The sequence below is a fragment of the Tabrizicola sp. TH137 genome (assembly GCF_002855575.1).
Lineage (GTDB): Bacteria > Pseudomonadota > Alphaproteobacteria > Rhodobacterales > Rhodobacteraceae > Paragemmobacter.
Genome location: NZ_PKRQ01000006.1, coordinates 221,492 through 276,754, shown reverse-complemented (window position 1 = coordinate 276,754; position 55,263 = coordinate 221,492). Strand labels below are relative to the sequence as shown.

Genomic DNA, 55,263 nt, shown 5'->3' with positions numbered 1-55,263 from the left:
GATGGCCCAACCCCTGACATCGCTTTCGAGCACGGCTTCCTTGTAATCGTCATCGCCCCGGTCGTTGACGAATTTGGTTTGCAGGGTGAGTTCGTCTTTGACTTCGCTGAAGATTAGGGCGCGTTTGAAGCGTTCGGACAGGGCGCCAATCTCCGACTGCATGTTTTCGACGGCGACGAGGGAGGCATTGGCATAGCGCCGAGCGATCAGGTCGAGCTGGCTGTGGAAGACGGCCCTGTCTGCATCGGACATCGTATAGGCGGGCGGCAAGGGGATCGTGGTCGGGGGCGTGCCGATCAGGCTGCGCAATTCGGCGATGGCGCTGTTGACGGTATCGCTGCTGCTGCCCTTGATCGCCAGGCCCAGAGTCGTGCGGACGAAATCCATGAAGGGCTGCACTGATTGCAGACGCTGCTGGTCCGTCAGAGACAGCTTCTGGTAATCGGCCAGGGTCAGGCTCATGACGTTGAGGACGGTGCGGTTGTCGCTGAGCAGGATGTAATAGGCATCGGGCGGCGTCCCGGCGGTGGGCGAGGCCGGGATGGAGACGAATTGCGACCCGTTCGGAAGCTGAGAGATATACCGGGCCTGAAACAGCGAATGCCAGCTTGAGAACTGCGCGAACTGGGTGGAGACGAGCGTGTTGTACTGGGCGAGCCGGTCGGCATCGGTGAAGTCAAGGGTCCAGGGATAGACGGTCCGCGCCGAGGAGAGATAGGTGGTGGGAATGGCCCCCGCCGTGGTGCCGGGAAGCTGGCCCATCGGCCCGTCCTCAAGGTCGCCGAGACTGTCGAGGGTGATCACGCTTTGCTGCGGCGTCTGCCGGTTGGGATTGGACCAGAAGGTATCGGTGGGCATGTTCCTGTTCCCCCTAAAGCCGCAGGATGCCGCGCCGGGCGCGGGCGGGCGCGGGTTCGTCCGAAAGCGCGAAATCGCTGCCTGACGGCCCGAATTGCGCCACGACCCGCCCCGCGCCGGGGGCGGAGGCCCCGAAGTGGCGCGGGATGAGATCGGCCGGATCGGGTTCGCGCCCGTCGCGCAGGGCCTTGAGCGCCGCGTTATAGGCCAGTTTTCCGGCGACATAGTCGCCCAGGTCGGTGACCCTTTTGTCGAATTCCTCGAGATCGGAAGAGGCGGCCATGCGGGCGAGCAGCATTTCGGCATGGCTGTCGCCGGCAAGGAAAGGATGGGCGGCGAGGTCGAGGAACAGGCTGTGGATCTGGCGAAAGAGCGTGTCCCAATCCGACGGGAGGACGCGGCGGCGTTCCCGGTGGATCCGGGCGATGGCGTCGCCCAGATCGCGCACGACAGCCTCCACCTCGGCCAGGCGGCGGTTGGCGGCGGCGAGGATGGGATCGGGCTCTGCTGCCGTCACAGGCCGACCCTCAGCCTCGGTTCGCCCGCCGTGGCGAAGCTGCCCGCCGTTTGCATCCCCAGACCGCGCGTGAGGTTGTTCAGCAGATCGGCCACGGCACCCAGGACACCGGCGATCATGCCGGCAAAGGCGATGGCGCGGGCGACGGGGGCGGAAAGCTGGCCGAAACGATCGGGGGTGGACTGGGTCTGGTTCAGCCCCGCGCCGCTGGTGTGCAGCACGACATCGGAACCAAGCTGCTGTTCGCTCAGCGCGGCGCCGAGCCCGACCAGGGCGCGGGCCATGTCCTGAAGGAGGGTTTCGAAGAAGTCGCCTTCCACGGTGATCTGGCCCGCGTCGCGGCCCATGTCGCTGCGCGTCTTGCCGGAGGTGACCAGCATGAGTTCGATGGTGCTGGAGATGAAGGCCTCCATCAACCCGCCCGTGATACGGATGACCTCCTGGCTGGCCTTGCGGGACTTGTCGGCGGCGGCGATGTTTGCCTCGGCCTGCTTGATGGTCTCGGTCGCGGCGTTGATCCGGGTGTCGAGCGTGTCGATCTGGGTTTGAAGGCTCTGGTTCGCTGCGTTTTTCTGGCCGATCTGATTTGCCAGGGAGGTGGTTTCGTCGTCGATCTGCTTGATCAGATCGTTGAGCACGATGGAGCGCGCGTCGATTTCGCCGATGCGGGCGTCGATGAGGGCGATGGCTGCTGCGTTCTGCACCGGGTTCAGGTTGAGGGCGAAACGCTGGTTTACGAGTTGCTGGCGTTCCGATGCATTGTTGTTGTTTTCCGTCTGGAGGGGCTGCCGTTCCGAACTCAGGGAATTGATCTGGTTGGTGAAGGTCTTGATGTCATTGTTGTTGTCGGTCATCTGCTGTTGCAGTGAGCCGCGCTGCGATTGCAGGTTCGTGCGGGTGGCGGTGGCTTCGTCGCGGATGACGATTTCCCGCGCCTCGATGTCGTTCTGGTTGCGGATGTTCTCGTTGTTGATGTCGATGGTCTGGCCCCAGCGGACCATCTGATCGAAGGCTGCCAGCGCCTCGCCCAGGCGGCCGCGGAAGCGTTCGGCCTTGGCCAGGTCATCCAGTTCGGACAATTCGCCGAGCGTGTCCTTGAGGGCGCTGGAGATGCGGGCGAAGAGGATTTCGAGGTCGCCTGCGCTGCTGGGCGGGGCAAGGCCGAGGGCCGAGGCGCGGGTCAGGCCGGCGAATTCGAGATTGTACTGGGGCAGGACGGTCCCTGTCGTGCCGGTTGCCGTCGTCCCCGTCGTGGGGAGGACGGTCTGGGTGGGAACGGTTCCGCCCACGCCGGATGTGATCTGTATCGACACTGGTCAACCTCCGAAAGCGGCACGTCTGGGGCGACCATAGGGGCGAAACCCGGTGCCGCCTGTAATGAACGTCACTCTTGATCCGGTACGGGCGATCCGGGTCCGGTCAGGGGCCCTGGCCCGTCCGGCCCTGCCGGAGGTAGAAATCCAGCGCGGCCCGTCCTTCGGCATCGAGTTCACCATGCAGGGCATAGGTCGCGCGGGCTTGCAGGAAGCTGCGCATCCGGACGCGGGGATCGGCCTTGCGCCCTTCGCGGAATTGCGGCGGGTCGATCCGGTCGAGCTGTGTCAGGATCGCCAGCACCTCGGCATGGTTGCCCAGTTCGTTTTCCACCACCGCCTTGGCCATCAGAACCTCGGTCGTGCGATGGCCGAGCGCGAGGAGCGCGTCGAGCAGGGTGCGCGCCTCGGCATGGCGGAGATGCTGGATGCGGACGAGGACGGCGAGGAGAAGGTAATCCACCTGCTGGCGCGGAATGGAGATGCCCGCGCCGGTTGGCACGGGGAGCGGGGGGGCGGTCGGGTCCGGCTGATCCATGCCCGGCGACGCAGTCAGGGGGTGGCTGGGGACCACCCCCTTCATCCTGCGCGGTGCCCTTGGTCAGGCGACGTTGCGGACGATGGCCTTGAGCGTGTCGGACACGCTCTTCATGATGTTCGTGCGCAGGTTGGTGACCGCCGACCAGGTGTTCATCGCCATCTGCATCGCATACATCTTTTCGGTATCCGACAGGTTCGCGTTCAGTTCGATTTCGCGGATGTCGTTCTCGATCTCGCGGATCTGGGTTTGCAGATATTCCTGGCGCCAGATCAGATCGAAGCCGTCATAGGTTTCATAGCTGGTGCGCGAATAGGCCACGGGGTTGGTGGCGAGACCGCTGCCCGGTGCGGCATTCCCTGTCAGGTTGATGAAGTTGGCGGTGGTGGTCATGTCAGTCTCCGCTATGGGTCAGGTGGATGAGTATGCGCTCGGCCGCGTCGATGGCCGCAAGCGCGTGCCTGGAGCGCATGGAGTCTTCGGGGGGCAGGCCGTCGTCGATCTGCGCCGACACGGCCTGACGAAGAGCGATGATCCGCCCGGCGGTCATGCGCAGGACGCTGGTGCCATCGGGGCCGAACAGCCCGTCTTCCAGATCCGTGAACACCACGCCGTCGGTCATGCCGCCTCCCAATCACGCAGGGTTACTATGACGTTACGCAGGTGGCTGGCCTGTGCCGTTTGACACCTCTGGCCGGCGTCAGGCTTCGGAGAGGGTCAGGTTCCGGAGCCGGTCTTCATCGAGGACGATGATGTGACGATCCTCGAGCGCGAGGATGCCTTCGTCATGCCATTTGCGGAGCATCTTGTTGACGTTCTCGCGCGTGCCGCGCGCCATGGAGCCGAGGTCGCGCTGGGTGACCACGGGACCGAGGCAGCGATACATCGCGCCGCGGAAGCGTATCTCGTTTCCCATCAGGTCGAGCAGGCGCAGCAGGGAATGGGAGAGGCGCTGCATCAGGACGGGGCGGTAGAGGGCGCGGGTGAATTCCATATGGTCGCGCAGACGCCGCCCGATCAGGCGGGCGACATGGCCCTGCATCCGGGCCGCCGGAGGCGAGGTATCGTTCAGCCAGCCGAGGTTGAGGACCATCACCTCGGTCTGGGTGGCGGTGAAGGCGGTATCGACGAAGCCTTCGCCATCGAAGGCCCCCGCCTCGCCGAAGGAGCGCCCGGGCGGGACGATGGAGTGCAGCGTGACGACGCCATCCTCGCCGATATAGGAGAGGCGGACATAGCCGCGGGTCAGGAAATAGATGCAGTGCGTGGGATCATTCTGGAAATAGATGACGCTGTTGGCCTGGAAGTGCTGGGCCGACATATGCGGGCGGATGAAATCCACCACGTCCCGGCCAAGTGCCGAGAGCCCGATCAGGGCGATCTTGGAATCGTTTACATACACCCGAGGAACCACACACTCGCTACAGGGTGCAGCCTATTTCAGAATGGTTGCATTCTCAAGGATATCGAAGGGATAGGTTGGGCGAATTCCGCAGATGTCATGCAGTTTTCACCTGCCGGAGCGCATCGGCCGCCGAAGGGCGGGGCGACTCGCGGGGATTTGCCATTTTGTTAACTATTGTTAATGACTTGCGCGATGCGCGGCGTCAGCCGACGATCCTTGGGAATTCATCGAAAAGCTTTAATGTATAGTTGAGCATCTGCGCGCCGAGGAGGCCCGACATGGCGACGATGGTCACGGCGACAGCTATCAGTTTGATCGCAAATGACAGGGTCTGTTCCTGCACCTGCGTCAGCGCCTGGATGAGGCTTACGACGATGCCGACGATGGAGGCCACGATGATGGGCGGCATCGACAGGATCATCGTGAGCATCATGGATTCGGTCAGGTAGAACAGCGCGTCTTCGGAGGACATTTCCGGCTCCTACACATAGGTCATGATCAGGCCGAGGATCAGCCGCGACCAGCCGTCCACCATGACGAAGAGAAACAGCTTGAAGGGCAGCGAGATGGTCATGGGGGAGACCATCATCATCCCCATCGCCAGCAGGATGTTCGACACGATCAGGTCGATGGCGATGAAGGGCAGATAGAGGAGGAAGCCGATCTCGAAGGCCTCGCGCAGTTGCGAGACGACGAAGGCGGGCAGGATGATGGCGAGATTGTCCTGCGTGGCATAGGCAAGGAGTTCGGGCGGCCAGATCTTTTCCGCCGCCTCGACGAAGAAGGTCAGTTCGCGCTGATCGGCATGGAGCTGGAGCCAGGAGATGAGCGGCACCTTGGCGGCGGTATAGGCTTCCTGCACAGCCTCGACACTGTCGAAGCTGTAATTGCCGGCGACGAGGATGTTGAAGGTTTCCACGATCACGGGCGCCATGATGTAGCCCGAGATGATCACTGCCAGCGCGTTGAGCACCATGTTCGGCGGGATCTGCTGCACGCCAAGCGCGTTGCGCACCAGAAGCAGGACGATGGAAATCTTGATGAAGGAGGTCGCGACCACCGCGATGAAGGGAACGAGTCCCGCGATCACGAGGCCGAGGATAAGGTTCAGCGGATCAATCATCCGGGGCACCCTTGCATCATGCCAGACCCCTGCTGTCAGCCGCCGAACAGCCGCGCGATGCGGATGGCGGGCTGCCCCTCCACCTCGACGACATGGCCGTCGCCGATCTGTCGGCCATTGGCGAGGATGCGGACCGGTTGCCCGGCAGTGGCGGGGACCGGATCGAGCGGCAGATGCGCCCCCGGGGTGAGGGTCTGGAGATCGGCCAGCGTCAGCAGGTGATCGGCCAGAACGAAGGAAAGGCGGATCGGAACCTCGCCGAGATCGGTGGCGGTCTGGTCGGCCAGCGGGGGGGCGGGGGGAAGGTCGTCGTTCATGGCGAGGGGGCCTATGGTCCAGCGGGTGCCGTCATGGTGAAGGGCGAAGGCGGCCTGGGGTGCGTGCAGCACCGGGGCCGCCGTGGCGAGGAGAAGGATGTCGCCGGGAGAAAGGCTGCGCAGGCGCGCCAGTGCGAGGTCGCGCCCGGCAAGGCGCAGCGTGCAGGGCAGGGTGATCCGGGCGGCCAAGGCATCGGGCAGGGGGCGGTGCGGCGCGGCGGGAAGAAGGTCGAGCAGCAGGGTGGAGAATACCGCGCGATCGGCCTGAAGGGCGATTTCGGCGGGTTCAGGCCACAGACCTTCGAGCCGGAGGAGGAGCCGTTCCTCGCCCTTCATCTGCGCGGCCTCGCTGCGGGTGATCGACCGGAGGCGGGCGCGGGCGGCTTCGCCCGCCTCTGCCAGAAGCAGGTTCAGAGCATGAGTCAGGATCGCCCCGGAGAGGTCGGGCGGCAGGCGGGAGAGGGCGGCCATGTCGAGCCCGCTTTGCGTCATCGCCCCAAGCGGCAGGTGGCGGAGTTCGGCAAAGATGGGGCCGGCGGCGGTGTCCAGAAGGAAGACGGGTCCTGTCTGCGGTGGGTCTTCGGCGGTGACGACCAGCGTGGCGCGGCCGCGCCGGGGCAAGGGGATGCCGTCGGCCATCACGGCCACTGCCGTGTTCCAGAGGCGGAGCGGGTCGATGGGGAGGCGGGCCTCGTCTCTCATTCCAGGCGCCCCTTCGGCATCAGGGGATTGAAGGGGCGGTCGGTTTCGGCGCGCGGATCAGCTGTGTCGCCATCCTCCAGCGCAAGGCGGACGGAATGCCGGGGCTGGCGCAGCGAAAGCGCCTGGCCCAGCAGGGCGAGCTGGGCCTGCATCCCGGCCGCTGCGGCGGTTTCGGCCTGCATCCCGATGCTGACGAGGAGGACGTCGCCCTGAAGCTTTACGCTGACCTCGGTCACGCCAAGGACATTGGCCGGAAGGCGGACCACCATGGCTTCGCCCTGACGCAGGGATTGCGCGCCTTCGGCGCCGCGCAGATAGCGGTCGATCCGGTCGGCGATGCTGTCCACCGGGGCGCGGGCGGGTTCGGCGGCGGGGAGGGAGGCGGGGGAAAGCATGGGAAGGGGCGGCAGCGGCGGCGGTGCCGCGGCAAGGGCGGGCAGGTCTTCCGGCCCGTCCTTCACGGTGGGACGGGTCTGGGCCATGGCCTTTTGCAGGGCGCGTCCGAAGCGGTCATCCTGTCCGGGATTGCTGTCGCGGGCCTGGCCGTGCCGGGGGTCGCGCCCTCCGGGCGTCAGGGCGGTTCCCAGATCGGCCTGACCTTGCGGGCTGCGCGCCGACTGCGGCGAGGCGGGTGGGGTGGGGCCTTGAACGCTCATGCCGCCACCTCGGGCGGAGGGGTGCCGGGCCGCGTGCGGGGACGGGAGAAGGCATCCTCGATTTCGGCCTCTTCGCGGGCAAGCTGATCGGCGGCGAGCGCCTCGGCCAGTTCGCCGGTGACGGTGCCGATCTTTTCGCTGTCCTGCTGGCGCATCCGCAATTCGTTGCGGGCGGCCTCCAGCGCCTGAGCGCAGCGCTTGACGTGATCGCGGGCGCGGTCGCGGCGGTCTGCGAGTTCCTGATGCTGGCGGTGGAGGGCGAGGACGTTTTCCTTCACATCCTCGATGGCGGGCATCCCGACGGTCTGGCCCAGAACGGGCCGGAAGAGGGCGCGTTCGCGGGCGGGCAGGGTGGCGCGGCTGTCGGACAGTTCGGCTTCGAGCGCGGCAAGCCGGTCTTCGGCCTCGCGCAGGATGAGGCGGGCCTTCTGAAGGGCGCGGAGGGCCTTGTCTTCGCGCAGGGCCTTGACCTTGCCCAGGATGCGGAACTGGCCGATCATCGCGTGAGATCCCGCAGTTTTTCGAGCGTCGACTCGAAGGTTTCAAGCTGCGTCGTCGGCTGGCGCAGGAAATCGCGGATCGCGTCCTGCTTGGCGATGGCGAGGTCGGAGCGCGGGTCGGACCCTTTCTGGTATTCGCCGATCTTCACCAGAAGCTCTACCTCGGCATAGAGCGCGAGCCATTCGTTGACCTTGCCCGCCATCTGCACATGGTCGCGCGAGGCGACCTTGGTCATCACCCGGCTTTTCGAGGCGAGGATGTCGATGGCCGGGTAGTGGTTCTGGGCGCCGAGTTTGCGCGACAGGATGATGTGGCCGTCGAGGATGGAGCGGGTTTCGTCGGCAACGGGTTCGTTCATGTCGTCGCCTTCGACCAGCACGGTGTAGAGTGCGGTGATGGAGCCCTTGTCGTTCATGCCGACCCGTTCCATCAGGCGCGGCAGATTGGCAAAGACCGAGGGCGGAAAGCCACGCCGCGTGGGCGGTTCGCCGGCGGCGAGGCCGATTTCGCGCTGGGCGCGGGCGAAGCGGGTGACGCTGTCCATCAGGAAGAGGACCTTCTTGCCCTGATCGCGGAAGTATTCGGCGATTGAGGTGGCGACGGAGGCAGCCTTGGCGCGTTCCATCGAGCTTTTGTCGGAGGTGGCGACGACGATGACGGATTTCTTCAGGCCTTCGGGTCCGAGGTCATGTTCGATGAATTCGCGCACCTCGCGGCCGCGTTCGCCGATGAGCGCGAGGACGGTGACATCGACATCCGCCCCCTTCACCAGCATGGCGAGGAGGGTGGATTTGCCGCCCCCGGCGGCGGCGAAGATGCCCATGCGCTGCCCCTCGCCGCAGGTGAGCAGGCCGTCGAGCGCGCGGACGCCGAGCGAGAGGGGATGTTCGATGATCCGCCGTTTCATCGGGTCGGGCGGGGATTGATAGACGGGATAGTGGGCGTCGGGAACGAAGGGATCGTCCCGGCCATCGACGAAATTGCCAAAGCCATCCAGCACGCGGCCGCGCAGGCCTTCGCCGACGGCGACGGATTGCACGCGGCCGGTGGGGATGACCTCGGTCGTGGGCGAGACGCCTTGGGTATCGCCGATGGGGGCGAGCAGCGCCTCGCGCCCGAGGAAACCCACCACCTCGGCCGCAAGGCGGAGGTCGGTGTCGCGGTTGTAGAGATGGACGAGTTCGCCGACCTGCACCGCCGGGGCATTGGCGTGGATGATGGTGCCGACGACCTTTTTCACCCGGCCGGTGACGCGGTAGGGCGCGAACTTGCCGGCATTGCCGGCCAGCCGGTCGGGGATGGCGTCGATGCGGGACGCGAGCAGGGCGTTGGCCGCATCCCAGCCGGGGGAGAGAGGGGGGGGCATGCCGGAGGGACCGTCCATCCTAGGCCCCGCCCGGCGTGCCGCGCAGCAGGCGGCCAAGCTCTGCCAGCGTATCGTTCAGGATCGAGGTGACGGTGCCGAGTTCGCTTTCCAGGCGGACATCGGGCGGGGTCAGCGCCGGATCCGCGATCAGGTCGATCGACTGGATTTCGGGGTACTCCGCCATGAGGGCGGGCAGCGCGGCACGGATCGCCGCCTCGGCCTGCGGGGCGACGAAAAGCTGGAGGCGCCTTTCGCTGCGCAGCGAAGCCATGGCGGAGCGGACGGTATCGAGGGCGAGTTGCCGGTCGTCGAAGGAGAGGACGATGCGCTTGACGCAGGCGGCCACCACATCGGCAAGGTCGATCTGGATGCGGTCGAGGCGGGCGTCGAGGTCCTGCCGTGCCTGATGCATCCAGGCGGCCCCTTCGGCCTGGGCCTGGCGCAGGCCCTCGGCATGGCCGCGGCGGCGTTCTTCCTCTCTGGCGGCGACGGCATCGGCGCGGATCGCCTCGGCCTCAGCCCGGGCGCGGGCGAGGATGCGGTCGGCATCGGTCATCGCGTCGGCCAGGGCGGCCGGGATGATGCCGTCCGGCGCGGCAAGGCCAAGGCCAAGCGGGCGAAGGGCGAAGACCTGCGTCATGCCAGCGTCCCCCGCAGGGCGAGGATGGCCCAGGCGGCTTGGGCCTGACGGTCGGTCAGGGGGATGGGATCGGGCAGGTCGGGGCGGCGCAGGCGGTAGAGGCGGAAGAGCCAGGGATGCGCCCGGGCGACCAGGGCGCCAGACAGGGCATAGCCTGCCGCCAGCGGATCGGTGGCCGTCTGCGCCAGCGGGTTTTCCATCAGGGCCCTGGCAAGGAGGGGGGCGCGGCGCAGGCCGAAGGCCATCGCCTCGGCCCCGAGGCGGGCGGCGAGGCTGTCGCGGTCGCTGCGCAAAAGGGTGCGGCGCAGCCGATCGGCCCAGAGCGCGGCGCCAAGGAAGCGGGCCACGTCCAGCAGCCGATCCTCGGGTTCGGTGAGGAGCGCGATGGCCAGCGCGACCTCTTCCTGAGAATGCGGCTCGGCGAGGAGCGTCGCGGCCCCGTCAAGCGCGACGAGGCCGGCCTGTCCGGTCAGCCAGTCATTGAGAAGGGGGCGCAGGACCGGGCTTTGGGCCAGTTCCGCCCGAAGTTCGGCAGGAAGGCCGCCATCGCCGGGAAGCCAGGCGGCCGGATCGGCCAGCCATTCGGCGAGGCGGAAAAGCCCGACGGCGGGGGGATGGTCAAGCGGCATGGGGCTTTCCCCCGGTCATGAGGGCGGCGGCGATCATTCGGCGGGTTCCTCGGCCGCGGCGCTGCGGCGGGCCTTCCCGAACCGGTCGAGGCCGAGCCAGACCGCCGCGCCGAGGGCGGCGACGAGAAGGCCCGCAAGGCCGCCGAACCAGCCCCAGAAGCTGGCGACCGATCCCATATGGACCTGCACGCCGGGCAGGACATCGCGCAGCGTCGCCTCGCCGCGATCCGAGGCGATCGCAGGGGGGCGGGCTTCGACGAGGATGACGGTGACGGCGTCGAAGGTCAGCCCTTCTATGGAATTCGCCACGAGGCGGCGGATCTGCGGGGTGAGGTATTCCAGATCATAGCCTTCGCGCGTGCGGATGAAGACGGCGGCCGAGGAGGGGGCGGCCGGTTCCCCCAGCGCCGGTTCCTCGGGCATCACGATATGGACCCGCGCGACGAGGACGCCGTCGATTTCCTGGATGGTGCGGGCCACCTCTTCGGAAAGGGCATAGACGTAGCGCACCCGTTCCTCGAAAGGCGAACTGACGATGCCGGAACGGGCGAAGACGGCACCGATGGACTCCCGGGCGCCGCGCGGCAGGCCGTTGGCGTTGAGGATTTCCAGCGCAAGCTGCACGTCGGAATTGGAGACATGAAGGGCAAAGCCTTCGTCAACGGCGACCTTTTCGGCCTGCACGCCACCGTTGAGGAGGACACTCATCATCTCGTTCACGTCACGTTCGGGCAGGCCGGAATAGAGTTCCGACTGACAGGCCGCCAGCAGCAGGACGGAGGAAAGCAGGACAGCGCGGTGCAGGCTGCCGGTCAGGCGACGGGTCACGGTGGATCACTGCCCCTTCATCAGGCTGTCGAGCGCCTGCGTGGACTTGCCCGCGAGTTTCGATGTCACGTCCACGACCAGAGAAAACTCCACCAGTTCGGCCTGAAGCTGCATCATCGCGATGGAGTCATAGGGGGTGGTCATCGCGGAGCGTTGGGCGACGCCGTCAAGCTGGCTGTCGAAGAGGCCGCGCAACTGGCCCAGACCTTCGAGGATGGTGGTGCCGGTGCCGGGCGCGGAGTCGGTTTCGCCGTCGAGTTCCAGACCCTGCACCGCACGGTTCGCGGCATTGGCGTTGTCGGCGGGCGTGGTGGCATCCGTCGCGCTGCCGAGCGGATCGAGCTGCGCGATGCGGACCGGTGCCTCGACCTGGGTGGTGCGGGTGGGAAACCCCGCCTTTTCCAGCGCCTGCTGGAAGCGGTCATATTCCGCGGGCGGCACCTGCATCGGCACATTGCCGACCTGCCCCGTTTCAAGGACGCTCCAGAGATGCGTGCCGGTTGTCGGTGAAATGCCCATCGGAACCTCCATACCCTTTACATCAGCCGCTCCGCCGGACCGGCGGCGCGGGCGCGACCCGCGTCAGCCCTTTGCCGCGCCTTCCGCGATTTCCATCACCGCCATCCCGGCCCGCATGAAGCCGAGATCGCCCAGAATTTCCTGCGCCATGCGCCTGTCGCCCGCCCGGCCATGCGCCAGCGCGCGGAAGGCGAGGACGGATTCGGTCTGCGGGGCGTTGCGCAGCATTTCCGCCGCCTCGGCCGGGCGGCCCTGCGCCAGTTCGGACAGCGCCCCGCCGACATGGCCCGCCTCCAGATCGGGGCGCTGGAGGCGCAGGAAGGCGAAGATCGCGGCGGCATCGGCCGCGCGGCCACGGCCGATGCCGAGAAAGCCGATTTCGGCCAGCAGTCGCAGATCTTCGGTCCCGATGCGGAAGGTCACGCAGCCACCCCATGCCTGTGTTTTCCGGAGGCCTGTCGCGGCCCCGCTTGGCCTTGGTGTGGCACAGTTTTTTCCGTCGGCGTGTGACAACCAATACCCCGCGGCAGGCGGCTTGGGGTCATTCTGGCGGCAAAGATGCCGATTCACGCGCCCGCGCGGATCGTTGTGCGGGAGTGACGGGTGACAGGTTTCCTTACCAAGATGTCGAAGCGGCAGGACCTCGTGCTTGCCATCCTTCTGGTCTGCATCGTCTTCATGATGATCATGCCGCTGCCGACGGCGCTGGTGGATTTCCTGATCGCCATCAACCTCTGCCTTGCGGCCGTGATGCTGATGGCGGCGATCTATCTGAATGACATCGTGGCCTTTTCAGCCTTTCCGTCGATCCTCCTTCTGTCCACGCTGTTCCGGCTGGCGCTGTCGATCACCACGACGCGGCTGATCCTGCTGGAGGCGGATGCGGGCCATATCGTGGAGACCTTCGGGAATTTCGTGATTCAGGGGAATTTGGTCGTCGGGATGATCGTCTTCCTGATTTTGACCATCGTGAACTTCATCGTGATCACCAAGGGATCGGAACGGGTGGCCGAGGTTTCGGCGCGGTTTTCGCTGGATGCGATGCCGGGAAAGCAGATGTCGATCGACAGCGACATGCGGGCCGGGCTGATCGACCTTGAAACCGCCAAGGCGCGGCGTGCGAAGCTGGAGAAGGAAAGCCAGCTTTACGGGTCGATGGACGGGGCGATGAAGTTCGTGAAGGGCGATGCCATCGCGTCCATCATCATCATCTTTGTCAACCTGATCGGGGGGATCATTGTCGGCACCTCGCAGAAGGGGATGACGATGGGCGATGCGCTGGACCGCTATGCCCTGCTGACGATCGGCGACGGGCTGGTGAGCCAGATCCCGGCGCTGTTCGTGTCGATCACGGCGGGGTTCATCGTCACCCGGATCGCATCGGATGACGAGTCGAAGAACCTTGGCACCGATATCGGCGCGCAACTGGTGAATGAGCCGAAGGCGCTCATGATCGCGGGGTTCATCCTGTTCTGCTTTGCGCTGGTCCCCGGGTTCCCGCCCTTGACCTTCCTGTTCCTTGCCGCAGTGACCGGTCTTGGCGGATGGTATATCGCGCGAAAGCGCAAGGCCCGGGCGGATGAGAGCGAGGGCCGCAGCATGCCCGCGCTGGCGGCGGCCGGGTCGCCCGCGCTTGCGATGCCGAGCTTTCCGGCCAATGACGATGAACCGGTCGAGAAGGTGGAACCGGTCAGCTTTGCCCTGACCGTGCCGCTGATCGTGGATATCTCGTCCAGCGTGCGCGGCTATATCCAGCCCAAGCGGCTGGATGCCGAGGTGGCGAAGGTCCGGCGGGCGCTGTATTTCGATCTGGGCGTGCCCTTCCCCGGCGTTCACCTGCGGCTGAACGATACGCTGGAAAAGGACCAGTACCGGATTCTGGTGAACGAGATTCCGGTCGCGGTGGGCACGGCGCGCCCCGGCCATCTTCTGGTGCGCGAGACGGTGCAGAACCTTGAGATGTTCCAGATCCCGCATGAGCGGGGCGAGGATTTCCTGCCGAATGTCCCGAGTCTCTGGGTGCCGGCCAAGCACGAGCCGGTGCTGCGCAACGCGGGCATCCAGACTTTCACCCTGCCCACGATGCTGACCTATCACCTGGCGCATACGCTCAAGTCCCATGCGGGGGAATTCGTCGGGGTGCAGGAAACCATGTTCCTGATGAAGCAGATGGAGACGAACTTTGCCGAACTGGTGCGCGAGGTAACGCGGACCCTGCCGGTGATCACCATCGCGGATGTTCTTCAACGGATGGTTTCAGAGGATATCTCGATCCGCGACATGCGGACGATCCTTGAGGCGCTGGTGGAATGGGGGCAGCGCGAGAAGGACCCGATCCTGTTGACCGAACATGTCCGGTCGGCACTGAACCGCTATATCACGCACAAATTCTCGGGCGGGCAGAGCGTGCTTTCGGCCTATCTGCTGTCCAAGCAGGTGGAGGATGAGATCCGGGGCGCGGTGCGGCAGACGAGCGGCGCCTCCTATCTTGCGCTGTCGCCCGAGGCGCATCGCCGCCTGATCGCCGCGCTGAAGGAAACGATCGGCGATTTCAGCCGTCATGCGATGAAGCCCGTCGTCCTGGCCCCGATGGATATCCGGCGGTTCTTCCGCAAGATCGTGGAGCGCGACTTTCCCGATCTGGCGGTTCTGTCCTTCCAGGAACTGACGGCGCAGGTGAACATCCAGCCTCTGGAACGGATCGAGCTGCGATGAGGCGGGGGGCTGCCATCGTCCTGTCGGGGATGGCGGTGATCTTCTACGGGATCGGCCTGGCGCTGATGCCCGAAGCGCTGGCTGCTGCGGCGCGGATCGCGGAGCTGGCCGCCCTGCCGGGGGGGGCGCTGCTCCTGTTCGTGCTGTCCGCAGCGGTGCCGCCGCTTGGGGCGGTGGCGCGGCTGCTCTGCGGGCTGTGGCCGATCCTGGTCTTTGCCCTTGTCTGCGGCAGCACGGGGTTGCGGGCCGAGTATCTGGCGGGGTTCGGGTTCTGGCCCTTCGTCGCGGCGGCAACCGCGGCGGGCTTGGCCTTGATGCCGGGATCTGCGCGGCATCTGCCGACGCTGGCGCTGTTTCCCTTTGCGGCGGTCCTTGCCGGCTGTCTCTGCGCGGCGCTGGTGTTGACGGCGCCGGGGCTGGCGCGGCTGCTGGCCTCGTCGCCCTATCATTTCGTCATCACGCTTGCGCTTGCGGCGACGCTTGTCGCCCTGGCGGATGCCGCGACGGGCCACCTGTCAGCCCCGCGGGAACGGCTGATCCGGGCGCTTGTGGCGATGCTGCCGCTGCTGGGCTTTCTGGGCACGATCGCCGGGCTGATCGAGGCGCTGGGCAGCCTGCCGGATGTTTTCGCTGCGGAGGGGCAGAGGGAGGGCGCGCTGACCGAGGTGATCGCAGGGCTTTCGACGGCCTTCGAGACGACGCTGGTCGGTCTGGTGGGCGCGGCAGGTTGCAGCTTTCTGCTGGTGCTTCTCGTGGATCGCGAGGCGGCGCGGACATGAGTCTTGGCGGCGCGGGGGAGGAGATCGGGGCGACCGACCTGTTCTTCAGCCTTGCCGCCGTTCTGATCGTGCTGCTTTGCATCACATCTCAGGCCTTGCGCGGGACACTTGCCGCAGAGACCGAAGCGGAGATCGGTGCGCAGATCGGTGCGGCGCCTGTCTCGCTGGTGTTGGCGCGGGCGGAGGAGGTGGTTCTGCGGCATGGCGACGGCGCGCCGCTTCGCGTGCCGCTGGATGCCGTGCTGGCCGGCGTGGTGGAGGATTGGGCGCGGGGGGTGGACGGGCAAGTCTGGGTGATCATCGCCGAGGATGCGGCGGATAGTGCCTTTCTTCTGGACACCGCCCTGTCGCGTGCGGGTTTGGCCGAGATGCGGCGGGTGCGCCTGGCAGGACCTTGCGCGCGGCCAAGGCTGGTGGCCGGGGGGGTGGCCTGCGGTGGATGAGGAGGCGCGGGGTGCCGTAACGGCCGATATCGGCGCGAATCTGGTCGTGGTGCTGGTGATCCTTCTGATGGCGGCGGGGCTGTCCGGCGCGGCGGGCCGCGCGCCTGGGGCGGCGCGGGTGATCGCCGCCGATCTGGCGGTGCCTCTTTCGGGGAAGGCGCAGAGCGATGCGCTGTTTCTGCGGCTGCGACCCGATCCCGAGGTTCTGGTGGTGGAACTGACGGCGGGCGGGGCCTTTGTGCCACGGGCGGACGGGATGGCGCTGCTGGCCGACCATCCCGAACCCTGGCCGGGCCGGGCGGTGGTGTTTGTCTTTTCGGCTAAGCATCATGCCGCGTTCCGCGCGAAGGCCGCAGAGCGCGGCATGCAGGTGACGGAGGTGACCGTGCCGCAGGTTCTGCGGCGCGACGTGCCGCAAGACGGCGTATCAGCCTTTAGCCCCGCCTTTCTGGCGATACGGGCGGGGCGCGACCCGGCGTCGATCCGCCCGCCGCTGCTGCGGTTGCTTCAGGCGGGGCCGGTGGCAGGTGCTGCGGGCGGGGTGGAGGTCGAGGCGGCGGGGCAGTCGGTATTGGCCCGCTGGATGGCCGGGCTGCGGGTCCTGGGGAATGCGCTGTGCCTCGCGCTGTCGGTCTGGCTGCTGTTTGCGGTGAGGCGGCGCTGGCGATGATCAGAGTTTCAGCCGATGCCGCCGGCCACCCAGGCCGGCGGGTTGCCCTTCGGTTTCGACCGCCACCCTTTCGAGGAGGGCCCTTTGTTCTGCGGTCAGGTCAAAGGCCAGTTGCATCCCTTTCACCAGCGTATCCATCGCCACGCCGAAGAGTGCGAAAAGGCCGAGGATGCTTTCCTTCTCTTCCCGAAGGCTGCGCGACAGGCGTTTCTTGACCAGCAGCAGGAACCCGAAGAGCGCGGCCATCCTCGCCAGGAATTCGGCGGTTTCCTCAGGCGTCATCTGCGCAAGCTGACTGCCGGCGAGGCGGATGGGCTGCGACTCGGGGGAAAGCGGGTCAAGGCGCAGGGCAGGGGGCCAGGACGGGCTCATCGCCGCGTTGAAGATCACGAGGGCGGCGGCAGAGGCCCCTGTTCCGCCGAGGGTGAAGGGGAAGGCGCCGTAGGACATCGCCTCGTCCAGAGCGGCGGGAAAGGCGGCCTTGAGGTGGGACGGGGCCGCCGGGCCGGGATCGGGGGGCGCGGTTGTGGCTGGCACGGGTGCCGTGGTGGCGGGGCGGGCGGGTCTTTCGGACGCATCCGGCCGATCCTCGCCGGACAGGGGGGGAGGAGTGAGGGCAAGGCCGGATTTCGGCGAGGCCGGGTCGGACAGGCCGGAAAGCCGGGGCGAGAGGGGGTGCGGGGCGGCAAGCCCGGTGAGCCCCGGATCGGTGGCGGGAAGGGTGGCTGCGTTCAGGACAGCGGCGGCTGCGCCCGACGGCGGCGGGGAGGCGGGTGACTGTCCTTTGGCGGCCGGGACGGGAAGGTCGGGCGGGGTGTCGGCCTGCGGTGCGAAGGCGCGGGCAATCTCGGCTGCGGCGGCGGCGCGCAGGAGGGGGAAGAGGGTCGCTAGCACGGTGGGCACGGCCCTTCCGCCGGAGATCCGCCCCTGCCCGTCATGCGCCCGTCCGCAGGTGGATCGCCGTGATCAGCCGCCGCGCCTCGGGCAGGATCGTTTGCTTCAAGCTGCTGTCCTCGAAGGTCGCAAACGCCTGCATCAGCGCGCGGGCCTGATCCAGCTTGTCTTCGGCGAGGCAGAGTTCGGCCAGATGATAGGTGACGGCGGGGCAGTCTGCTGCAAGATCGAGGGCAGCGGCGAAGGCGAGCCGTGCCCCGGCGAGGCTGTTGGAGAGGCGCAGGCAGATGCCGAGGCCAAGCCAGTGATCCTTGACCTTGGGGGCCAGAACGACGAGGGCCTGAAACAGGCCGAGCGCATCGGTGAGTTGCCCGGCATTGAACCGGGCATGGGCCTGCGCATAGAGCAGGGCGACCGTCCCGTCCGGGAGGTTCAGGGCGGTGGTGAGGTCCTGACCGTCGAGAAGCGCCGAGAAGAGGGCGACCAGATCACCCTGACCGCCGCGCGACAATTCTGCGAGGACATCCTCCATCTCGGCGCGGGCCGTGTCGGACAGGCCATCCAGCATCCGCTGTGCCAGCAGCGCGGCGGTCATTGTGCGGCAGGCTCGGCGTCGCGGATCAGGGCCCTGAGCTTTCGCGTGGCGTCGATGATCGCGGCTGCCCCCGATTTCAGCGCCAGACGCTCTGCCTCTGCCAGGTCTTCGAGCGCGAGCGCGGGTTCCTTGAGGCCGATGCAGGCCCGGGCCGAGAGGAAATAGCCATCCGGTGCAGAAGGGTTCGCCGCGACGACGACAGAGGCGCTTTGCAGCGCGATGGCGTAGTCGTTCACGCCAAGTGCCGCCTCGGCCAGACCGGCGTGGAAGTCGGGGTTGACCGGGTCGAGCAGCAGAAGATGCGCAAAGGCGTTGAGCGCCTTGTCGAAATCGCCTGACCGCAGGGATGCAGTGGCGGCGACGGCGGCACCGTAGAGATCGCCATCCTTGAGGCCCATGCGCTGCATCAGCGGCTGTTCCACGACTTCGGCCAGAATCTGCCTTTGCAGCGCGATGAAATGTTCGCCTTTCATGGGGCTTCTCCTGGGATCGTGGTCATGGCTGGAAGATGAGGAACCCGGACCGGTCGTCCGGCCCGGACGGGTTTGCCGGGGAGCCGGGGACGAGGGACGGTCCAGCCTCGTCGGTGCCGAAGGGCGTATCGTCCCGCAGCAGATAGTCGAGTGCGACGGTGCGGAGCTGGATCACGTCCTGAAGCGCGGCGATGATTTCGGCGGGGCGGTTGTTGCCGATCTGCGCGACAGCCTTGAAGCGCAGGGCGGGGGCGGAGGCCATGCCGGAATGCAGGGCGCGCAGACCCGCCTCATCCGGCGGATCGTCACAGACAATCGCGGCGCGATTGACGAGGGCGAGCCCGAGCGATGATCGCAGCAGGCGACGGAGCCGGTCAGCCCCGGCATGGGGGTCGCGCGTCAGGGTGCCGATTTCCAGGGTGAGCAGGACCTCTGTTCCCGACGCTGCCCGAGACACGGTGCAGCGGGCGTCATCAACCTCGAACAGCTCGGCCGCCTCGGGATTTGCGGGAGGCGGGCCGAGGCTGAGGGCGTTGAAGAGAACCGCGAGGACCTGACGCAGGTCAGCCGACACGGCTTTGGCCTAGAGCCGGGAGGCGGAGGCCATCATTTCGACCTCGGCATCGTTGAGTTTCTGGATGAAATCCAGGGCGGACTTCAGCAGATCATCGACGGCATCCATGTAGGACTTGATCTGGTCGGCATCGGCCTTGGTGTCTTCGGCATTGGCGGCAAGGATCTGGCCCTGCGCGTCATCCATTTTTGCAAAGCCGCGCAGCGTGCCTTCCATGGCTTCGCTGACCCCGCGCAGAAGGGTGGACAAGGCCTGCGTCACGAGGTTCGTCTGATCGGAATTGCGGAACCCGATGTTCGAGGCGAGGTCGAGCTTGGCCGCCGACTTTTCGATGGAGGCGATCTTCATCTCCATCTTCTTGGCCATTTCGGGGCTCATGTTGTTCATGTGCTTCTGGAAGTCATCCTTCATCGCCGAGACCTTTTCGGAGATGGAGGCGGACTTGGATCCCGCCTGCGCCCCTTCCTTGATTTCGCCCCCCATCTTCAGGGTGCCGGCGAAGGAAACGGCGAATGTGACGACGGCCATGGCGACGGCCACGGCGGCAGCGGCCATTTCCTTGACCGCGGCCTGCATCATTTCGGCGGCCTGACCTTCCAACTGGCTTTTCGCGATGTCGCGCGATGACAGGCGCTGATCCAGCGCGTTCTGGCGCTGCAAGTCGTTCATTTCGATCAGCAGCGCGGCGAGTTGGTCAGGGTCCCGCAGGCTCTTGATCAGCTTGTTCAGGAGTTCATAGGCCTTTTCCATCCCCTGGGTCTGTGCATCCGAGACGCGGTTCTTGGTTTCCGTCGTATTGCCGCTGCGCGTGCCGCTGGTCTGGGTGAGGGTCCCGGTCTGGGTCTGCCCTGTCTGGGTCTGCCCGGTCTGCGGCGGAACGCCGGTGGTGCCGCTGGTCCCCGTCGTGCCGGAGATGCCGCTGCCGGTGGTGGAAACCTGGCCTGTGTTCTTGGTGCCGTCGGTGGTGACCGGGGTGGTCGTCGGCACCTGGGTCTGGATCGTGATGCTCATCTGATCAACCTTTCACTGAAACTGCCTTAGCCGGCAAACCGGGTGTTGGAGAGCGTGTCTCCGGTGTCTTTCATCATGTCCGAGAGTTGATCGAGCATGCCCTGCATGTTGCCGTTGATCTGCATGAGCAGGGTCAGGGCCATGTCGATGATATCGTCAAGCTGCTGCATCATGGCCTGAATCTCGGTGCTTTCGGCGCGCAGCTTCGTCGCCTCGTTCTTATCGATGGTGGCTGCCAGGCCCATGCCCGAGGAGCCGATCTGTGTGCCTGCATCCAGCGTGCTGGTGACGGTCTGAAGCGCAAGCCCGAGCGGCTTTGCCGCCTGCGTGACCTTCGTCAGCACTTCGCCCAAGATGCTTGCAAGCGTGCGGCCAAGGGTCTCGGCCATTTTCGACAGCTTTGCCGACATGTCGGCTACCGTCGCAGGGACCGCCTTGGCCGCAACCGGGATCATCGCGATGGCGGCAATCAGCATGGCGGCGGCAAAGGCCCCGTCGGCGGCCATCACCGCCTTGTCGTCACCCCCGGCAGCCTTGACGATGGAGCCCAGGATGCCCGCGCCTTCATTCTCTTTTGACGTGACCGAGTTCACGAAGCTGACCATCATCATGATGCCCGAGGCCAGCAGCATCCCGCCCAGTCCGCCGCCCACGCCGGTGGCCATCAGCGCGGCGCCCAATGCGGTGAGAAGGGCGGCGCCGATCGCCTGAAACACAAGCGACAGGATGTCGAAGATGTTGCCGGAATTGCGTTTCGCTTCCGCCTCGTCGAGCTTTTTCTTGGACTCGTCGATCTTGGCTTCGTTCTCCTTGATCGAGACGCGCTTGGATTCCATCTCGTTGTTGGCGCGGCCTTCCTGGACGGTGGTGATCGCGTCCTTCAGCTTGGACGTGGCCTTGGCCAGCATCGCCTCGAAGTCGTCCACCGTCGTATTGGGCAGGAAGGACCGAAGCTGCTGGATCAGGTTGGTATAGACCGGACTGGCCTGATCGGGGACAGGTCCGACGGAGCCGATGACGCCGGTGCCGGTGGTGGTCTGGGTCTGGCTGGTCTGGCTGGATTGCGTCACGCCGCCTGTCGAGGTGCCGGTCTGCCCGATGGTCCCCGGCCGGGTCGTGGGTTGGGAAACGGGGGTGTTCATGCCGTGGCGTCCTTGTTCAAGAGCGCAAGCTTTGCGCGGGCTTCTTCCAGTGCGATGCCGTCCCCATGGCCGTTCCGACATTCGGCCTCGGCCAGTTCGAACGCCTCGCGGGCAAGGGCGGTGGCGCCGCGGTGCAGATAGCATTCCCCGAGGCGGAGATAGCCGTCGGGATTGGTGGCATCGAGCGCGAGGAAATTCACGAATTCCCGTTCGGCATCCTTGATGCGGCCCATCCCCTGCCAGGCCACGCCAAGGCAATAGTGGTTGGGCGCATGGAGAGGGTCGATCATCACCAGATAGCCGAAGGAGTCGACCGCCGCAGCGAAGTTGCCCGCCGCCAGCAGGCGAAAGGCCGCGGCATAGAGCGCCTCGAGTTCGTCGCGGGTCAGGCCCATCGCCTGTGCGACGGTCAGACCTTCCATCATGTCGCGGACGATCGGGTTTTCGTCCGCCTTGATGTCCTTGAGGAACTGATCGACAGCTTCGCCGATCAGCGCGGCGATCCGGTCTGTCGATATCCCCGGCGGAGTTTCCGGAAGGTCGGCCATCTTGAACCTTTGCAGATTGGGCATTCGCAGCATGAGCCGGTGGTGGAAACGATAGCAGATGCCCATCCCGGCAGAGTGCTGTAGAGCACAGCCTGGCAGGGCTAGAATCCGAGCGAGTCGTAGATGGCGCGCAGGTCGTTCAGGGCGCGGTCGAGGGTGGGGACGCTGAAATCCTGATCGGGAAGAGCGATCACGAGGACAGGTTGATCGGTCGATGTGAGCCCGGCCTGGACCATGCGCCCATCCGGCAGAGGCCCGGCCATGGCGGCAAGGCGGGCGAGAGCCACCACGCCGTCAAGCATCGTGCGCCGGGTGATGCTGACGAGCACATGCCGACCTTCGCTGTCCGGCATGACGGTGAGGCGGCCGGTTTCGGAAAAGTCGAAGCCGAAACTGCCATCCTCGCTTTCCCGCGCCGTCAGGCCGAGCGTTCCGGCGAATTGCGAGATGGTGGATTTCGCGGCATTGCCAAGACGTGACACGGGATCAGCCGCCGAAGGCCTTTTCTTCCGTCTCGACCACGCGATCCGAAAGATTGAGGAGCAGGCGCGACTGCTGTTCATGTGCCTGGAGCGAGGGCATCACGCTGTCGGGCAGAAGGGAGTGCTGGTTGCGCAGGAGGTTCACCAACATGACCGGCACCTCGGGCGGTTCGCCCTCGTAGCCGCGCAGCAGGGCGTTGGCATCGGTGAAGCCGGGAACCGACATGCCCGCGAAATGCAGGAGGCGGGAGGCAATCTCTTCGCCGCTGGGGCGGACGGTGCCGGAGCCGGGCGGGAAGGTGCGATCCAGCTTTGCCGCCATGTCTTCGGAGGATTTCAGGACGGTGCGGAGGTTCTTGAGTTTCGAGAGTTCCGAAACCAGCGCCCCCAGAAGGATCGGGTCGGAGGAGGGGCCCGCGCTGGCCAGATCATTGCCGGCGACCTTGAGGAAGCTTTCGATGACCTCGTCGAAGGAGTCCGACAGGCTGAACTTGCGGAGCGTGTCGAAGATGGGGCCAAGGCGCGGCGAAGGTTCACGCAGAAGCTCGCGGTAGCTGTCGCGGAAGCTGGAGGGATCGGAGCCGAAACGATCGCCGATCCGGTGCGCCTCGCGCCCGGAGACGAGACCGGCGCGGATGTCGCGCATGGTTTCGGGCCGGCTGAATTCGGCGCGAAGCTGATCCAGCGCGGCCAGGACCGAGGGCGCGGCGCCCTGCGACATGGCCTCGCTGCGGAGGCGTTCGAGGGCATAGGCCTGATGCGTGATGTCGCCGTCATATTCGGCCAGCATCTTGCGGATATCGTCGGCCGTGATCTGGCCGTCGCCGCCGCTGCCGCCGGAGGACAGATCCATGCGCTGCTGGAACTGCTGGAGCTTGTCAACGAGTTGCTTGTACTTCTCCTCGCTCGGCAGGCCGGGAAGCTGGTCGAGGTAATCGGCGATGCGGGACAGGGCGTTGACATCCGATCCGGCGCCGCGGCGGGCCTTGATCTTGTCGATGTCGGGCTTGCCGCGATGGGCCACGCTCATCCCCAGTTCCTCGAGCGCGTCGGTCAGGTCCGATTTCGTCGGGGTGACGCGGACGGCTTCGTTCGTCCGCTGATCCTTGCCCATGGCATTGGCCATGATCTCGCTGCCGACGATTGAGGTGGCGTTGTTGACGGAAAGCTGGGCGCGGATGACTTCGGAAGATGACGTGATACTCATGTGGGCCTCCTGCGATGACGGCAGGCTAGCAAGACTGCACGCGCCGGGGGTGCCGTATGACACCCGCAGAAGGCGCGGCGGTCCGGCCCCGCTTGCCAAGGGCGGGCGGGGTGGACCAGTCTCTGCGGCATGGAGTTTGCGGGTGTCGTCCTTCTTTACGAGGCGTTCAGGGATCAGGTTCTGGCCTATCTGATGGCCTTGCCGCGGGCCTATGCCTTTCTGATCGCAAGCCAGTTGCTGAACCCGCAGGTGATGCCGAGGATCGCGCGCAACGTGGTGATCATGGTGCTGACGGCGCCGCTGGTGCCGGGGCTACAGGCCGAGGCGCAGGTCTTCACGGCGGATGTGCCGTCCTTCATGGTCTATTTCGCCAAGGAAGTCGCGATTGGCGTTGTGCTGGGCTATCTGGTGTTCTGGATGTTCTGGGCCATCCAGGCCGCGGGAACCTATATCGACAACCAGCGCGGCACGGCCATCGCGTCGTCCATAGACCCTCTTCAGGGGCATGAGGCATCGCCGATGGGCCTTCTCTTTTCGCAGGCCTTCGTGACCTATTTCTTCGCCCTGGGCGGGTTTCTGGTGGTGCTTGGCCTGCTGTATGAAAGCTATGCGCAATGGCCTGTCGATCGGTTGCTGCCGATCGGGCGGGATGCGTCCTTTCCGGCCCTCATGCTTGAAATCCTTGATCGCGGGACGATGCTGGCGATCCTGCTGTCTGCGCCGGTCGTGGTGATCATGTTCCTTGCGGAATTCGCGCTTGCGATGATCAGCCGCTTTGCCCCGCAGATTCAGGTCTTCATCCTGGCCATGCCGATCAAGAGCGCCATCGCCATGCTTATCCTGCTGTTCTACCTGCCCATCATGATGGATCACGCGGTGGGCGAACAGGCGATGGTCGAGGTCTTTTTCGACCGCTTCTACGAAATCCTGCGGGTGGGGGCCGAACGGCCCTGAGGGCGTGGCGGCTGCGGCCATGCCGTGGCGTATCAGTTCATCCCGATGGCAAGGCGCAGCTTGCGGGTGATGTCGTTCATCTGCGTATCCGTCCGCACCACGCGCGGGGTGATCATCACCAGAAGCTCGCTGCGCGACTGGGTGTCTTCGGTCCGGTTGAACGCCTCGCCGAGGATCGGGATGCGGCGGATCACGGGGATGCCGTTCTCGGTCGTTTCTGTGCGTTCCTGCATCAGGCCGCCGAGCAGGACCGAACTGCCGGACTGCACGATGATCTGGCTGGTGATGCTGCGCTGCGCGATGACGGGATTGGACCCGGCGGCCGTCGAAACCTCGCGCGCGGAGGAGACTTCCTGCGTGATCTCAAGCAGGACGGAATTGTCCGGGCTCACGCGCGGGGTCACGCTGAGGATCACGCCGACATCGCGCAGATCGGTTTCCTGGGTGACCGTCACGGTGCCGTTGGAGTTCGAGGTCTGCGAGGCGATGGTGAAGGGGATCTGGTCGCCCACCGACAGGCGCGAGGTCGCGCCATCGACCACGGTCAGGTAAGGCGAGGAGATCACCTTCACATCCGTCACGCTTTGCAGCGCCTGAAGCACGAGGTCGATGCTGGTGTCGCCGCGCACGACGCTGAGGGTCGAGGCGAAGCCGCCGCCTTCGGGCATGGCGGCCCCGGAGGTGTCGGAGGAGCGCCCGGTAAAGCCGTTGCGGGTGAGGAAGGCCTGAACGCCGTATTGCAGTTCGTCGCTGATATCGACTTCGAGGATCGTCGCCTCGATGGCCACCTGCGACAGCGGGACATCCATGGATTTGACGACTTCCTGGATCTGCTGGAATTCGGCAAAGGTGGACCGGACGAGCAGCGCCCTGTTGCGGTCATCGGGGCTGAAGCTGATGCCCGCGCCCGCGCCGGGGCGTTCGGTGCGGGCCTCGGCTTCGGGTTGGGCGGCAGCGCCCTGTCCGGCATTCGCTCCGACGAAGCGCGAGGGCGGGATGGCGATGTTGCCTTCGCCCTCTTCGCCCGAGGGGGTGCTGACTGGATTGGCGCGGTCGATGGCGGCCGAGACGATGTTGGACAGGTCGCGGTCGGAGACCGGGCCGGAGGGCCCCGGACCGACGGATTCCGAATCCACGAGGCTGTTGAGCTGATCCGCCAGTTCGGACGGGTCGAGATAGCGCAACTGGATCACCCGGACCTTGGGCGTGTCGCGGTTTTCGACATCGAGTTGCCGGGCGATGGTCTGGACTTCCTGGATCAGGCTGGGCTGTGCGGCCATGACGAGAATGCCGGGAATGGTTTCGACCGGCACGAGGACCAGTTCATTCGCCCGCCTTTCGTAGATCGTGGTGAGCCGGTCCGCGACCACGTCGGGCGGAGAGCGGCGCAGGGGCAGGATGGCCAGATGACCAAGCTGGTTGTCGCCCATCACGACATTCACGAGGCCTTCGATCGCGGCGAACTGATCGGGATCGCCGTTGATCAGCACGCCGTTGCCGTCATCGACAAGCTGGATGTTCGTGCCGGCAGGCAGGATGGCGTTGATGATGTCGGCCAGATTGTCGGGGGCCTGGCGGCGGAGGCGCAGCACCGTCGTCTCTTCGGCCTCGGAGGAGGAGAGGCCGCGGATGCCGGTGAGCGTCTGCATCTCTTCCGGGCGGCCGATGTGATAGACCCCGTTGAAATACTGCATCAGATAGCCGTTGCGGGCGAGAATATCGGAAAGCGCATCGAGCACCTGTTTCTTGGTGAAACGCTCTTCCGAGCGGAAGGTGACGGTCCCTTCCAGCCCGGTGCCGATGTTGTAATTCACCCCGAGGATGCCCCCCAGCACGCGCTGCACGACCGAACCGAGCGGTTCGTCGGTGAATTCGAGCTGGACCGTGGCATTGTCCAGCGTTCCCTGCCACTGGCCGCCGAGGATGCGCTGGGGCGGGATGGGCTGGATGACGACCTCGCTTCCGCCGACTTCAGTGTAGAAGGCACCGCGATTGGCCTCCATGTCGCCGGGCTCGCGGTTGGAACTGCGGGTGTCGAGGAAGCCTGTCGGATCGCCGGAGGTATTGGCCCCGAAGCGGGGATTTGCATTGCCCGAGAAGCTGGTGGCGCGCAGGTTCTCGCGCGAGAAGAAGTTGATCTTCTGCGCTTCCGGCGCGGTGGTGATAAGTTCGGCCCCGGTGGCCGGATCGCGGACCACGACCAGGGCCTTGCGCTGCGCTTCGACCTGCATCCCGTCGGAGCAGGCGACCAGCGCGGCGAGGGCTGCGGAGGCCAGCAGACCGCGCGACAGGAGGCGCCGGAGGGACAAGCGCCCCCCTCCGGACTGCGCCGGGTGCATCCGTTCGCCACGAGTGTCTGCCATCTTCTTCCCCGCCCGATCCCAGCGATTGCCCCTTGCCTGACGTTTCAGCGCACTCTCGCAAGGACCCGCGTTTCGTTGACGAAGGTTCAACCATGAAACCCGCGCGCGGAGAGTGCCGTATGACACGTTTGCGCCGCGTCTGGCGCGCTAGGCTGACACCCAAGGTTGTGCAGGCCGTTTGCAAGCCCCCTCGCCGGAGCAGTTCCTGCCGGCAGCGGGGCCCTATCGGATGGCGCGATGGGACAAGCACCGGAAGAGGGTGATGGCGGAACTGACCGGCGATAACGTCTTCAAGGTCCTGAGCGGGAACCAGTTCGGGGCGGAGGTCTTTCTGTCCGACGGGACCTACAGCTTCGGCTCCGGGGGGGAGGCCGACATCCAGCTTGACGATGTCGCCTTGCAGCCGATCCATGGCTATGTCCGGTTGCGGGACGGCAAGGTCGAATTGCGGGCGGGGCAGGGCGATCTGGTCACGGCTTCGGGCATGACCGTCCCGCGCGGGGATGAAACCTGGCGCGAGATCGCGCAGATGGATGCGATTTCGGCCGGTTTGTCGAAGTTTGTCATCGCCGGGCCGAATGCCAACTGGTCGGCCTTCGGTCCGGCCAGTCCGGCGGCGCCGCCGCGCCGGGCTGCGGCATCGGCGGCCTTGCAGGACCTGATCGCAACCGTGCCGAAGCGCGCGATCTATGCTGCGGGTTCCGTTCTGGCGATCGTTGCCGTGGTGGGCGTCCTTGGCAGTTTCGGCAGTGATGCCGCGCAGCGATCGGCTGCGGATGTGACGGTGCAGGCCCTTGCGACCCTGCGCGAGGAGATCGCCGCGATGCCCTTTGCCGGTAAGGTGACGGTGGTTCAGCGGGCGGACGGGACCATCGCCATCGAAGGCTATGTCGAAGAGCAGGTGGAGCGGCGCGCCATCCAGAACAGCCTGGATGCAAGCGGCCTGCCCGCGACGCTGCGCGTCTATGTGCGCGAGAACCTGCGGGCCGATGTGCAGGGCACGATCGACAGCCTGCAGCTTCCGGTGCGCTTCGTGCTGGACGAGGCCGGAAACCTGACGCTGTCGGGGACCATCCTTGATCCGGCGACGGCGGAGCGGCTGGTCGAGAGCATCGAGACCGGCGTTTTCGGCCTTGCTTCGCTGCGCAGCGAAATCCGCACGGCCGACTCGATCCTGGCCGAATTGCGCAGCATTGCCGGGGATGCCGGTCTGGCCGATCTGGTGATCTTTCGCCTCGACGGGCTGGTTGTCGAGGCGACGGGGATCGTGCCGCGCGACAAGATGGACAATTGGGTTGGGCTGATCGGCGTCTATTCGCGGCGCTTCGCGCAGGAGATTCCGCTGCGCAGCTTCGTGACGCTGGACCAGCCTGCCGAGGTGGACACGGCGCCGGTGATCATCGGGACGGGGCCGGTTGCCGCCGCCGAGCCGGGCCGGGTGGTGGCCCCGGAAACCCTGACGGAACCCAACGAGCTGGATGCGCAGTCGCTTTTTGCCGGGCAGCCGCCTGCGGTGCCGCCGACCGAAGGCGCAGCGCCGCAACTGGACGGAGGGCCGGGCACCCTTGCGCTTGCGCTGGATCGTCTGCGCGAGAGAAGCCCTGCGCTTTACGATCAGGTCGTCGCGGATGTTGCGGCGGGCCGAGCCCCCGAAACGGGCCTCTTGCAGGAGGTGCTGGAGGTTATCGGCGGGCGGATTGAGCCTGCGCCTGCCGGTGGGGATGGCACGGCGCAGGTCGTGGTCGAGGGTCTGGGCCCCATCGGATCGCTGGACGGGCTGGCGGCCGACCTGCGGAACCTGCTGTCGCGTCCAGAGAGCGCGGCGCCGGTGGCGCCACTGGACGGGGCGGCGGTGACGGCTTTGCCCGTGCCGCAACCGGCGCTGCCGATGCAGTTCCGGATCGGATCGGTGGAGGAGGGGGGCGCGGCCCCGGTCGCGGTTCAAGCTGCCGCCGCGAGGCCGGGCGTGGCGGTTTCGGCGGCGGGGTTGTCCGGGGTGGCGGAGGGGAGCGGCCCGGTGCTGTTGCCGGAGGGGGAGGCCCTTGGCCCCGGCGAACAGGCGCGGTTCGCGGCCCTGTCGCTGGCCCTCGACCTGCTGGAGGAGCGCAATCCGGGTCTCTACGCGGAGGTTGTGACCGAGCTTGACGCCGGGCGCGGGCTGGAACGGCCTGTGGTGCAGGAAGTGGTGGAAGCGCTGGGCGGCAGTGTCCCGCCCGAGGCTGATCCGCAGGCCGGGATCGCGGTGCCGGGACTGGGCGATATCGGAACGCTCGCCGCGCTACCCGAGGGGATGGCCCTTGTGGTGCAGCAGCGGCGCGCCGCGGCGGAGGGGGCCGGGATGCCGCCCGCGGAAGCCGGGCTCGACGGGCTGTCCGGGGCGGCGGCGCCTGAAGCCGCCGGGACGATCTCGCCCATGGCAGATGTGGCGGGTGGGTCAGGTATCGCGGCTAATGATGTGGCCGGGCAGGGCATGCCGGGGCTTGCGGTTGTGCCTGCAAGCCCATCGGCGGTGCGGGCCGCAGGCCTGACTGCCGCGCTGGATCGGCTGGAACAGGCCAACCCCGATGTGCATGACCGGCTGGTTGCGACCATCACAGCCGGGCAGGTGCCCGATCCGGCGCTGATGCGCGAGGCGGTCGGCATTCTGGGCGGGACGGTGCTGCCGGGCGCGTCTGCGGCAACGGACGCATCGGCAAACGCTGCTGCGGAAAATCCCCGGATCGTCATCGCGGATCTGGGTCTTTCCGGCGCGCTGGAGGAGTTGACGGATGAGATCCGGCTGATCCTAGCCCAGCAGGCGGGGGCGGGCGAGGACGGCGGTGCCCCTGCGCCCGGTCCCGTTGTGCTCGGTCTCGGCTCTGCGCCGGTGCTGGCGGGCGGGGTGGCGGGGGCCGAGGGCACGGCCTCTCTGCCCGCGCCATCGGCGGGGGAACCGGCGATGACCCTGCCGCTCTTTGCCCTGCCGCAGGGCGAGATGGTCTCCGTGCAGCCCATGATAGATGCCGCGAACGAGGTGATGGCCCGCGAAGAGGGCGCGGCGGAGGGTGGCAATCCGGCGATTTCGCCCAATCTGCTGGCGCTGGTCGCGATGCAGAACGAGCAGCTTCAGTTCGGCAAGACCCTGATGCGCCTGCCGCAGCCGCTTTCGGCCCTGCCCTATCCGGTGGATCAGTCGGTCGCCTGCTGGGAGGGGGCCCGCCTGACGCCCGGAATGCTGCCGACCGCTCTGCTTCTGCTGGATGCGCTGAGCGTGTCGAACAACAGCGATGTCACGGGCCTGACCCCGGATGTGCGGGAGGTGGTGATGGAAACCGCCCTTTCGCCCGAACGGGTGCGGGCCTGTCTGCGGCAGACCGGCACCGCCTTTGGCGAGATGGTCGGCGGCAGTTCCACCTTCCTGACCGAGACGGAGCGCAATCCCGATTTCGTGGAGTTCCTGTTCCGCAACGTGCCGAGGGCCACGCTTCCGCTGGCCGGGGCGAATCTGGTGGCGGATCGCTATGTGGAACTTGGCGATGGGCGAAAGCTGGGCGAAGGGGCCGCGCCGGACATCACGAGCCGCATCACCTCGATCGGCGATCTGGGCATTCTTCTGCGCACGGCGGAGGGCACGCGTGTCCAGCTTTATGGAAATGCGTTGGGCTGGCGCGTGGCGGAATCCTGCCCCGCAGATGGCTGCGGGATGAACTGATGGGCAGGTCCGGGCATCTCAGCGGCGCGACGGTCGCCTTGGAATTGCTGCCGCGGGACATCGAGCCCGCCGAAGGCGATGGGCCGGTGGCCGTGATTGACGGCGATGATCCGGAACGGCAGGGGGAGCATGAGACGGCGCTGCACCTGATATCGGGCCTTGCCCTGCGGGCGGGACGCTCTGTCGTGCCGCTGGCGGGTATCGCCGCGCTGGCGGATGTGCCGCAGCCTCCTTTCCAGGCGATGGAGGATGCGGGTGTCGATGCCGGCTCGGGCAATCTGCCGGAGGCGCTGGGGCGGATGATCGCGACCATGGTCGCGCGCAAAGGGGCGGACCGACGCCTTCTGTATCGGATCGGTCTTGCACTGGCCACGTTGGGCCGGAGTGCCGAAGCCTATGCCATCCTGTGCCTGATGGATGGGCCGACCGTGCAGCATCCGGCAATCCTGGCGCTGAAGGGCTATCTGGCGTTGCAGAATGGCGAGGTGGATATCGGCCGCCGCTCTTTGGCCAAGGCGGCGCTGACGTCGCGGGGGATGGTGTCGAACCGCAGCATCCTGCATTTCACGCAGCATGTGCTGCTGGTCCATCAGTTCAACGGCTGACCCATGCAGAGCGGTCGCATCGGTCCCCTGAACAGCGGTCTGGCCGATATCCGGCGCTGGCGCGAAAGCGATGAGGTGCATCTGCCGCCGGGCCAGCGGCCGCGGGTTCCGTTCCTGCCCGAACAGCGCCCGCTGGATGCGATCCTGCGGCGGGAAACGCTGGAAGAGCGGCTGGCCGGTTTCATCATTCCCGACCGCATCTCGCCCGAGCTTGGCGAACCCGGCGCCATCGCAAGGGCGCGGGAGGCGTTGCATCAGCGCTTTGCGGCGCTGGCGCGGGTCAGCCCCCCGGGAACAGCCGCCATCTTGCAGGCAGCGGCAGAGCTGCTGGCCCGCGAGACCGTTCTGGACGAAGACGTCAGGACGGCGCTGGCGGCCCTGCTGCGCGCCTGAGCCGGGCGGGAGGCGGGCGTCCGCCCCATCCTTTCACGCTGCCGAACTGCCCATGATGACGCGGTTGCGGCCCTGCGTCTTGGCGGCCATGAGGGCCCGGTCGGCGCTGTCCATCGCCTCGTCCGGGAGGGTGCCGGGCGGGGCCATGGCCAGCCCGATGGAGATGGAGACCGCCACCTCGCCCAGTCCCGGAAGGGTGACGGGGTGGCCGCTGATCGCCGTGCAGAGTCGTTGCGCCAAGGCCTGAGCTTCGGCTGCGGGGTGGCGGGCAAGGGCGATGAGGAACTCTTCACCGCCGATCCGCGCCAGCAGATCGCCTTGTCCCAGACGGGCGGACAGGCGGGCCGAAACCTCGATCAGGACGGCATCGCCCGTGGCGTGGCCATGCCTGTCATTGATCGTCTTGAAACGGTCGATATCCACGATCATGACTGCCAGCCCCGCGCCGCGCAGGGCGGCATCCACCGCCATCTCGCCCATCCGCCGCAGCGCGTAGCGGCGGTTGAAGAGGCCGGTCAGCGGATCGGTCAGGGCGAGGCGGATATTGTCGCGCAGCGCGTTGCGGCGGAAGGTGGCGGCGCGGCCACGGGCGATAAGCCCATGCAGCCGATGGGCGATTTCGGCCTCGGTGCTGCCCAGGACGATGGCTTCGTCCGCGCCAAGGTCATAGGCGAGGGCGGCGGCCGAGGGGCTGGGGGCGAGCAGCGCCAGCCCGGCATGGCGATGGGCGGGCGTGGCGCGCAGTTCCGACAGCAGGCGCAGGGCGCTGGCGGTGCGTGCCTCGTCGGCGCCGCCGTCGCCTGCGTCGATGAGGAAGGCATCCGGCGCGGCACCCGCAGGGACCGGGGCGCCGCGCCCAAGCGCCGTCTCGCCGTCCCAGAGCGCGAGTTGATGCGGCATCAGCCCGGCAAGGCCGGATTTCAGGCGAAGGCCGTCGGCAGGGGGAAACGCCGTCAAGGCGATCAGGCCGGGCCAGTCATAAGGGGTGGAGGCCTCTTGCAGGGTGAATTCGGGCGGAGTGGTGGCATCGCCGGGTTCCCTGCGCCGCAACAGGCTGCGGATGCGGGCGAGGAGAAGCAGGTCGTCCAGCGGTTTAGTCAGCACGTCATCCGCCCCGGCCTCGAAGGCGGCAAAGCGGGCCGCGACGGAGGTGGAGGCGGTATGGACGATCACCGGTATGTCACGCGTGGCCGGATCGGCACGCAGCACCCGCAGCACGGCGCAGCCGTCCATGTCGGGAAGGTTGAGGTCCAGCAGCACCAGATCGGGCTTGCGGTCCTGCACCATGCGCAGCGCGGTCTTGCCGTCCCCGGCAAGGATCGTGTCATGGCAGACCGAGGCAAGCCGCACCTTCAGGACGATCCGGTTGGTCGCCACATCGTCAACGATCAGAATCCGCGCCGCCATATTCCGTCAGACCACCGCTTGCCCGAAGCCGTTCCACTGTGGTGGAGGAAGTCTTACCAATCCGTTAACGAATGCTTTCCAGACTGCGGGCAAGTTTCATGATCTTGTGATCGCGGGATGCGAAACGGAGGGCGGGATGACGGGTGAGATGGCGGAAACCGTGGCGTTGCAGGCGCTGGGCTGGCTGGCGGGTCAGGAAGAGCTTTTCCCTCTGTTTCTGGGGGCGACGGGCGCCTCGGCGTCGCAGGTCGCGGCAGCGGCGGCCGAGCCGGGATTTCTGGCGGCCGTGCTGGATTTCCTGCTTCAGGATGATGCCTGGGTGATCGGTTTCTGCGATGCGGCCGGGCTGGCCTATACCGTGCCGATGCAGGCGCGGGCAGCGTTGCCGGGCGGGGCGCTGCCGCATTGGACCTGAGGGCATGCAATGACGCAGAGTTGATTGCATTCCCGCGCGGCTGTGGCCACAGTCCGGGAGCGGTGCGCAACAGGGAGTGACGGCATGATCGACGGCGTGATCTTCGACAAGGACGGGACGCTGTTCGACTTCCGGGCCAGTTGGGGCGCCTGGGCGGCGCGGCTGGTGGAGATGCTGGCCGCGGAAAGCGGGCTTTCGGCCTCGGTCCTTGGGGCGGCCATCGGCTTTGATCCCGTTACCCGGCGCTTTGTTCCCGACAGCGTGGTGATCGCCGGCACGCCGACCGAAATCGCGCGCGACCTGGCGGCGGCCTTGCCGGGCGCGTCGGCCGATCTGCTTGAAGAGCGGCTGAACCGGCTTGCAGAAGGCGCGCCGATGCTGCCCGCGGTGGACCTTGCCGCCGTTCTGGGGGCGCTGCGCGACCGGGGCCTGCGGATCGGATTGGCCACCAATGACAATGAAGAGGCGGCGCGGGCGCATCTGGCGGCGCATGGGATCACCGGGCTGTTCGATTACATAGCGGGCTATGACAGCGGGCACGGGCCGAAGCCGGGGCCGGGCATGTGCGCGGCCTTCGCGCGCCAGCACGGGCTTGATCCGGCGCGGGTGGTGATGGTGGGCGACAGCCGCCACGACCTGGAAGCCGGGCGGGCAGCGGGGATGCGCGCGGTGGCCGTGCTGACGGGCATCGCGGGGGCGGCAGAACTGGCCCCCCATGCCGATGCCGTCTTGCCCGATATCGCCCATCTGGGCGCGTGGATCGACAGTCTGGCGGCCTGAGCGGCGCGGTCGCCTGCGAAAAACGACATGAACGCGTCGTGGGCAGAGTGTCATTTGCCCCCCGCCTTCGTCATCCTTGTGGCCTAGGGGCGCGGATGGCGCCGGACGGAGGACGCGATGAACGAAGAGCCACGCAAGCGCCGCGCCGGGGGACGGGCTGGCAACCAGCAGCGTGCGGGCACGGCGGTCATCGACCAGATGCCCTGGCGCATTCCGGTCAATCCGGATGCCCCGGTGGAGCCGCTGGATGCCGAGGGCGTGCAACGCATCCACAAGGGCGCGATGCGGATCCTCAGCGAGATCGGCATCGAATTCCTGAACCCCGACGCCGTGGCGCATCTGAAGCGCGCGGGCTGCAAGGTGACGGGCACCAATGTGAAGATGGACGAAGCCTTCGTGATGGAGATGCTGTCGCATGCGCCGTCCGAATTCACCATCACCCCGCGCAACCCGGACCGGGAACTGATCATCGGCGGCAAGCATATGGTCTTCGTCAATGTCTCGTCCCCGCCCAATGCCTGGGACCTTGAGCGCGGCAAGCGGTCGGGGGATTTCGAGACCTTCAAGGAATTCATGAAGCTGACGCAGTATTTCAACTGCATCCATATCGCGGGCGGCTATCCGGTGGAGCCGATCGACATTCACCCGTCGGTGCGGCACCTCGATTGCCTGTATGAAAAGCTGACCCTGACCGACAAGGTCGTGCATGCCTATTCCCTGGGTGCCGAGCGGGTCGAGGATGTGATGGAGATGGCCCGCATCGCGGGCGGCCTGACGGAAGAGGAGTTTCAGGCCAAGCCGCGGATGTACACCAACATCAACTCGGTCAGCCCTCTGAAGCATGACTTCCCGATGCTGGACGGTGCGATGCGGCTGGCCAAGCGCGGGCAGCCGGTGGTGGTGACGCCCTTCACGCTGGCGGGCGCGATGGCACCCGTGACGATGGCGGGGGCGGTGGCGCTGTCGCTGGCCGAGGCGCTGGCGGCGATTGCCCTGCTGCAATACATCGCGCCGGGTTGTCCGGTGGCGATCGGCACCTTCACCTCCAACGTGGACATGAAGTCGGGCGCGCCCGCCTTCGGCACGCCGGAATACATGCGCGCCACGCAGATGACGGGGCAACTCGTCCGCCATTACAAGCTGCCGATGCGGTCTTCGGGGGTCTGTGCGGCGAATGTGCCGGACGGGCAGGCGATGTGGGAGACGTCGAACAGCCTCTGGGCGGCGGTGCAGTCGGGGACCAACATGGTCTATCACGCGGCGGGCTGGCTGGAGGGCGGGCTGATCGCAAGCCCCGAGAAATTCGTGATGGATTGCGAAGTCTTGCAGATGATCCAGCGCTATTTCGAGGAGGCGACCTTCGCCACGACGGAGGATGACATCGCCTTTGACGCGATCAAGGAAGTGGGGCCGAACGGGCATTACTTCGGCTGCCAGCACACGCAGGAACGTTATACCACCGCCTTCTATGCGCCCTTCGTCAGCGACTGGCGGAATTACGAGGCCTGGCAGATCGACGGGTCGGTCTGGACGCCGGAACGCGCGCATCGGATCTACAAGCAGATCCTGGCGGAATTCGAGGCCCCGGCGATGAATGGCGACCATCAGGAAGAGCTGCGCCGCTTCGTCGCCCGCCGCAAGCAGGAAGGCGGCGCACCGACCGATTTCTGATCGGGCGCCCTGGACCAGTCTTCGGTATAGGGTGCGGGTTTTCCCTTTGCCTGCCGCGCCGTAGAGGCTAGCCTGACCCTTGGGGAAAGGTCCGCGACAGCCGGACCGTGACAGGGGACACCCGCCGGTGGCGGGACGGAGGGGGCATGGATATCCAGACGCTGAGGCGCGGGATTCTCGCGCTGACGGGGGTCGTCGCAGGACTGGCCCTGTGGCTGCTGGAGGATGCCGCCCTTCGCGGCGCAGTGGCCGAGCCCCTTACGCTGCCGCTGACCACCTTCGTTCTGGTCTTCTTCGGGGCGCTGATGGCGATGACCGGACCGCTGCGCCTGCGCCCGGCGGCGCTTGCGGCGCTGCCCCTCGGCCTTGTGGTGGCCGTGCTCATGGCGGTGGCGGCGACGCGCTATGGCAGCGCGGCCGAGTTCCGCCAGCAGGGCCTGCACTGGATCGCAGGCTTCCTGATTGCCAGCCTGCCACTGCCCTATCTGATTGCCTTCGGCATGACGGGCGGCACGGCCTATCCGGCGCTGTTCACGGCAAGCTGGCAACTGGTGGTGCGGGCGGCGGCAGGCTGGATCTTCGCCGGGCTTGTCTGGGGGGTGATCTGGCTTGCGGATGCGGCGCTGGCGTTGGTGGGGCTGGGCTTTCTCGACTGGGTGATGACGGAGGGCGGTCCGCTGCCGGGCATGGCCACGGGGGCTATGCTGGGGGTGGGGCTGGCCGTGGCGCATGAGCTTTCGGACCTGCTGTCGCCGCTGGTGATCCTGCGCCTGCTGCGCCTTCTGACGCTGCCGGTTCTGACGGTGATGATCCTTTTCCTCGTGGCCTTGCCGGTGCGCGGGCTGTCGCAGCTTCCCGGTGGGGTGTCGGCGACGGCTGTGCTGCTGGCCCTTGCCATGGCGGCTGCCGGGCTGATCGCCGTGGTGATCGACCAGTCCGAAGACGAGGAAAGCCGCAGCCCCGCGCTGCGCATAGCGGCGCGGGTGATGGCCGGGCTTCTGCCGCTGCCCGTGGCGCTGGCCGGGTTTGCGCTGGCCGAGCGGGTTGGACAGCATGGCTGGACGCCGGAGCGTGTGTTTGCCGCGCTGGCGGTGGTGGCAGGGGCGGGATATGGGCTGGCCTATCTGGCGGCGGTGCTGCGCGGGTCCGGTTGGACCGGCCATCTGCGGCAGGCCAACCGCCTGCTGGCGCCGATGGTGGCGGGCTTGGCCATGCTGTGGCTGACGCCGGTGATCAATGCCGAGGCCATCTCGTCGCGCTCGCAACTCGCGCGCTATGAGGCAGGGGGCATCCCTCCGGCCGATCTTGATCTTGATGCGCTGGATCGCTGGGGTCTGCCGGGTGATCGGGTGCTGGAGCGGCTGGCTTCGCTTGCCGCCCTGCCGGATCAGGCCGCTTTGGCGCAGCGGCTTGCGGCGCGGGCGGCCGGGGGCGAAGCCGAGGTTCTGGTGATGGAAGAGGATGCCGAGGCGTTGCTGTCCGATCTTCGCGCGGTGATGCCCTTGCAGCCGCCGGGGGCGACGGCCACGCGGGACCTGCTGCTGACGGCCATTCCGCCGGTGGAACTGCAAAGCTGGATCGACGCCTGCCGCACGCCCCTGCCAGGAACCGAGCGGGCGGGCTGCGTCTTTGTGGTGGGCGAGTTCTGGACGGCGGAGCCGGGCGAAGAGGGGATGATCCTTCTGCGCGAACCTTCGGGCTTTGTGCGTTACGAAGGTCTGGGGATGATGGAGGGGAAGGTGCATCGCCTGTCGGTCGGGGCCCTGTCCGGGATGCTGCCCGACCGGGCCGAAGGCGAGGCGCTGATCGCTGCGTTGCAGGATACGCCTGCTGCGCTGACCCCGGCCCCGTTGAACATGCTGGGGGTGGCGGGCGGGTTGCTGCTCTTGCCGTAAATCTTCATTCATCCGAATCGCGCAGTCTTCCTTCGGGATTTTCTGGGGAAGGGCGATGAACGGGCTGATAAACCGATCCATCCAGTGCTTTCTGCGCGATGGTTGGGGGTCTGGTGTCTGGGATGATGCGGCGCGGGCGGCGGGTGTGCCGCCGCAGGGGTTCGAGCCGCTGCTGCCCTATCCGCCTGAGGTCACGGATCGTCTACTCGCGGCGGCCGCCACCCGCCTGAACCGCGACAGTGCCTGCCTGCTGGAGGATATGGGAACCTATATCGTGTCGCATCCGGCCCGTGCGGCGGTGCGGCGGCTGCTGCGGTTCGGCGGATCGGATTTCCGCGACTTCCTGCAATCGCTGGAAGACCTGCCCGCGCGGGCGCGGCTGGCCCTGCCCGATCTGGTGCTGCCTGCCCTGCGGCTGCGGGAAGAGGCGCCGGATGATTTCCGGCTTGAGATCGGCGCGGGGCGGCCCGGTCTGGCCGAGGTGACGTTGGGCCTTCTGCGCGCGATGGCGGATGATTACGGGGCTCTGGTCACCATGCGGCTGGAGTCGGTGTCGCCGGATGGCGCGGCCATCCTCGCGATCCGCCTTCTGGATCAGGCCCATGGCATGGGGCGGGCCTTCTCGCTGGGTCGCGTGGAATGACCGGCGGGGTCTGGATCGGCGCGGTCGCGCTGGCGCGGCTGATGCCGATGCATCTGGTCCTGGACGGGGCGGCGGTGATCCGGTCCTGCGGGCCGACCCTGCGGCGCCTGCTGGGGGCCGATGATCCGGTGGATCGGCCTTTCTCTCAGCTTTTCACCCTGCGTCACGGTCCTGCGCTGGTCGGGGTGGCCGATCTTCTGGCAGGGCAAGGGCGGCTTTTCGTCGAGCGGCGGGGAAGCAGCGACCTTTCCTTCCGCGGCATCGCGGTTCCGGCCAAGGATGGCGCGCTGATCAACCTCTCCTTCGGGATCGGGGTGGTGGAGGCGGTGCAACGCCACGCCTTGACCGAAGCGGATTTCGCACCCACCGACCTGACGGTGGAACTGCTCTATCTGTATGAAGCCAAGACCGCGGTTCTGGAAGAGTTGCGCGCCCTGAACGACCGGTTGCAGGGCGACAAGGTGGTGGCCGAGGAACAGGCGCTGACCGATCCGCTGACCGGGCTGCGCAACCGCCGCGCGCTGGACCTCGCGCTGGAGCAGCCGGGGCGGAACGTGGCCGTGGTGCATCTTGACCTTGACCGGTTCAAGCAGGTGAATGATGCGCTGGGCCATGCGGCGGGGGATCACGTTCTGGCCGAGGTGGGCCGCCGCCTTCTGGCGGCCAGCCGCAGGGATGATCTGGTGGCCCGCATTGGCGGGGATGAATTCGTGCTGCTGATGCCGGGGATGGACCGGGCCGAAGCGGCGCTGGCGCGGATGGAGGCGATCCTGTCCGCGCTGAGCGAGCCGATCCCGTGGCAGGGCATGGGACTGTCTGTCGGGGCCAGCGCGGGAATGGTCCTTTCGGCGACGTCGCCGGAGGCGCCCGTGGCCGTGCTGCTGGCCCGTGCGGATGCCGCGCTCTATGCCGCCAAACGCGCCGGGCGCGGCCGGGTACGGCTCTGGTCCCCCGACCTGTGGTCGGTCGAGGGGCAAGGCTAGTGTCTGGCTGCCAGCGGAAAGGATGGGGGGCGGGCATGGACCGGCCCATCCGCAGGGTGGCTGTCCATACGCTTTTCCCCCCTGCAAGACCGATGCCAAACTGACGATCTGTGTCGTGCGGCCGTATCCCCGAGTCACGGAGTTTCGAGGATCGTCACATGCGCCCCATCCTGACCCTGATTGCTGCCGCAGCCACTCTCCTGTCCTTCACCGGCCCTGCGCTGGCGATCGAGGCCGTGGGGAAGGATGCCTTTCTGCCGGTGCAGCAGGCGGCGCCCGCGCCTCCGGGGGCGGCCGGCCTGTGCCGCGACTACGACTGGGCCTGTGCCAGGGGGCCGTTGACCCCGGCCGGCGCCGATGTCCTGAAGATTGCCGCACAGGTGAACAGTGCCGCGAATGCGGCCATCCGCCCGATCTCTGATCAGCGCCAGTTCGCGGTTGTCGAACATTGGTCCTTGCCCACCGCGCGGGGCGGCGATTGCGAGGATTACGCGCTCTACAAGAAGCGGGCGCTGGTTGCACAGGGGATTGCGCCCAACCGATTGCTGATTGCCGTGGTCCTTGACCGGAAACGCCAGCCCCATGCGGTTCTGGTCCTGCGCAGCGATCTGGGCGATTTCGTGCTGGACAACATGACCCGCCGCGTCCTGCCGTGGCAGAAGACGGGCTATGCCTTCCTGCGGATGCAGGACCCGAAGAACCCCGCGCGCTGGGTTTCGGTTCTGGTGCAGGCGGGAGCGGATCTTTCGAGCTGATGCCGCGCGGACAGCAGAAGGGGCGCCCCGGTTTCCCGGGACGCCCCTTTCCCGTGATGAGCCGTGATCAGGCGGCCAGATCGTAGCGGTCGGCGTTCATCACCTTGACCCAGGCGGCGATGAAGTCCTGCACGAACTTTTCGCGGTTGTCGTCCTGGGCATAGACTTCGGCATAGGCACGCAGGACGGAGTTGGACCCGAAGACGAGGTCAACGCGGGTTGCGGTGAATTTCACCGCGCCCGAGGCGCGATCGACGATGTCGTAAAGGTTGCGCCCCTTCGGCACCCATTTGAAGCCCATGTCGGTGAGGGTGACGAAGAAGTCATTCGTCAGCGCACCGGGGCGGTGGGTGAAGACGCCATGCGCCGTGCCGCCATGGTTGGTGCCCATCGCGCGCATCCCGCCCAGCAGGACGGTCATTTCCGGCGCGGTCAGGCCCATGAGCTGCGCCCGATCCAGGAGCATCTCTTCCGCCTCGACGCTGTAGGTCTTCTTCAGCCAGTTGCGGAAACCGTCGGCCAGCGGTTCCAGCACGGCAAAGCTGGCCGTGTCGGTCTGTTCCGCCGTCGCATCGCCGCGACCGGGGGTGAAGGGAACGGTCACGTCAAAGCCAGCGGCCTTGGCCGCCATCTCGACGCCGACATTGCCCGCAAGGACGATGACATCGGCGACCGAGGCACCCGTTGCCGCCGCGATCGGTTCCAGCACCGACAGGACGCGCGCCAGGCGGGCCGGTTCGTTGCCTTCCCAATCCTTCTGCGGGGCAAGGCGGATGCGCGCGCCATTCGCGCCGCCGCGATAGTCGGACTGGCGGAAGGTGCGGGCGCTGTCCCAGGCGGTGCTGACCAGGTCGGCGACCGAGAGGCCCGCCGCCACGATCTTCGCCTTGACCGCCGCCACGTCATAGGAGGCGTTGCCAGCGGGGACGGGGTCTTGCCAGATCAGGTCTTCCTTCGGGACGTCGGGACCGATGTAGCGGAGGCGCGGCCCCATGTCGCGATGGGTCAGCTTGAACCAGGCCCGCGCGAAGGTTTCCGAGAAATAGGCCGGATCCTTGGCGAAACGTTCCGAGATGGCGCGATAGGCCGGGTCCACCTTCATGGCCATGTCAGCATCGGTCATGATGGGCGTGCAGCGGATGGACGGGTCTTCGACATCGGGGAACTTGTGTTCGTCCTTGATGCCGACGGGTTCGTATTGCCACGCGCCGGCGGGGGATTTCTTCAGCTCCCAGTCATAGCCGAGGAGCAGGTCGAAATAGCCGTTGTCCCATTTGGTGGGGTTCGTCGTCCATGCGCCTTCGATGCCCGAGGTCACGGTGTTGCGGCCCACCCCGCGCGAGACGTGGTTGTTCCAGCCCAGACCCTGTTCCTCGATCTCGGCGCCTTCCGGCGAGGGGCCGAGGTTTTCGGCGCGACCATTGCCATGCGCCTTGCCGACGGTGTGGCCACCTGCGGCGAGGGCGACGGTTTCCTCGTCATTCATCGCCATGCGAGCAAAGGTTTCGCGGATCATGCCCGCCGTCTTCATCGGGTCGGGCTGGCCGTTTACGCCTTCGGGGTTCACATAGATCAGACCCATGTGGACAGCCGCCAGCGGGTTTTCCAGCGTGGTCGGATCGGCGAGGTCGGAATAGCGGTTTTCCGACGGAGCCAGCCATTCGGTTTCCGAACCCCAATAGACGTCCTTCTCGGGGGCCCAGATGTCTTCGCGCCCGAAGGCGAAACCGTAAGTCTTCAGGCCCATGCTTTCATAGGCGACGGTCCCGGCAAGGATCATCAGGTCGGCCCATGAGATGCGATTGCCGTATTTCTTCTTGATCGGCCAGAGCAGGCGGCGGGCCTTGTCGAGGTTGGCATTGTCCGGCCAGGAATTCAGCGGGGCAAAGCGATGGTTGCCCGTGCCCGCGCCGCCCCGGCCATCGGCCACGCGATAGGTGCCTGCCGAGTGCCAGGCCATGCGGATCATCAGCCCGCCGTAATGGCCCCAGTCGGCGGGCCACCAGTCCTGGCTGTCGGTCATCAGGGCGTGGACGTCGCGCTTGATCGCGGCGAAGTCGAGCTTCTTCACTTCCTCGCGGTAGTTGAAGCCCTTGAGCGGGTTCGACTTCGTGTCATGCTGGTGCAGGATGTCGAGGTTCAGGGTCTTGGGCCACCAGGCCGTGACCGAAGTGCCGGAGGTGGTCAGGCCACCATGCATCACCGGGCATTTGCCAGCGTCGTTTCCGTCCATGTCGCTCTCCTCGTGGCTGCAAATGGGGGCGGGCACACGCCCCTTGGTCAGGAGCGGCCCGCCAGAATGGAATCGTTCTAACAGTGTTGGATGATTAGTTTAAGTTGGATTTTCTGATTGCAACGATAAGATGAACTTATGTTGAACCTGACCCTGAAACAGCTCCGCTATTTCGAGGCTCTGGCCCGGCATGGCCATTTCGGCCGTGCGGCCGAGACCTGCGCCATTTCCCAGCCTGCGCTTTCCATGCAGATCCGCGAGATGGAGGCGGTGCTTGGATCCGAGCTTTTCGAACGGGGCGCGCGGCAGGTGAGGCTGACCGGGTTCGGTGAGGATGTGCTGCTGCGGGCGCGCGAAATCCTGCGCGAAGTGGATGAACTGGCCGATATCGCGCGGGCGGCGCGGGGAAGCCTGTCCGGGCGATTGCGGATCGGGGTGATCCCGACCATCGCGCCTTATCTTCTGCCCGCCATCATCGCCCGGCTGACCGAGGCGAATGAGGGATTGGACATCCATCTGCGCGAAACGGTGACGCCCAAGCTGATCCGCGAGCTGGAGGAGGGGCGGCTGGATACGGCCATCGTGGCGCTGCCAGTGTCGGAGCCGTTCCTGACCGAAGTCGATCTTTTCACCGAGGATTTCGTGCTGGTCCGCCCCGGGGCGGATGCGGAAAAGCCGGTGCCGCAGCCCGAAAAGCTGCGCGAGATGCGGCTGCTGCTGCTGGAGGAAGGGCATTGCTTCCGCGATCAGGCGCTGTCCTTCTGCTATGCCGGGCAGGCCGCGCCGCGTGAATTGCTGGATGGCAGCAGCCTTTCGACGCTGGTGCAGATGGTGGGGGCGGGGATCGGGGTGACGCTGATCCCCGAAATGGCGGTGGCGGTGGAAACGCGGTCAGCCCATGTCGCCATCGCGCGGTTCAACGGGACGCAGCCGTCGCGGCGGATCGGGATGGTCTGGCGGCGGACCTCGCCTTTGTCAAAGCAACTGATGCAGGTGGCCGAAGTGGTGCGCGCGGCAGGGCTGGCGCAGCGTGCCGGGGCTTGACCTTCGGCGCCGATATGGGACGGTCGGCGCAACAGGGGAGGACATCATGACCGTCTGCTTCACGACCGACCGGATGCTGCATTTCGGCGATTGCGACATTTCCGGCACCGCCTATTACCCGGCCTATATGAACATGCTGAACGGTGTGGTGGAGGAATTCTGGGCCCATATCGGCTGGCCCTGGCACGAGATCATCTGGAAGGAACGCTGGGGAACGCCGACGGTGCATCTGTCCTGCGATTTTTCCAAACCGTCGTTCTTCGGCGACCGGCTGACCTTTCGGCTGACCATCCTGAAGGTGGGCAAATCCTCGGTCCGGTTGAAGCATACGATCCATTGCGGCGAGGAACACCGCTGGTCAGTGGAACAGGTGCTGGCGGCAAGCTGGCTGGACAGTCATACGTCGATGCCCTGGCCCGAGGATGTGAAGGCCAAACTGGAAAGCCTGATGACGCCCGAGCCCCCGGAGCGTCGCCCCGTGGCGGCGCCTCAGACCCAGGCCCCTCAGACCCAGGGCTGAGCCGGGTCGGGCAGGGGGATCGCGTCCAGCAGGTCGCGGGTATAGGCGGCCTGCGGTGCGGCGAAGAGGTCGGCGGTGGGGCGATCCTCCACGATCTCGCCCCGGTGCAGGACGATGGTGCGCTGGCAGAGGCGACGGATGACCGAAAGGTCATGGCTGATGAAGGCCAGTGTCAGGCCCAGATCGGCCACGAGCCGTTCCAGCAGGTTCAGGACCTGCGCCTGCGAGGACACGTCGAGACCCGAGACGATCTCATCGGCCAGGATGAAATCGGGTTCCAGCGCGATGGCACGGGCGATGCCGACGCGCTGACGCTGGCCGCCGGAAAGTTCGTGCGGGTAGCGGGTGGCGAAATGCTGCGGCAGGCCGACATGATCCAGCGCGCGGGCGACGCGATCCTGCACCGAATCCATGCCATGCAGGCGCAGCGGTTCGGCGATGATCGTGCCGACGCGGTGCCGCGGGTTGAGCGAGGACATCGGGTCCTGGAAGATCATCTGGAACCGCTGCCGCAGTGGCCGCAGCGCGGTCTCGGGCAGATGCGCGATGTCGGTTCCGTCGAAGCGGATCGAACCGCCCGAAGGTTCCAGCAGGCGGACCAATGCGCGGCCCAGCGTGGATTTGCCGGAACCGGAGCCGCCCACGATTCCGACCACGGCCCCTTTCGGGATCACGAAGGACAGGCCCTTGAGGATTTCGATCCGTGGCGCGGCCCCGAAGAGCGGCTTTGCCGTCATGTCGGCCAGCGACAGGCGGAGGTTCTCGACGCGGTAGAGGTTCATCGGGCGCTCTCCCGGTCGAAAGCTGCGACTTCGGCACGGACAGCCTCGATCACCGCTTCGGGCACGGGGTTCAACCCGGCCTTCGGATCCGTGTATTTCGGCGTCGCTGCCAGCAGGGCGGCGGAATAGGCATGGTGCGGGGCGGCGAAGAAATCGGTCACTGCCGCATCCTCCACCACCATCCCGGCATAGAGGACCGACAGGCGCTGACAGACCTTGGACACGACCCCGAGGTCATGGGTCACGAACAGAAGCGCGGTGCCATGGCGGGCCTGCATGTCGCGGATCAGGCTGAGGATCTGCTTCTGCACCGTCACATCCAGCGCCGTGGTGGGCTCATCCGCGACGATCAGCCTGGGCTCTGCCGCGAAGGCCGAGGCGATCAGGATGCGCTGGCGCATCCCGCCTGACAGTTCATGCGGATAGGATCGCAGCACCCGGTCCGGGTCTGCGATCTGCACTTCGGCCAGCAAGGCCTTGGCGCGGGCCTCGGCCTCTGTCCGCCCCCAGCCCAGGATATCGACAAGGCGGTCGGTGATCTGCGGGCCGATCCGGTGGCTGGGGTTCAGCGCGGTCAGCGGGTCCTGCGGGATCAGCGCGCAGCTGGCCCCGATGCGGCGGCGGCGGTCCTTCGCGGAAAGGGTCAGGAGGTCGGTGCCATCGAGAAGGATTTCACCTGCGGTAACTTCGACCGACGGGGGCAGGATGCCCAGGACGGCCTTGCCGATCATCGACTTGCCCGCGCCGGATTCCCCGACCAGCCCCCGCACCTCGCCCGGCGCCACGTCCAGCGACACGCGGCGCAGCAAGGGCGGGCCACCCTTCAGCCGGACCGAAAGGTTGCGGATGGACAGGAAGCTCATCTCAGCACCGGATCGAAACGGTCCTTCAACCCCTCGCCCAACTGGCTGAAGGACAGGACGGTGAGGAAGAGGGTGATCAGGGGGAAGACCAGCACCCACCAGGCCTGATGGATGGAGGTGCGGCCTTCGGCGATCATCCCGCCCCAGGTGGGATCATCGGTCGAGATGGAGAGGTTCACGAAGGACAGGATCGCCTCGACGATAACGGCGATGCCCATTTCCAGTGTCAGGAGGACGACGACGGTGGGCAGGACATTGGGCAGGATTTCCCTGACCATGGTGCCGATACGCCCGCGCCCGGCGACACGGGCCGAAGCCACATAGTCCATCGCCCCCTGTGCCATGGCCTCGGCCCGCACCACGCGGGCGAAGCGTGTCCAGTCGATCACCACGATGGCGATGATGATGGAGGTCAGGCCGGGGCCGAGGACGGCGATCAGCAGGATGGAAAAGAGGACGGGCGGAAAGGCCATCCAGATGTCGATCAGGCGCGAGATGACCATGTCCACCCAGCCGCGCAGGAACCCTGCAAGCAGGCCCAGCGTTGCCCCGATCAGGCAGGTGATCGTGCCTGCGACCAGCGCGACCAGCAGCGCGACCCGTGCGCCGTGCAGGATGCGCGACAGGACATCGCGGCCCAGACTGTCGGTTCCCAGCCAATAGCCCGGTTCCGCCCCCGCCATCCAGAAGGGCGGCAGGCGGCCGAGGAACAGGTCCTGTGCCAGCGGGTCTTTCGGCGCGATCCATGGCGCCAGCAGGGCTGCGATGCCGAGCAGCATCAGCCACCCCGCCGAAAGCCACAAACGCAGCCCCGCACGGCGGCGGATCAGGGACCGCCCATCCATTCCTCTGGCCTCAAGCATGGCGCAGCCTCGGGTTCAGCACGGCATAGAGCAGGTCAACGATCAGGTTCACCGCGGTGAAGATCAGCGCGAAGAGCAGCACGATCCCCTGGATCAGCGGCAGGTCGCGGTTGACCACGGCGTCGATGGCCATGTTGCCGAGGCCCTCATAGGAAAAGAGCCGTTCGATGATGACGGTTCCGCCGATCAGGAAGGTGAACTGCACGCCCACAAGGGTCAGCGTCGGCAGGGCGGCGTTCCGCAGCGCCTCGCGCAGGATGACGCGGGCTTCGCCATAGCCCTTGGTCCGGGCGAGGGTGACGTAATCGAGGTTCATGGTTTCCTTGAGGCTCTGCTTCAGCAATTGCCCGATGATCGCCGCCAGCGGGATCGCAAGGGCCAGCGCCGGCATGAACATATGCGCCACGATATCGGCCCAGAGGTCGAAGCGCAGGCGGATCAGGCTTTCGAACAGATAGAAATCGGTGGTGAAGGGCAGCTCGAGCGAGGGCGTCACCCGCCCGGAGATGTGAAACACCGGCCAGAGCACCCCGAACAGCAGGATCAGCACCAGACCCCAGAGGAAATCGGGGACGGAAAGCGCCATGCCATTGGCCACGTCGATCGCCCCTTCGCGCCGTCCGCCCCGGTACCGCGTGCCGATCAGCGCCGCCGTCCCGCCCAGGATCACCGCCATGACCAGGGCCATGATCGACAGTTCCAGCGTTGCCGGAAGCCGCCCGAGCACAAGGTCCAGCACCGGTTGGCGGGTCGTGATCGAGGTGCCGAAATCGCCTTGCAGCACACCGGCGACCCAGATGCCGAACTGGGTCACCAGCGGCTTGTCCAGCCCGTAAAGCGCGGAGAGGCGGGCGATGTCTTCCTCCGTCGCGCCTGGGGGCAGCATCATGGCGATCGGATTGCCGGGGACGACGCGGATCACGAAGAAAACGATCACGGCCACACCCGCCAGGGTGATGACGGTCGTCAGAAGCCGCGTGAGGAGGGTTCGTAGGATCACCATGCCCGTGCCTGTCACTCGGTGCCGCATGTCTTGCTTCGCGGCACCGCCGGGGATCATGCCCCTTCATGTCCTGTTCAGTCGTCGATCCGCGCCGGGCCGGAGGGTGATGCCCCCCGGCCCGGGCGCAAGGGATCAGGCCCGCTTCATCAGATGCGGCAGCAGCGCACCCGAGGCGTGCGGTGTCACCACGACGCCCGGCGCGTGCAGGATGGGCTGCACATATTGCAGCAGCGGGATCACCAGCGCGTTCTCGGCGATGTATTTGTCAACTGCCTTCCAGCCTTCGATCCGTTTCGCCTCATCCGCCTCGCCCCAGAGCGGCCCGATCATGCCAATCAGATCCTCGCCATCCCAGACGGAATGCGGCGAGGGGCCGAACATCGCGAAACCGGTCGAGGTGGTCGGATCGCCCACCGAGTTGCCCCAATTGTAGAAGGCGGCCGGGGCAAGCTGGTCCGCAGCGCGCAACTCGTAATGTTTGGCGATTTCGTAAACCTCGATCTCGGCCTCGATCCCGACCTTGCGCCACAGGCCGACGATGGCCTGGATCATCTCGTAATCCTTGGGCTTGAAGCCCTTGGTCGTCTGGATCTTGAACTTCACGGGGTTGTCGGGGCCAAAGCCCGAGGCGGCCAGAAGTTCCACCGCCTTCGCCTCGTCATAGGGCACGCTGACCGAGGCATCGTAGGCGTCATATTCCGGGGTCTGGAGCGTGTCGATCTTTACCCCATAGCCCGAGAGCAGGCGGTCGATGATGGCCTGCTTGTCGATGGCATGGGCTGCGGCCATGCGGACATTGGGATCGGTCATCACCTCGATGTCGTTGAGGAAGATCATCCCGATATCCGAGATGGGCGCGGCCACGCCGGCCAGCGGACCGCCTTTCAGACGGTCGTATTCCTCATAGGGCATTTCCAGCGTGACATGGCTGTTGCCGCTCTCCACCTCGGCCACCCGCGCGGCGGCATCGGGGACGAACTTGATGGTGACCGTGTCGAAGTCCGGCTTCCCGCCCCAGTAATTGGCATTGGCCTTGAGGCGGACGAAGGCGTTGCGTTCGAACTTCTCGACCATATAGGGGCCGGTGCCGATGGGGGCAGCCTCGAAGCCTTCGGGGCCGACCTTTTCGTATTAGGCCTTGGGCAGGACATAGCCGGTCAGGAAATACATCCATTTGAAGATCGTCGGGTCGAACTGCGCCACATCGGCGATTACCTTGTTGCCCTCGACCCGGTGGTTGGCCAGCGTTCCCCAGACGAACTGGATCGGGCTGCCAGTGTCGGGATTGGCCACGCGGGCCAGGTTCCAGGCCACATCCTCGGCGGTGAAGGGCGATCCGTCATGCCAGGTCACGCCTTCGCGCACTGTCATCCAGACCTGCGTGCGATCCTCGTTCCAACCCCATTCCGTCAGCAGGCCGGGGGCGGGCGACAGGTCGGGCTGTTGCAGGATGTACTGGTCGAAGACCGATTGATACAGGCCCTGGATCGTCGGGTTCACCGCGCTGGGGCCGACGGTCGGGTCCCAGGAGGGGAGGTTGACGTTATAGGCGATGACAAGCTCGTCTATCGCCTGTGCAAAGCTTGGCAGGCCAAGGCTGCCTGCGGCCATCGTGGCGGCGGAGAGCTTCAGTAGGCTCCGGCGGTTGAGGTTCATGGTCGTTTTCCCTGTTGGTGGTTTTCTTTGGTCTTTGTCTGGTCTCGTCTCAGGCTCCGGCGAGTTTCCGGGCAAGCAGATATCCCGGCCCCGCCCCTGTGCCTGCACCGGGCCAGACGGCGGCCCCGGTGAGATGCAGCTTGGCGATGGGCGTGGACCCGTCGGCATGGCCGCGCGCCGGGCGGAACAGGAAGTTCTGCGACAGGTGGTGACTGCCGCAGACCTGATCGCCGCCGATCAGGTTGGGGTTGTCGGCCTCCAGTTCGAGAGGCGTGACGATCCGATGGCCGAGGATCTTTGCCCGCGTGCCGGGGGCATGGGCTTCGAGGATCGCCAGCGCACGGTCGGCGAAGGGTTCGGCGGCCTCGCCCCAGTCCCGTGCCGCGATTTCACCCTTGGCATCGCCCGTGATGGCGCCGGGGGCCATGCGGACCTGCACCCAGAGCACATGCTTGCCGTCCGGTGCGCGGGACGGGTCAAACACCGTGGGCTGGCCGACAACAAGGATCGGTTCGTCGGGCAGCAGCCCCGCCTGGGCCTGCGCATAGGTGCGTGCCATCTGGTCAAGGCTGGGGGCAAGATGGACATAGGCAAATCGTTGCAGATCGGCCCCCGCGCGCCAGTCGGGCAGGGCGCTCATCGCCAGATGGATCATCATCGTGCCGGGGGCGTGGCGGAAGCCGGCCATGCTGCGGTCGAAGGCCGGGGTCGTCCCGCCCGTAAGGCGGGTGAGGGCGCGGGGGGCGACGCCTGCGATCACGGCACGGGTGGCGGTGATCCGGCGGCCGCCCTCCAGTTCGATGCCCGAGGCACGCCCGCCCTCATGCAGGATGCGGGCGACGCGCGTGCCGGTTTCCACCACCCCGCCGCGCGCCGTGATGGCGGCGACCAGCGCCTTGACGATGACATCCGCCCCGCCCTTGCCGAGCGCCATGCCGAAGGCCTGCCCCGCCATGCCCTCCAGATAGGGAAACATCGCGCCCCCGGCGACATCGGGCGCAAAATCCAGATGCATCCCCCAGGCGGCCAGCAGCGCGCGGATATGGGGATGTTCGAAGGTCTCTTCCAGCCAGGCCCGCGGCGAGGAGAGCAGGAAGCGCGCGAAGTCGAGCGACCCGCCCGCCCCTTTGGCGCGGTATGTTTTGAACATGAAATATGCAAGCGCACGGAATTTCATCTCGGAGCCGAGCAGCCCGAAGAGATGCGGCGCCTCTGCCCCGAATCGCGCGACGAGACTTTCCCATGTTTCTGCATCGCGGCGTGAAAGCGCGCGGAAGGCGGCCAGCGTTTCCCCCATGTCGGTGGAGACACCCGCCCAGGCGCCATCGGGAAAGGACGAGGCGAAGGGGCGGTTCACCGGGATGAAGTCGCAGCCATGCCTCGCAAGTTCCGCGCCATGGGCCTTGAAAAAAGGGCTTCCGGCAAAGAGGGACAGGTTCATCGCCGCCCAGTCATGGCGAAAGCCGGGCAGGGTATAGGCACCCGTCTTGACCGCCCCGCCTGCGACGGAGGCCTGTTCAAACACGCCCACGCGCCAGCCCTTGGCCGACAGGTGCAGGGCGGCGGCCAGGGTGTTGTGGCCCGCGCCGATCAGGACTGCGTCGAAGGTGTCGGCCATTTTCTCCCCGCCGGATTGACGCTGGGATATTTGCAAATGCATTTAAATCTGTCTAGCATGATTCCATGACGGCCGGAGGCAACCGGTTCGCGTGACTGCCGGGCGGGTCCGGCCAACAGGGAGACGATGATGACCTCTGCAAGCGTTCTTTCATCCTTGGCGGGAATGCTCGCCTCGGGCGGGATCGAGGTGGTGGATTGTTCGGGCGTGCTCGGCCCGGAAACGCCGCTGCTGAAGCTGCCCCCGGATTTCGCCAAGGACACGCCGCCGATCAAGATCCATCGCATCAGCGAGTATGACAAGGATGGGCCGTTCTGGGCCTGGAACTGGCTGGAACTGGGCGAACATAGCGGCACCCATTTCGACGCGCCGCATCACTGGATCACCGGCAAGGATTACGCCGACGGCTATACCGATACGCTGGACGTGCAGCGTCTGGTGGCGCCGGTGAATGTGCTGGATTACAGTGCCGAATGCGCCGCGAACCCCGACTTCCTGCTGACCATCGACCATGTGAAGGCCTGGGAGGCAAAGCATGGCGCGATCGGCAAGGGCGAATGGGTCGTGCTGCGGTCCGACTGGGACAAGCGCGCGCATGACGAGGCGCTGTTCCTGAACGCGAACGAGACGGGGCCGCATACGCCGGGGCCGACCGCCGAGGTGATCGAATACCTGCTGTCGAAGGGCATCGTGGGTTGGGGCAGCCAGTGCATCGGCACCGATGCAGGGCAGGCGGGCGGCATGACCCCGCCCTTCCCGGCGCATAACCTTTTGCACAAGCACAACTGTTTCGGCCTCGCCTCGCTTGCCAACCTCGACAAGCTGCCGGCCAAGGGGGCGATCCTGATTGCCGCGCCGCTGAAGATCAAACAGGGGACCGGCTCGCCCATCCGGGCGCTGGCCCTTGTGCCGAAGGGCTGATCCATGACGCCGGATCACGTCATCATCGGAAGCGGGATCAATGCGCTGGTCGCGGGCGCCATGCTGGCGCTGAAGGGCGACCGCGTGCTTCTGCTGGAGCGCGAGGCGGTGCCAGGCGGTTGCCTGCGGACCGAGGAGATCTCGCTTCCCGGCTTCCGGCATGACGTGATGGCGGCGACCTGGGTCCTGTTCATGACCTCTCCGGCGGGGGCCGTGCTTGGCCCCCACCTGGCGCGGCATGGCTTCGACTATTGCCACACGCCCCACCCTACGGCCGTGCTGCGGCCGGACGGGCAGGCGCTGGTGCTGACGACGGACCGGGCGAAGAATGTCGCGGCGTTCAACGCGCTGTCGCCCGGCGACGGCGATGCCCATGCCCGCGATGTGGGCGGGGTGGAGGCGGATGCGCCTTTCCTTTTCGCGCTGCTGGGCGGGGCGTTGTGGTCCTGGCCTACGGCGAAACTCCTTTGGGGGCAGATGCGCAAGCGCGGCTTGCGCGGGCTTGCGGCATGGTTCGGGCGCGCGCTGGTGCCGGCGCGGGGGTGGTTGGAAACGACCTATACCTCGCCCGATGTGCAGGCGCTTTACGCGCCCTGGGTGCTGCATTGCGGGCTGACGCCCGAAAGCACCTATTCGGGTCAGATGGGCAAGGTCATCGCCTTCGCCCTGGAGGCGGCGGGGGCGCCTGTCGTCAAGGGCGGATCGGGGGCAGGGGTGGCCGCCTTCCGCGCGCTGATCGCAGAGAAGGGCGGCGAGATTCGCTGCGGTGCGGATGTGGACCGGATCATCGTGAAGGATGGAAAGGTGCGCGGCGTGGCCCTGGCCTCGGGCGAAGAGATCGCCTGTGCATCAGTGCTTGCCTCGGTCGCGCCGGGGCAGTTGCAGGGGCGTCTTCTGCGCGAGGTGAACCTTCCGGAGGATCGCGATGCGGCAAAGTCCTTCCGCCACGGGCGGGGGAATTTCCAGTTGCATTACGCACTGGACCGCCATCCCGACTGGCTTTCGCCGGGGCTGGACGATGTGGCGCTGATCCATCTGGCGGATGGGATCGACAGCGTTTCCAAATCCGCCAACGAAGCCGAAAGGGGGATGCTGCCGGCCATTCCCACGATCTGCGTCGGGCAACCGCATCGACTGGACCCGTCGCGGGTGCCGGAAGGCAAGGCGGTGCTGTGGTTGCAGATCCCCGATGCGCCGCGCGTGGTGAAGGGCGATGCGGCGGGCCAGATTGCCACCGATGGGACGTGGTCCGAAGCAACCCGCGAAGCCTTTGCCGACCGGATCGAAGCGATCCTGAAACGCCACATCAAGGACTTCGATGCCATCAAGCTGGCGCGCAGGGCCTATAGCCCGGCCGATCTGGCGGCGATGAATGTCAACCTCGTCGGCGGTGATCCCTATGGCGGGCTTTGCACCATCGACCAGTTCTTCATCTTCCGTCCCTATGCCCATTCCACCAATGGCACGGGGCTGGTGCGGGGCCTTCGGCACATCGGGGCCTCCACCCATCCCGGCCCGGGTCTGGGCGGCGGATCGGGCTTCCTTGCGGCAAAGGGTCTGGGCGCATGACGGACCAATCCCCCCCGGAAAAACCCCCCGAAACCCTGCCCCGGCTGGGAGAGATCGGACTGACGAATTACGCGCCCTATCTGATGAACCGCATCATGGGGCGCTACAACGCCAGTCTCAGGGACGAAATGGCGGGGCTGGGTCTGACCACGCCCAAGATGCGGGCGCTGGCGGTGCTTTCGGTGATCGAAGGGCCGCTGATCCGCGAATTGGCCGTCTATTCGGTGGTGGAGCAATCAACCCTGTCCCGCGCGCTGGACCAGTTGGCGGGCGAGGGGCTGATCCGGCGCGAGGCCGACACCACCGACAGCCGCGCCACCCGCGTCTTCATCACCGAGGCGGGGAGAACGGCCTTCGAGACGCTCTGGCCCCGGATGGCCGAGGCGCATGCCCGCATGTTCCGCGGCATATCCGAAGATGAGAGGCGCGCCTTCGTCGGCACGTTGCAGAAGATGCTGACCAATATCCGCAAGCATGAGATCTGACGCGATTTTCGGCCACGCGCAGACACCGGACATAGCCGAACGAGGGAGTTCCACCATGCACCGTCTTTTCGTCCTGACCTGCTCTGCCCTGGCCATCATCAGCCCGGCCATGGCCGATCCGATGCCCGGCATCAAGGGTGTCAACCATATCGGCATAACCGTGCCGGATCTGGCCGAGGCGGAAGCCTTCTTCACCGATGTTCTGGGATGCCAGAAGGCCACCGCCTTCGGCCCCTTCCGCGATGATGCGGGCAGCTTCATGCAGGATGTGCTGGACGTGGACCCCCGCGCGGTGATCGAACAGATCACGCTGATGCGGTGCGGTTTCGGGTCGAACATCGAACTCTTCAAATACACCGCCCCGGACCAGAAGACGGTGACCCCGCGCAACAGCGACATCGGCGGCCATCACATCGCCTTCTATGTCGAGGATATCAACGCCGCCGCCGCCTATCTGAAGGAGAAGGGCATCCGCAGCCTGATGGGCCCGATTCCCGTCAGCGAAGGGCCCGCAGCAGGCCAGTCGATCCTCTATTTCTTCGCGCCCTGGGGATTGCAGATGGAGGCGATCAGCTTCCCGCAAGGCATGGCCTATGAAAAGGACGGCGGCCCGGTGCTGTGGTCCAACATCGCCCCGGCGAACTGAGGGAGGCGGCAGATGGCGGAACGGTCCTTCAAGGCAGAGGTGGAACATCTGCGTCTGGGCGCGGGGGAAACCTTCACCGGCGAGGGCATTCTGGCCATCACCAAGGCGCTTCTGGAAAATGGCGTGGGCTATGTTGGCGGCTATCAGGGGGCGCCGATATCCCATCTCATGGACGTTCTGGCCGATGCCGAGGAATTGCTGTCCGAACTGGGTATCCGCTTCGAGGCGAATGCCAACGAGGCAGCGGCGGCGGCGATGCTGGCGGCATCGGTCCATTACCCGATCCGGGGGGCGGTAACCTTCAAGGGGTCTGTGGGGGTGAACGTCGCCTCGGATGCCCTGGCCAACCTCGCCTCTTCGGGCGTGAATGGCGGCGCGCTGATCATTGTGGGCGAGGACTACGGCGAAGGTTCCTCGATCATGCAGGAGCGGTCGCATGCCTTTGCCATGAAATCGCAGTTCTGGCTGCTGGACCCGCGCCCCAACCTGCCCTGCATCACCAAGGCGGTAAAGGACGGGTTCGAGCTTTCGGAGGCGTCGAATACCCCTGTCATGCTGATGGTGCGCATCCGGTCCTGCCATGTGACGGGGTCTTTCCAGACCCGCGACAACCAGCGCCCGAAACTGACGGTGCGCGAGGCGCTGTCCAATCCGCAATCGGATTTCGCCCGCGTCGTGCTGCCGCCCATGTCCTATGCGCATGAGCAGGACAAGATCCGCAACCGCTGGCCCAATGCGGAAAAGTTCATCCGGGAGCGGGGCCTGAACGAGGTCTTCGGTCCCAAGACGGCCCCCGTCGGGCTGGTGTTGCAGGGGGGGATGTACAATGGCGTCATTCGCGCGCTGCAACGGCTTGGGCTCGCGGATATCTGGGGAAACTCGCAGGTTCCGCTTTATGTGCTGAACGTGACCTATCCCCTGCTGGCCTCCGAGTTTCTGGACTTCTGCGAGGGCAAGGACCAGGTGCTGGTGATCGAGGAAGGACAGCCGGAATTCATCGAACAGCAGTTGACCACCTTCCTCTATCGCGCCGGGTCCACGGTAAAACTGCGCGGCAAGG

Annotated in this window: 57 protein-coding genes and 1 pseudogene (2 of these 58 only partly in view); 22 read left to right on the top strand and 36 right to left on the bottom strand. The window is 66.4% G+C overall.

Features of this window, described 5'->3' with window-relative positions; translation table 11 throughout:
• From C0V75_RS18160 to C0V75_RS18075, 18 genes are all read right to left on the bottom strand, one after another.
• Positions 1–858, bottom strand: the start of a protein-coding gene (locus C0V75_RS18160; RefSeq protein ID WP_101922378.1) for a hypothetical protein. It extends 1,035 nt beyond the left edge of the window; 858 of the gene's 1,893 nt are visible here — the first part of the coding sequence; its start codon is at positions 856–858; its stop codon lies beyond the left edge, outside the window.
• A 13-nt stretch (positions 859–871) separates the two neighbouring features.
• Positions 872–1,375, bottom strand: a complete 504-nt coding sequence (locus C0V75_RS18155) for a hypothetical protein (RefSeq protein ID WP_101922377.1) — start codon at positions 1,373–1,375, stop codon at positions 872–874.
• Positions 1,372–2,688, bottom strand: a complete 1,317-nt coding sequence (locus C0V75_RS18150) for a hypothetical protein (protein WP_143710449.1) — start codon at positions 2,686–2,688, stop codon at positions 1,372–1,374. Before C0V75_RS18150 ends, C0V75_RS18155 begins: the two co-directional genes overlap by 4 nt.
• A 106-nt stretch (positions 2,689–2,794) precedes the next feature.
• Positions 2,795–3,226, bottom strand: a complete 432-nt coding sequence (locus C0V75_RS18145) for a hypothetical protein (RefSeq protein WP_158241875.1) — start codon at positions 3,224–3,226, stop codon at positions 2,795–2,797.
• 63 nt (positions 3,227–3,289) lie between these two features.
• Positions 3,290–3,619: an EscF/YscF/HrpA family type III secretion system needle major subunit gene (locus C0V75_RS18140; RefSeq protein ID WP_101922374.1), complete on the bottom strand. Its 330-nt coding sequence runs from the start codon at positions 3,617–3,619 to the stop codon at positions 3,290–3,292.
• Between the two features lies 1 nt (position 3,620).
• The gene (locus C0V75_RS18135; protein ID WP_101922373.1) at positions 3,621–3,848 is read right to left on the bottom strand and encodes a hypothetical protein; all 228 of its coding nucleotides are present in this window, start codon (positions 3,846–3,848) and stop codon (positions 3,621–3,623) included.
• A gap of 78 nt (positions 3,849–3,926) precedes the next feature.
• On the bottom strand, positions 3,927–4,628 hold the full coding sequence (locus C0V75_RS18130) for a Crp/Fnr family transcriptional regulator (RefSeq protein WP_101922372.1): 702 nt from the start codon (positions 4,626–4,628) through the stop codon (positions 3,927–3,929).
• A gap of 205 nt (positions 4,629–4,833) precedes the next feature.
• Positions 4,834–5,103, bottom strand: a complete 270-nt coding sequence (gene sctS / locus C0V75_RS18125; RefSeq protein WP_101922371.1) for a type III secretion system export apparatus subunit SctS — start codon at positions 5,101–5,103, stop codon at positions 4,834–4,836.
• A gap of 9 nt (positions 5,104–5,112) precedes the next feature.
• Positions 5,113–5,754, bottom strand: a complete 642-nt coding sequence (sctR, locus tag C0V75_RS18120; RefSeq protein WP_305791150.1) for a type III secretion system export apparatus subunit SctR — start codon at positions 5,752–5,754, stop codon at positions 5,113–5,115.
• Between the two features lie 35 nt (positions 5,755–5,789).
• Positions 5,790–6,773 (bottom strand): FliM/FliN family flagellar motor switch protein, encoded by a 984-nt coding sequence (locus C0V75_RS18115; protein WP_101922369.1) that lies wholly within the window; start codon positions 6,771–6,773, stop codon positions 5,790–5,792.
• Positions 6,770–7,429, bottom strand: coding sequence for a hypothetical protein (locus tag C0V75_RS18110; protein ID WP_101922368.1), 660 nt, complete (start codon positions 7,427–7,429; stop codon positions 6,770–6,772). Before C0V75_RS18110 ends, C0V75_RS18115 begins: the two co-directional genes overlap by 4 nt.
• Positions 7,426–7,929, bottom strand: coding sequence for a YscO family type III secretion system apparatus protein (locus C0V75_RS18105; protein WP_101922367.1), 504 nt, complete (start codon positions 7,927–7,929; stop codon positions 7,426–7,428). The genes C0V75_RS18110 and C0V75_RS18105 overlap by 4 nt, the downstream gene beginning before the upstream one ends.
• Positions 7,926–9,296 carry a type III secretion system ATPase SctN gene (sctN, locus tag C0V75_RS18100; RefSeq protein ID WP_101922478.1) on the bottom strand — a complete coding sequence of 457 codons (1,371 nt, stop codon included), beginning with the start codon at positions 9,294–9,296 and terminating at the stop codon, positions 7,926–7,928. The genes C0V75_RS18105 and sctN overlap by 4 nt, the downstream gene beginning before the upstream one ends.
• A 19-nt stretch (positions 9,297–9,315) precedes the next feature.
• Positions 9,316–9,936 carry a type III secretion system stator protein SctL gene (gene sctL / locus C0V75_RS18095; RefSeq protein WP_101922366.1) on the bottom strand — a complete coding sequence of 207 codons (621 nt, stop codon included), beginning with the start codon at positions 9,934–9,936 and terminating at the stop codon, positions 9,316–9,318.
• Complete coding sequence (locus tag C0V75_RS18090; protein ID WP_101922365.1) at positions 9,933–10,565, bottom strand: hypothetical protein; 633 nt, start codon at positions 10,563–10,565, stop codon at positions 9,933–9,935. Before C0V75_RS18090 ends, sctL begins: the two co-directional genes overlap by 4 nt.
• A 33-nt stretch (positions 10,566–10,598) precedes the next feature.
• Positions 10,599–11,393 (bottom strand): type III secretion system inner membrane ring lipoprotein SctJ, encoded by a 795-nt coding sequence (gene sctJ, locus C0V75_RS18085; RefSeq protein ID WP_101922364.1) that lies wholly within the window; start codon positions 11,391–11,393, stop codon positions 10,599–10,601.
• Between the two features lie 6 nt (positions 11,394–11,399).
• Positions 11,400–11,912, bottom strand: a complete 513-nt coding sequence (gene sctI / locus C0V75_RS18080; protein ID WP_158241874.1) for a type III secretion system inner rod subunit SctI — start codon at positions 11,910–11,912, stop codon at positions 11,400–11,402.
• A gap of 63 nt (positions 11,913–11,975) precedes the next feature.
• The gene (locus C0V75_RS18075) at positions 11,976–12,335 is read right to left on the bottom strand and encodes a hypothetical protein (protein WP_101922362.1); all 360 of its coding nucleotides are present in this window, start codon (positions 12,333–12,335) and stop codon (positions 11,976–11,978) included.
• A 180-nt stretch (positions 12,336–12,515) separates the two neighbouring features.
• On the opposite strand from C0V75_RS18075, the gene sctV reads away from it, so the two are divergent.
• The 4 genes from sctV to C0V75_RS18055 are packed head-to-tail and all read left to right on the top strand — an operon-like array spanning position 12,516 to position 16,519.
• Complete coding sequence (sctV, locus tag C0V75_RS18070) at positions 12,516–14,627, top strand: type III secretion system export apparatus subunit SctV (RefSeq protein WP_305791149.1); 2,112 nt, start codon at positions 12,516–12,518, stop codon at positions 14,625–14,627.
• Positions 14,624–15,406, top strand: a complete 783-nt coding sequence (locus C0V75_RS18065) for a MotA/TolQ/ExbB proton channel family protein (RefSeq protein ID WP_101922360.1) — start codon at positions 14,624–14,626, stop codon at positions 15,404–15,406. The genes sctV and C0V75_RS18065 overlap by 4 nt, the downstream gene beginning before the upstream one ends.
• Positions 15,403–15,849, top strand: coding sequence for a hypothetical protein (locus C0V75_RS18060; RefSeq protein WP_101922359.1), 447 nt, complete (start codon positions 15,403–15,405; stop codon positions 15,847–15,849). Before C0V75_RS18065 ends, C0V75_RS18060 begins: the two co-directional genes overlap by 4 nt.
• Positions 15,842–16,519 (top strand): hypothetical protein, encoded by a 678-nt coding sequence (locus tag C0V75_RS18055; RefSeq protein WP_101922358.1) that lies wholly within the window; start codon positions 15,842–15,844, stop codon positions 16,517–16,519. Before C0V75_RS18060 ends, C0V75_RS18055 begins: the two co-directional genes overlap by 8 nt.
• Here C0V75_RS18055 and C0V75_RS18050 read toward each other — a convergent pair whose 3' ends face one another.
• The 9 genes from C0V75_RS18050 to C0V75_RS18010 all read right to left on the bottom strand — a co-directional run bounded on the left by C0V75_RS18050 (position 16,520) and on the right by C0V75_RS18010 (position 23,445).
• On the bottom strand, positions 16,520–17,422 hold the full coding sequence (locus C0V75_RS18050; RefSeq protein WP_101922357.1) for a hypothetical protein: 903 nt from the start codon (positions 17,420–17,422) through the stop codon (positions 16,520–16,522). It lies immediately after the preceding gene.
• A 31-nt stretch (positions 17,423–17,453) separates the two neighbouring features.
• A complete protein-coding gene (locus C0V75_RS18045) occupies positions 17,454–18,008 on the bottom strand; it encodes a tetratricopeptide repeat protein (RefSeq protein ID WP_101922356.1) in 555 nt (184 codons plus the stop codon).
• Positions 18,005–18,481: a tetratricopeptide repeat protein gene (locus C0V75_RS18040; RefSeq protein ID WP_101922355.1), complete on the bottom strand. Its 477-nt coding sequence runs from the start codon at positions 18,479–18,481 to the stop codon at positions 18,005–18,007. Before C0V75_RS18040 ends, C0V75_RS18045 begins: the two co-directional genes overlap by 4 nt.
• Positions 18,482–18,503: 22 nt before the next feature.
• On the bottom strand, positions 18,504–19,055 hold the full coding sequence (locus C0V75_RS18035; RefSeq protein WP_101922354.1) for a hypothetical protein: 552 nt from the start codon (positions 19,053–19,055) through the stop codon (positions 18,504–18,506).
• Positions 19,056–19,064: 9 nt separating this feature from the next.
• Positions 19,065–20,066 (bottom strand): type III secretion system translocon subunit SctB, encoded by a 1,002-nt coding sequence (gene sctB / locus C0V75_RS18030; protein WP_101922353.1) that lies wholly within the window; start codon positions 20,064–20,066, stop codon positions 19,065–19,067.
• Between the two features lie 26 nt (positions 20,067–20,092).
• The gene (gene sctE / locus C0V75_RS18025) at positions 20,093–21,208 is read right to left on the bottom strand and encodes a type III secretion system translocon subunit SctE (RefSeq protein ID WP_101922352.1); all 1,116 of its coding nucleotides are present in this window, start codon (positions 21,206–21,208) and stop codon (positions 20,093–20,095) included.
• Entirely contained in the window at positions 21,205–21,756 is a 552-nt protein-coding gene (locus C0V75_RS23060; RefSeq protein WP_158241873.1) for a tetratricopeptide repeat protein, read from the bottom strand. The genes sctE and C0V75_RS23060 overlap by 4 nt, the downstream gene beginning before the upstream one ends.
• 101 nt (positions 21,757–21,857) lie before the next feature.
• Entirely contained in the window at positions 21,858–22,238 is a 381-nt protein-coding gene (locus tag C0V75_RS18015; protein WP_101922350.1) for a hypothetical protein, read from the bottom strand.
• 4 nt (positions 22,239–22,242) lie between these two features.
• Positions 22,243–23,445 (bottom strand): HrpJ domain-containing protein, encoded by a 1,203-nt coding sequence (locus C0V75_RS18010; protein ID WP_101922349.1) that lies wholly within the window; start codon positions 23,443–23,445, stop codon positions 22,243–22,245.
• Between the two features lie 129 nt (positions 23,446–23,574).
• Here C0V75_RS18010 and sctT point away from each other — a divergent pair, with 129 nt between their 5' ends.
• Positions 23,575–24,399 (top strand): type III secretion system export apparatus subunit SctT, encoded by an 825-nt coding sequence (gene sctT, locus C0V75_RS18005; RefSeq protein ID WP_101922348.1) that lies wholly within the window; start codon positions 23,575–23,577, stop codon positions 24,397–24,399.
• 32 nt (positions 24,400–24,431) lie between these two features.
• On the opposite strand, the gene C0V75_RS18000 is transcribed toward sctT, so the two are convergent.
• Positions 24,432–26,708 (bottom strand): secretin N-terminal domain-containing protein, encoded by a 2,277-nt coding sequence (locus C0V75_RS18000; RefSeq protein ID WP_158241872.1) that lies wholly within the window; start codon positions 26,706–26,708, stop codon positions 24,432–24,434.
• 316 nt (positions 26,709–27,024) lie between these two features.
• On the opposite strand from C0V75_RS18000, the gene C0V75_RS17995 reads away from it, so the two are divergent.
• The 3 genes from C0V75_RS17995 to C0V75_RS17985 are packed head-to-tail and all read left to right on the top strand — an operon-like array spanning position 27,025 to position 31,451.
• Positions 27,025–30,453, top strand: a complete 3,429-nt coding sequence (locus tag C0V75_RS17995; RefSeq protein ID WP_158241871.1) for an EscD/YscD/HrpQ family type III secretion system periplasmic domain-containing protein — start codon at positions 27,025–27,027, stop codon at positions 30,451–30,453.
• Entirely contained in the window at positions 30,453–31,058 is a 606-nt protein-coding gene (locus tag C0V75_RS17990; RefSeq protein WP_101922345.1) for a hypothetical protein, read from the top strand. Before C0V75_RS17995 ends, C0V75_RS17990 begins: the two co-directional genes overlap by 1 nt.
• 3 nt (positions 31,059–31,061) lie before the next feature.
• Positions 31,062–31,451, top strand: coding sequence for a hypothetical protein (locus C0V75_RS17985; protein WP_101922344.1), 390 nt, complete (start codon positions 31,062–31,064; stop codon positions 31,449–31,451).
• 33 nt (positions 31,452–31,484) lie between these two features.
• On the opposite strand, the gene C0V75_RS17980 is transcribed toward C0V75_RS17985, so the two are convergent.
• Positions 31,485–32,858, bottom strand: coding sequence for a diguanylate cyclase domain-containing protein (locus C0V75_RS17980; protein ID WP_101922343.1), 1,374 nt, complete (start codon positions 32,856–32,858; stop codon positions 31,485–31,487).
• 136 nt (positions 32,859–32,994) lie between these two features.
• On the opposite strand from C0V75_RS17980, the gene C0V75_RS17975 reads away from it, so the two are divergent.
• The 7 genes from C0V75_RS17975 to C0V75_RS17945 all read left to right on the top strand — a co-directional run bounded on the left by C0V75_RS17975 (position 32,995) and on the right by C0V75_RS17945 (position 40,000).
• Complete coding sequence (locus tag C0V75_RS17975) at positions 32,995–33,273, top strand: DUF3572 domain-containing protein (RefSeq protein ID WP_101922342.1); 279 nt, start codon at positions 32,995–32,997, stop codon at positions 33,271–33,273.
• Positions 33,274–33,357: 84 nt separating this feature from the next.
• The gene (locus C0V75_RS17970; protein WP_101922341.1) at positions 33,358–34,053 is read left to right on the top strand and encodes an HAD family hydrolase; all 696 of its coding nucleotides are present in this window, start codon (positions 33,358–33,360) and stop codon (positions 34,051–34,053) included.
• A 117-nt stretch (positions 34,054–34,170) separates the two neighbouring features.
• On the top strand, positions 34,171–35,724 hold the full coding sequence (locus tag C0V75_RS17965; RefSeq protein WP_101922340.1) for a trimethylamine methyltransferase family protein: 1,554 nt from the start codon (positions 34,171–34,173) through the stop codon (positions 35,722–35,724).
• A 146-nt stretch (positions 35,725–35,870) separates the two neighbouring features.
• Positions 35,871–37,619 carry a DUF4153 domain-containing protein gene (locus C0V75_RS17960; protein ID WP_101922339.1) on the top strand — a complete coding sequence of 583 codons (1,749 nt, stop codon included), beginning with the start codon at positions 35,871–35,873 and terminating at the stop codon, positions 37,617–37,619.
• Positions 37,620–37,674: 55 nt separating this feature from the next.
• Entirely contained in the window at positions 37,675–38,262 is a 588-nt protein-coding gene (locus C0V75_RS17955; RefSeq protein ID WP_101922338.1) for a heme NO-binding domain-containing protein, read from the top strand.
• Positions 38,259–39,245, top strand: coding sequence for a GGDEF domain-containing protein (locus C0V75_RS17950; RefSeq protein ID WP_101922337.1), 987 nt, complete (start codon positions 38,259–38,261; stop codon positions 39,243–39,245). The genes C0V75_RS17955 and C0V75_RS17950 overlap by 4 nt, the downstream gene beginning before the upstream one ends.
• 158 nt (positions 39,246–39,403) lie before the next feature.
• Positions 39,404–40,000: a transglutaminase-like cysteine peptidase gene (locus C0V75_RS17945; protein WP_101922336.1), complete on the top strand. Its 597-nt coding sequence runs from the start codon at positions 39,404–39,406 to the stop codon at positions 39,998–40,000.
• A gap of 67 nt (positions 40,001–40,067) precedes the next feature.
• On the opposite strand, the gene katG is transcribed toward C0V75_RS17945, so the two are convergent.
• The gene (gene katG / locus C0V75_RS17940) at positions 40,068–42,233 is read right to left on the bottom strand and encodes a catalase/peroxidase HPI (protein ID WP_101922335.1); all 2,166 of its coding nucleotides are present in this window, start codon (positions 42,231–42,233) and stop codon (positions 40,068–40,070) included.
• Positions 42,234–42,371: 138 nt separating this feature from the next.
• On the opposite strand from katG, the gene C0V75_RS17935 reads away from it, so the two are divergent.
• Together C0V75_RS17935 and C0V75_RS17930 are read left to right on the top strand one after the other, a co-directional pair.
• The gene (locus C0V75_RS17935; protein WP_101922334.1) at positions 42,372–43,277 is read left to right on the top strand and encodes a LysR substrate-binding domain-containing protein; all 906 of its coding nucleotides are present in this window, start codon (positions 42,372–42,374) and stop codon (positions 43,275–43,277) included.
• A 46-nt stretch (positions 43,278–43,323) separates the two neighbouring features.
• The gene (locus C0V75_RS17930) at positions 43,324–43,797 is read left to right on the top strand and encodes a thioesterase family protein (protein WP_101922477.1); all 474 of its coding nucleotides are present in this window, start codon (positions 43,324–43,326) and stop codon (positions 43,795–43,797) included.
• Here the strand turns inward: C0V75_RS17930 and C0V75_RS17925 are convergent.
• The 6 genes and pseudogenes from C0V75_RS17925 to C0V75_RS17900 form a co-directional block, all read right to left on the bottom strand.
• A complete protein-coding gene (locus tag C0V75_RS17925) occupies positions 43,782–44,579 on the bottom strand; it encodes an ABC transporter ATP-binding protein (protein ID WP_101922333.1) in 798 nt (265 codons plus the stop codon). The genes C0V75_RS17930 and C0V75_RS17925 overlap by 16 nt on opposite strands.
• The gene (locus C0V75_RS17920; RefSeq protein ID WP_101922332.1) at positions 44,576–45,442 is read right to left on the bottom strand and encodes an ABC transporter ATP-binding protein; all 867 of its coding nucleotides are present in this window, start codon (positions 45,440–45,442) and stop codon (positions 44,576–44,578) included. The genes C0V75_RS17925 and C0V75_RS17920 overlap by 4 nt, the downstream gene beginning before the upstream one ends.
• Positions 45,439–46,287, bottom strand: a complete 849-nt coding sequence (locus tag C0V75_RS17915) for an ABC transporter permease (protein ID WP_101922331.1) — start codon at positions 46,285–46,287, stop codon at positions 45,439–45,441. The genes C0V75_RS17920 and C0V75_RS17915 overlap by 4 nt, the downstream gene beginning before the upstream one ends.
• A gap of 10 nt (positions 46,288–46,297) precedes the next feature.
• Entirely contained in the window at positions 46,298–47,308 is a 1,011-nt protein-coding gene (locus C0V75_RS17910; RefSeq protein WP_216821478.1) for an ABC transporter permease, read from the bottom strand.
• A 132-nt stretch (positions 47,309–47,440) separates the two neighbouring features.
• Positions 47,441–48,919, bottom strand: a pseudogene (locus C0V75_RS17905) (ABC transporter substrate-binding protein).
• Positions 48,920–49,013: 94 nt separating this feature from the next.
• The gene (locus C0V75_RS17900) at positions 49,014–50,582 is read right to left on the bottom strand and encodes an NAD(P)/FAD-dependent oxidoreductase (protein ID WP_101922330.1); all 1,569 of its coding nucleotides are present in this window, start codon (positions 50,580–50,582) and stop codon (positions 49,014–49,016) included.
• Between the two features lie 129 nt (positions 50,583–50,711).
• Between C0V75_RS17900 and C0V75_RS17895 the strand changes: the two genes are divergently transcribed.
• The 5 genes in view from C0V75_RS17895 to C0V75_RS17875 are tightly spaced (at most 55 nt apart) and all read left to right on the top strand, a layout consistent with a single transcriptional unit that may run on beyond the window.
• Entirely contained in the window at positions 50,712–51,503 is a 792-nt protein-coding gene (locus tag C0V75_RS17895) for a cyclase family protein (RefSeq protein WP_101922475.1), read from the top strand.
• A 3-nt stretch (positions 51,504–51,506) separates the two neighbouring features.
• Positions 51,507–53,072 (top strand): NAD(P)/FAD-dependent oxidoreductase, encoded by a 1,566-nt coding sequence (locus C0V75_RS17890; RefSeq protein WP_101922329.1) that lies wholly within the window; start codon positions 51,507–51,509, stop codon positions 53,070–53,072.
• Complete coding sequence (locus C0V75_RS17885; protein ID WP_101922328.1) at positions 53,069–53,557, top strand: MarR family winged helix-turn-helix transcriptional regulator; 489 nt, start codon at positions 53,069–53,071, stop codon at positions 53,555–53,557. The genes C0V75_RS17890 and C0V75_RS17885 overlap by 4 nt, the downstream gene beginning before the upstream one ends.
• Before the next feature lie 55 nt (positions 53,558–53,612).
• The gene (locus C0V75_RS17880) at positions 53,613–54,203 is read left to right on the top strand and encodes a VOC family protein (protein ID WP_101922327.1); all 591 of its coding nucleotides are present in this window, start codon (positions 53,613–53,615) and stop codon (positions 54,201–54,203) included.
• A 12-nt stretch (positions 54,204–54,215) separates the two neighbouring features.
• Positions 54,216–55,263, top strand: partial view of an indolepyruvate ferredoxin oxidoreductase subunit alpha gene (locus C0V75_RS17875; protein ID WP_101922326.1) — the 5' end (the start) only. Its footprint extends 1,100 nt past the window's final position; 1,048 of the gene's 2,148 nt are visible here — the first part of the coding sequence; its start codon is at positions 54,216–54,218; the stop codon falls past the right edge of the window.

Coding starts and splice junctions, on each gene's coding strand:
- C0V75_RS18145 (WP_158241875.1), bottom strand. CDS start 3,226: ATGGATCAGCCGGACCCGACCGCCCCCCCGCTCCCCGTGCCAACCGGC.
- C0V75_RS18140 (WP_101922374.1), bottom strand. CDS start 3,619: ATGACCACCACCGCCAACTTCATCAACCTGACAGGGAATGCCGCACCG.
- C0V75_RS18135 (WP_101922373.1), bottom strand. CDS start 3,848: ATGACCGACGGCGTGGTGTTCACGGATCTGGAAGACGGGCTGTTCGGC.
- sctS (WP_101922371.1), bottom strand. CDS start 5,103: ATGTCCTCCGAAGACGCGCTGTTCTACCTGACCGAATCCATGATGCTC.
- sctR (WP_305791150.1), bottom strand. CDS start 5,754: ATGATTGATCCGCTGAACCTTATCCTCGGCCTCGTGATCGCGGGACTC.
- C0V75_RS18115 (WP_101922369.1), bottom strand. CDS start 6,773: ATGAGAGACGAGGCCCGCCTCCCCATCGACCCGCTCCGCCTCTGGAAC.
- C0V75_RS18110 (WP_101922368.1), bottom strand. CDS start 7,429: ATGAGCGTTCAAGGCCCCACCCCACCCGCCTCGCCGCAGTCGGCGCGC.
- C0V75_RS18105 (WP_101922367.1), bottom strand. CDS start 7,929: ATGATCGGCCAGTTCCGCATCCTGGGCAAGGTCAAGGCCCTGCGCGAA.
- sctN (WP_101922478.1), bottom strand. CDS start 9,296: ATGCCCCCCCCTCTCTCCCCCGGCTGGGATGCGGCCAACGCCCTGCTC.
- sctL (WP_101922366.1), bottom strand. CDS start 9,936: ATGACGCAGGTCTTCGCCCTTCGCCCGCTTGGCCTTGGCCTTGCCGCG.
- C0V75_RS18090 (WP_101922365.1), bottom strand. CDS start 10,565: ATGCCGCTTGACCATCCCCCCGCCGTCGGGCTTTTCCGCCTCGCCGAA.
- sctI (WP_158241874.1), bottom strand. CDS start 11,912: ATGGGCATTTCACCGACAACCGGCACGCATCTCTGGAGCGTCCTTGAA.
- C0V75_RS18065 (WP_101922360.1), top strand. CDS start 14,624: ATGAGGCGGGGGGCTGCCATCGTCCTGTCGGGGATGGCGGTGATCTTC.
- C0V75_RS18060 (WP_101922359.1), top strand. CDS start 15,403: ATGAGTCTTGGCGGCGCGGGGGAGGAGATCGGGGCGACCGACCTGTTC.
- C0V75_RS18045 (WP_101922356.1), bottom strand. CDS start 18,008: ATGACCGCCGCGCTGCTGGCACAGCGGATGCTGGATGGCCTGTCCGAC.
- C0V75_RS18040 (WP_101922355.1), bottom strand. CDS start 18,481: ATGAAAGGCGAACATTTCATCGCGCTGCAAAGGCAGATTCTGGCCGAA.
- sctB (WP_101922353.1), bottom strand. CDS start 20,066: ATGAGCATCACGATCCAGACCCAGGTGCCGACGACCACCCCGGTCACC.
- sctE (WP_101922352.1), bottom strand. CDS start 21,208: ATGAACACCCCCGTTTCCCAACCCACGACCCGGCCGGGGACCATCGGG.
- C0V75_RS23060 (WP_158241873.1), bottom strand. CDS start 21,756: ATGGCCGACCTTCCGGAAACTCCGCCGGGGATATCGACAGACCGGATC.
- C0V75_RS18010 (WP_101922349.1), bottom strand. CDS start 23,445: ATGAGTATCACGTCATCTTCCGAAGTCATCCGCGCCCAGCTTTCCGTC.
- sctT (WP_101922348.1), top strand. CDS start 23,575: ATGGAGTTTGCGGGTGTCGTCCTTCTTTACGAGGCGTTCAGGGATCAG.
- C0V75_RS17995 (WP_158241871.1), top strand. CDS start 27,025: ATGGCGGAACTGACCGGCGATAACGTCTTCAAGGTCCTGAGCGGGAAC.
- C0V75_RS17990 (WP_101922345.1), top strand. CDS start 30,453: ATGGGCAGGTCCGGGCATCTCAGCGGCGCGACGGTCGCCTTGGAATTG.
- C0V75_RS17985 (WP_101922344.1), top strand. CDS start 31,062: ATGCAGAGCGGTCGCATCGGTCCCCTGAACAGCGGTCTGGCCGATATC.
- C0V75_RS17980 (WP_101922343.1), bottom strand. CDS start 32,858: ATGGCGGCGCGGATTCTGATCGTTGACGATGTGGCGACCAACCGGATC.
- C0V75_RS17975 (WP_101922342.1), top strand. CDS start 32,995: ATGACGGGTGAGATGGCGGAAACCGTGGCGTTGCAGGCGCTGGGCTGG.
- C0V75_RS17970 (WP_101922341.1), top strand. CDS start 33,358: ATGATCGACGGCGTGATCTTCGACAAGGACGGGACGCTGTTCGACTTC.
- C0V75_RS17965 (WP_101922340.1), top strand. CDS start 34,171: ATGAACGAAGAGCCACGCAAGCGCCGCGCCGGGGGACGGGCTGGCAAC.
- C0V75_RS17960 (WP_101922339.1), top strand. CDS start 35,871: ATGGATATCCAGACGCTGAGGCGCGGGATTCTCGCGCTGACGGGGGTC.
- C0V75_RS17955 (WP_101922338.1), top strand. CDS start 37,675: ATGAACGGGCTGATAAACCGATCCATCCAGTGCTTTCTGCGCGATGGT.
- C0V75_RS17950 (WP_101922337.1), top strand. CDS start 38,259: ATGACCGGCGGGGTCTGGATCGGCGCGGTCGCGCTGGCGCGGCTGATG.
- C0V75_RS17945 (WP_101922336.1), top strand. CDS start 39,404: ATGCGCCCCATCCTGACCCTGATTGCTGCCGCAGCCACTCTCCTGTCC.
- katG (WP_101922335.1), bottom strand. CDS start 42,233: ATGGACGGAAACGACGCTGGCAAATGCCCGGTGATGCATGGTGGCCTG.
- C0V75_RS17935 (WP_101922334.1), top strand. CDS start 42,372: ATGTTGAACCTGACCCTGAAACAGCTCCGCTATTTCGAGGCTCTGGCC.
- C0V75_RS17930 (WP_101922477.1), top strand. CDS start 43,324: ATGACCGTCTGCTTCACGACCGACCGGATGCTGCATTTCGGCGATTGC.
- C0V75_RS17925 (WP_101922333.1), bottom strand. CDS start 44,579: ATGAACCTCTACCGCGTCGAGAACCTCCGCCTGTCGCTGGCCGACATG.
- C0V75_RS17920 (WP_101922332.1), bottom strand. CDS start 45,442: ATGAGCTTCCTGTCCATCCGCAACCTTTCGGTCCGGCTGAAGGGTGGC.
- C0V75_RS17915 (WP_101922331.1), bottom strand. CDS start 46,287: ATGGATGGGCGGTCCCTGATCCGCCGCCGTGCGGGGCTGCGTTTGTGG.
- C0V75_RS17910 (WP_216821478.1), bottom strand. CDS start 47,308: ATGGTGATCCTACGAACCCTCCTCACGCGGCTTCTGACGACCGTCATC.
- C0V75_RS17900 (WP_101922330.1), bottom strand. CDS start 50,582: ATGGCCGACACCTTCGACGCAGTCCTGATCGGCGCGGGCCACAACACC.
- C0V75_RS17895 (WP_101922475.1), top strand. CDS start 50,712: ATGACCTCTGCAAGCGTTCTTTCATCCTTGGCGGGAATGCTCGCCTCG.
- C0V75_RS17890 (WP_101922329.1), top strand. CDS start 51,507: ATGACGCCGGATCACGTCATCATCGGAAGCGGGATCAATGCGCTGGTC.
- C0V75_RS17885 (WP_101922328.1), top strand. CDS start 53,069: ATGACGGACCAATCCCCCCCGGAAAAACCCCCCGAAACCCTGCCCCGG.
- C0V75_RS17880 (WP_101922327.1), top strand. CDS start 53,613: ATGCACCGTCTTTTCGTCCTGACCTGCTCTGCCCTGGCCATCATCAGC.